This is a genomic window from Azospirillum mesophilum, from assembly GCF_053470405.2.
The window spans coordinates 1-57,671 of sequence record NZ_JBPXMQ020000010.1 but is presented as its reverse complement, the minus strand read 5'-3'; the positions used below and the strand labels follow the sequence as shown (position 1 = coordinate 57,671).

The window sequence follows — 57,671 nt, the reverse complement described above, 5'->3', positions numbered from 1 at the left end:
CGCCCCCGAAGCGCACCGTGGTTCCGCCGCAGCAGGTGCCGCAAAACGCCTTGCCGCATCGTGCTTTGGGCGAATCCTCCGATGCGGCGCCCGTGGCGCCTGCGCCGGGACCGGGCGGCGGCGGGTCCGGCGACCGGGATCGCGCGGAGCGTGCTGGCGGTCCAGCGCAGCCGGGCGACGGCGCCGACGCCATGCCGGCCTATCTGGAGGAGGTACGGCGGCGCCTCCAGGCCAAGCTCGCCGTGCCGGAGGAGGCGCGGCGCCTGCGCCTGGGCGGCACCGTGCTGGTGCGTTTCGCTGTCGGCGCCGATGGCGGCGTCGATGCCGCGACCATCACCGTCCTGTCGGGCGGCGGCATCGCCGTTCTGGCCCAGGCCGCCGTGGCGGCGGTGACGCGCGCCGCTCCCTTTCCGCCCCCGCCGAAGCCGGCCCTCGTCGAGGTGCCGGTGGCCTTTGCCATCCGATGAACGATCCCAAGGAGATTCCCGCATGATCCAACCCGTCGCGGCGGCCTTGTTGGCCGTCCTTCTCGTCCTGAGCCGGCCTGCCGCCGCGCAGGAGTTGCACGCCTATGTCGGCGCGGGCCTCCGCCCGCCGGTGGAGGCGCTGATCGAGGCGTTCAAGGCCGAGACCGGCATCGTGGTGCACGCGGAGTATGGCGGCTCCGGTCAATTGCTGGCCCGCATCAACGAGACCAGGGGCGGCGACCTGTTCATTCCCGGCACCACCTTCTACACCGATAAGCTCAAGGAGCAGGGCGCGGTCGCGGACCTGACGGTGCTGGTGGTGCACGGGCCGGTGCTGGCCGTGGCGCCGGGCAAGGCGGAGGCGATCCACTCCTTCGCCGACCTTGCCAAGCCGGACGTGCGTGTCGGGCTCGGCGACCCGCAGGCGATGGCGCTGGGTCGCACGGCGGAGGAAATTCTCGACAAGTCCGGCCAGGGCGAGGCCATCCGCCGGAACGTCACCGTGCGCGCGGCGACCGTGAAGCAGCTCGCGCTCTACCTTCTCGACGGCAATGTGGACGCGGCGATCATCGGCAACGCCGACGTGGCGCAGAATCCCGGAAAGCTGACCGTGCTGCCGATCCCGCCGGAGTGGTACCAGGCCGAATACGCGCCGGTCGCCGTTCTGACGACCAGCGCCGCGCCGGATGCTGCGAAGCGCTTCGCCGGCTTCCTGGCGTCGGACAAGGGCCTCGCCACCTTCCAGCGCTTCGGCTTTCCGCCGGCCCCGAAACCGTGACCCAGCGTTCTGATGGGGCATTCGGAGGGGGCATCCTGACCATGGGCGGGTGGCTGCCGGCTGTGCCGCTGGCCATCATCGTCGTGATGATCGGGGGCGTGCTGGCGGCGCTCGTCGGCCGGCTGCGGCCGGAGGAGTTGTGGGCGGCCGTCACGGCGGCGGAGACGCTGTTCGCGTTGCGCCTGTCGATGCTGACGTCGCTGGCGGCGCTGGGGATCGCCCTGCTGCTAGGGCTGCCGGCGGCCTACCTGATGGCGCGGTGGCGTTTTCCGGGGCGGGCGGTGCTGGACACGCTGCTGGACGTGCCGTTGGTCATGCCGCCGCTGGTCGCCGGCCTGGGCCTGCTGTTCCTGTTCGGGCGGAACGGCCCGTTCCCGGCGCTCGGGGTCGGCCTGCTGTTCTCCCCGGCCGGCGTGGTGCTCGCGCTGGCCTTCGTCTCGACCACCGTCGTGGTGCGCAGCGCGACGGCGGCCTTCCAGGCCGTGGACCGCAGCTGCGCCATGGCGGCGCAGACGCTGGGCGCCGGCCCCTGGGCGGTGTTCTGGCGTGTGGAGTTGCCGCTGGCGGCGCGCGGTATCGCGGCCGGAGCGGTGCTGGCCTGGGCGCGGGCGCTGGGGGAATTCGGCGCCACCCTGATGGTGGCCGGCGCCACCCGCCTGCGCACGGAGACGCTGCCGATGGCCGTGTTCCTGAACATCGCGACCGGGGAGACGGGGATCGCGGTCGCCTGCGCGCTGGTGCTGCTGGCAGCGGCGCTCCTGCTCCTCCTGGCGATGCGCATGCTCGGCCGGCGGCGTGTCATGCCGCCGGCATCCAAAAGGCCAGGGACTGGGCCTTTTCAGCCGAGCGATTCCAAGCGCGAACCGTGAAGCCCTTGCGGGCAAGATTGTGCGCGACCGCCGCGCCGATGAGGCCAGTGCCGAGAACGGCGACGCGAAAGCTGGGACTTTTGCCTGTTAAAGCGGATTTCCATCGGTCGTGGACGCAACTTTTTCTGCCGTCATGGCCGGGCTTGATCCACGAGTGTCCGGCAGGGTTTTTTCTTACACCCGAAGCGCCCCTGTGAGCGCAGCCATACCGTGTCCGTGCAATCGACCAATTCCCTTTTCCGTCCTGCCCGTGTCAAGCACGGGCAGGACGACGACGGGGGACACCGTGCCGGGACCCGCCTCACGGCCGGACCGCGGCCAGACGCCCTTTGATCCAGCCGCTGTCGTCCTGAATGGCCCAACAGACCATTTTCAGGGCAGACCGGGTCCCAACAACGTTCCGCCATCAAACAGTTAGCCAGACGTTTCGGCGGCGCAGCCCGTCTCGGCGCAAAACAAACGGTACAGTTCGACAAGGACGGGCCGCACCCGGTCCGAGCCGATGCGGTAGTGAATCGCCGTCCCGTCCCGGCGGGTGGCGACCAGCCCCTCCTGCCGCAGCTTGGCGAGGTGTTGCGACAGGTTGGATTGCGACAGGCCGAGGCGCCGCACCAGTTCCCCCACCTGCATTTCGCCGGCGAGCAGGCTGCACAGGATCATCAGCCGATGGCGGCTGGCGATGGAGCGCAGAAAGGCTTCCGCCTCGGTGGCGCGCGCCTCCAGTTCGGTGGGATCGAGCGATGGATCGGGGGACAGGGAAGGCATTCCGGAACGGCCAATATGTTAGATAAGTCTAATATATTGCGTGCGGCTCCTTCATTCAAGCAGAATGTGCGGAGTGCCGCACGCGCCGGCGTTACGGCTTTGCCGCGCCGGGCAGTTCCGACGTCTGGCTGCGGGCGATGTTTACCCTGTCGAGCGCGGCGCGCAAGCCGGACCCGAGCTTCGCCGGGTTGTCGACGCCCCAGAAGTGCATGAAATACAGCCTGGGCTCCTCGGCGAGCATGTGGGTGTGCAGCGCCGTCACCTCGATGCCGTTCGCCACCAGGGCCTGGACCACCGGGTTGACCTCCTCGGCGGAGAGCACGAAGTCGCCCGTCGTCGCGGCCTTGTTCGCCCCGGCCGACTGGAAATTGATGGCGATGGCCGTGCCCATGGCGGGCGGCACCGCCATGCCCATGTCCTGCACCGCCTCGGCCCGCGGGATGCTGAACTGGTAGGTTCCGCCCGCCGCCTTGCCCTTCTGTCCGAGCGCCGCCTCCAGCGCCGCCACGTCGAGGTCGAGCGCCTGCTCCGAGGCCGGGGCAGCCTCCATCGGCGTCGTGCTTTTGCCCAGAGCGCCGTGAATGGCCCGCGCCAGTTTCACGGGATCGCCGGTCCCGGCGATGTGCATGTACAGCGTCGCCGGGGACGCCCGCAGGATGTGGTTGTGGACGGCGGTGACCTGGATACCGTCCGCGACCAGGCTCTTCATCACCGGCGCGATCTCGGTTTCGGTCAGCACCAGATCGCCCATCGCCATCGCGCGCCCGCCGTCCCCCTCCTTTGCATCGCCCTTGAAGGCGACCCAGGAGCCGAGCGCGAGCGCCGGTTTGACGGCGACGCCGTCCACGGTCACCGTCAGGTCCGTACGCGGAAGCGAATATTTGTGGATGTCGCCCGGCTGCGTCGCTCCGGCCCGGCCCATCGCTTCGTCGACCGCCTGCCAGGCAGGGTCGGCCGCAAGGGCGGCATGGGACAGTCCCAGGGTGCCGAACACGGCGACCAAGGCTCCGATGACAGGCTTCATGGCGTTTTTCCCCGAGTTTCTGGCTCCTGTTGGGCGGACGGGCATCCAGCAATGCGCAAGGAACGCCGCCGACCCTTTTTGGCAGTCGGTGTTTCTCCAGGGGTTTCCCAAGAGAAGTAGCGGGTGCGCCGAACAAGCCATACCCTCTTGGAGGTAGCGGCGAGATATTCAGGGGGTTTCGTCAGGCCTCGCGCCGGTGCCGGCGCGTGGGCGTCGAAACCCCGCGTCCCGGCTCATCTCTGCGCGCGAGGCGGATCCACTGGGCATGGTCCAAGCGGGAGCGGTCACACTGTCGCATCCCGGCAGCGGCTCGTCTGGTCTATTCACATGATGCGGACGAGGCGGATCCCTCCGAGGCTTGCGGGTCGGTGCGGCACGCAATGCCCGAAAATTTGCTTTGGCCTGGAAAAATGTTTTGGAGGGTGTGGCCATGTCGATCCGCGTGAAGCTTCTGGCGCTGGTGGCGGTGCTGGGGGTGCTGTTGGCCACGGTGGCGGGGCAACGCGCCCTGGAGGCCCTGGACACTCTGAGGGCAGCGGAGCATGTGCGAAACGTCAACAGGGTGTCCGACCGCCTGCTGACGGTCGCCGGCGCCTGGGCGGTCGAGCGCGGCACCACCAACACCATGCTGGCGGATATCAAGGCCGCCACCGCGCCCCAGCGCGATGCCGTCTCGACCAAGCGCCGGCAAGCCGACGAGGCCCTGAGCGAAGCGCTGACCCTGTCGGAATCGCTGGCGTCCACGCCGGCTGCCGAACAGGCACGACGGGACACCAAGTCGGCCCTGGCCGCGGTTGAGGCGCTGCGCCGTCAGGTGGACGCCGCGCTGGCCGGCGGTCCCGTGCCGGCCGAGCTGCGGCGCGACTGGTTCCCAGCCGTCAGCACGCTCATCATGGCGAGCCAGCGGCTGCGCGGCGCGGTGGAGGACGCCGGCCCGGCCATGCCGGCCCACGTTCTGCGCGCCTTCGACCTGAAGAACGCGCTGTGGGAGATGAGCGAGTTCGCGGGACGCGAGCGCGGCATGGGCGGCGGCGTGGTGGCGGGCGCAAAGCCCTTCACCCCGGCCCAGCTTGAGGCGGTGGCTCGGGCTCGGGGCCATGTGGAAACGGGCTGGGCAGCGGTCCGCCGCTTGTCCGGCGGCTTCGGCCCGCGGATGGCGGACGCCGTCCGGGCAATCGACGATGCGTTTTTCCGTGATTTCGAGAAGGTGCGCCTGTCGGTGTTCGACGCCTCGGCCGCGGCGGCCGCCTATCCGGTGAACGGGGCGCAATGGTTCGCCGCCGCCACCGCGGGCATCGATCGCATCCTGGAGGCGCAGCGAACCGCCTCGGAGGAAGTCGCGGCGCTGGTGGCGCGCGAGGCGGAGGCGGCCGCAACCGCGCGGACCGTCGCGGTGGTCATGGTGGGCGTGGTGCTGGCGCTGGTGCTGGCGGCCGGGTGGGTCATCGTCGTCCAGGTCAATCGGCCGATCCTGGCGATGACGCGCGTCATGGGCGTCATCGCCGACGGAGAGTTCAACGTCGACGTTCCGGGGCTCGGCCGGCGTGACGAAATCGGCCAGATGGCGCAGGCGGTCGAGGTGTTCAAGGAGCACGGCCTCGACAACGAGCGTCTGCGGTCCGCCCAGGAGCGGCAGCGCGCGGAGGCGGAGAATGCGAAGCGCGCGGCCCTCGCCCACATGGCCGACACCGTCGAGAGTGAGCTTCGCGGAGCGGTCGACCTGGTGGCGGTGCAGACCCGTCACCTGGACCAGTCGGCCACCGTCATGGCCTCGTCGGCGGACGAGGTGTCGGCAAACGCTCAAAGCGTCGCGGCGGCGGCCGAGCAGGCACAGGCCAACGCCCAGAACGTCGCGTCCGCGGTGGAGGAGTTGACCGCCTCCATCGCCGCCATCAGCGACCAGCTGTCCCAGGCCCGCGCCGTGTCGGGATCGGCGGTCGAGGCGGGGCGGCGGGCGCAGGACACCATCAGCACCCTGTCGGAGGCCGTGGGGCGCATTGGCGACGTTGCCAAGCTGATCGCCGACATCGCGGGGCAGACCAACCTTCTGGCGCTGAACGCCACCATCGAGGCGGCGCGCGCGGGCGAGGCCGGGAAGGGTTTTGCCGTCGTCGCCACCGAGGTCAAGAACCTCGCCGGCCAGACCGCCAAGGCCACCGAGGAGATCACCACCCAGATCGCCGCCGTCCAGACCTCCACGGCCCACGCGGTGGAGGCGGTGCGCGGCATCGGACAGGCCATCCACGAACTGAACGCGGTGTCCGGCTCGGTCGCGGCGGCCATGGGCCAGCAGCGGGCGGCCACCGAGGAGATCTCGCACAGCATGGTCGAAACCTCGGGTGCCGCGCATGAGGTTTCGGTGCGCATCGCCCAGGTGTCCGGCGAGGCCGGCGCCAACGGCAAGCGGGCAGGCGAGGTGCGCTCCGTCGCCGGTGAACTGGCCGGCAGCATCGATGCGTTGCAGTCGGTGTTGGTGCGCACCGTCCGCACGGCCACGCAGGACGTCGACCGCCGCATGTTCGCCCGCTATCCGGTGGAGCGCCACTGCCGTGTGGCCGGACCGGGCGGCGAGATCGCGGCACGTCTGAGCGACCTGTCGGAAGGCGGGGCGTGCATCGTCGGCATCCCCGTCATGCCGCCCGGCAGCCGCGGCGTGGTCCGCATCGACGGCTTCACCGCACAGGTGGACTTCACCGTGCTGAATGCGCGTGAGGACCGCATGCACGTCCGCTTCAATCTCGACGCGGCAACCGGCGCGGCGTTCCTCAGGGACTTCCAACGCCTGGTCGGCGATCTGCCGCCGGCCTCCGTCCGGAGTTGAGCGAACTTCCGTTCGCTTTAGCTTCAAATGGCCTCACTCGCCGGCCGGGCTTCGGTCGCATGGGCGACCGGGCCCGCGGTCGCGGTCCAAAGCGGATTGAAATCCGCTTTATGCGGCAAGTCCGCCAAGGCGGAGTCCGTCTGACGTGCGCCCCTTGCGTCAGTGCGACGGCGTGCCGGCTTCGGGGGGTGGGGTCACGCGCCAGACCGTGTTTGAAAGGTCATCGGCGACGATCAGCGCACCCTTCGGATCGACCGTGACGCCGACAGGCCGGCCGTAGGTCTTGCCGTCCTCGCCTTGGAACCCGGTCACGACGTCGACCGGGGGACCGGCGGGGGCACCGTCGCGGAAGGGGACGAAGACCACCTTGTACCCGCTGGGAACGCTTCGGTTCCAACTGCCGTGTTCACCGACGAACACCCCGTCGGCGAAGCGGGCGCCCATCGCCGGCGTGGAGAAGGACACGCCAAGCGCGGCGACATGCGCGCCCAGGCTGTAGTCGGGCATGATTGCCGAAGCGACCTTCTGCGGATCCTGCGGCTGGACGCGCGGATCCACATTCTGGCCCCAATAGCTGTAGGGCCAGCCGTAAAAGGCGCCTTCGCGGACCGTGGTGAGGTAATCGGGGACCAGGTTGGGCCCAAGCTCGTCGCGCTCGTTCGCCACCGCCCACAGCTTCCCCGAGCCCGGCTGGGTGGCGAGGGCGGTGGGGTTGCGGATGCCCGTGGCGTAGGCCCGGTGCGCTCCCGTCTGGGCGTCCACTTCCCACACCATCGCGCGGTCGGCCTCGGCGGGCATCCCGCGCTCCGTGATGTTGCTGTTGGATCCGATGCCGACGTAGAGGAAGCGTCCGTCCGGGCTGGCGGCCAGCGACTTGGTCCAGTGATGGTTGATGTAGGATGGCAGGTCGGTGACCTTGACCGGCGGCCCGTCGGCGTGGGTCTGCCCGTCGCGGTAGGAAAACCGCACCAGGGCGTCCTGGTTCGCGACGTAGAGCTGGCCGTTCACCAAGGCCATCCCGTAGGGGGCGTTCAGATGGTCGGCGAAGACGGTGCGTTCCTCGTAGACGCCGTCGCCGTTGCCGTCGCGCAGCAAGGTCAGGCGGTTGCCGCTCTTGACCGACGTGGTTCCCTTGGCCTTGATGACGCCGGCGATGAAGTCCTTCGGCCGCAGCGCCGACTCCCCGCCGCCTCTGCCTTCGGCAACGAGGATATCGCCGTTGGGCAGGACGAGGGTCTGGCGCGGGATGCCGAGGTCGGTGGCGATGGCCGTGACGGTGTAGCCGTCCGGCACAGTCGGCCGACGGTCCCCCCACGGCGCGGGATCGGCGATCTTCATGCTGGGAAGCAGCCCGCGCTGCTGCTCGGGAAGCCGTGGATTGGCGCCGTATTCCGGCGGGGCCGGCTCGCTGTCGCAGGCGGTCAGCAGGGCCAGGAGCGTGACGGCGGCCGGCAGGCGGAAGCGGTTCATGGCATCCCTCCCACGCGAAGGCTGGAGAAGCCGGCCAAGGTCGCCAACACGGCGAGCGCGGTGACGACCGCCGAGAGGATGAGGCCGGTCGGCATGGCCCCCCACGCGTCTCGCGCATGGACGAACGAGTTGATGAGGCCGAGCGCGAAGGTGGCGAGCAGCAGGAGAAAGTATATGCCTCCCCGCCCGCGCCGCCGGCCGGCACGGAACAGGTCGACGAACGCCCACAGCAGCGCGAGCCCGGTGAAAACCATGCCGCCCGCAATCAGCCATGCGGCGAAGTTGGTCCACTGGATTTCGTAGGTCGAAGCGTAAGCGGCGTCGCTGAGCAGGCCCCCCAGAAACGGCGACACGGTCGCGGCGAGCAGCACCGCGTGAAAGGGATGGATCGCCCTTGCCGGTCTATGATCGACGGGAACAGCCATGGCGTCTTCTCCTTGCCCGACGGGTTCATGCGCCGATGCACTGGGTGCGATGGTCAAACGAAGGCTCGAAGGCCGGGCTGACGGAAACAGCGTGCGCGAAATGCGCACGGAACCCTGCGTGGATAATGCGGACACGCAACGCTTGTTCCGGCCGGCGTCGCGCGAACCCGCTCCATCCGGAAACCTATCTTCGGAGCTTCAACGAGGCCCGGGCGTTTCCGCCCGGGAAGAGAGGTGCCGCCGGGTCCGCCGGCGGCGGCATGGGCGGGCTGAGGCTTCAATGAGGCCCGGGCGTTTCCGCCCGGGAAGAGGGGGACTGACCGATGACAGACTATCGCAAGAAGGCGGCTTCAATGAGGCCCGGGCGTTTCCGCCCGGGAAGAGGCCGATCCAGACCGCGCCCAGCCGGCTTTCGTGCGGCTTCAATGAGGCCCGGGCGTTTCCGCCCGGGAAGAAAGCACACGTGGACGTTCGGCGCGGCGTGTGAGCTTGCTTCAATGAGGCCCGGGCGTTTCCGCCCGGGAAGAGCGGCGCGTACGACGAAGCGCGGCACCGCTACTGGCAGGCTTCAATGAGGCCCGGGCGTTTCCGCCCGGGAAGAGGGGATACGGTCACCGCTCGCCGATCCGGCGGCAACGCGCTTCAATGAGGCCCGGGCGTTTCCGCCCGGGAAGAGCGTGTTCATCTACAAGGTCGACGTCGAGGACGTACCGGCTTCAATGAGGCCCGGGCGTTTCCGCCCGGGAAGAGCGGAACGGCCGCTAGACTTCGGTTGCACTTCAACCGGCTTCAATGAGGCCCGGGCGTTTCCGCCCGGGAAGAGGCGCCTCGACCATCTCCGGATCGTACGGGCTGGTGATGCTTCAATGAGGCCCGGGCGTTTCCGCCCGGGAAGAGTTCGCCACCATTCCCCAGGAGATCGCCGCAAACGCCGCTTCAATGAGGCCCGGGCGTTTCCGCCCGGGAAGAGACGGCCTCGCGGAGTTCGGTCAGCGCCTCGCGGACCCGCTGCTTCAATGAGGCCCGGGCGTTTCCGCCCGGGAAGAGCCGGGCACACGCCGAGTGGATCACCACCCGGCTTGAGCCGCTTCAATGAGGCCCGGGCGTTTCCGCCCGGGAAGAGGCCATTCCGCCCGGCTGTGGGCTCATGGTGCGGGGGCCGCTTCAATGAGGCCCGGGCGTTTCCGCCCGGGAAGAGCGGGCGGATGTCCAGGCCGGCGACCTGGGCCGCGTTGCTTCAATGAGGCCCGGGCGTTTCCGCCCGGGAAGAGCACTGGTCGACGTGCTCCGGGCCTGGCCGGAGGAATGGGCTTCAATGAGGCCCGGGCGTTTCCGCCCGGGAAGAGCCATAGTCCACCCGCACAGGAACCCGCGCCCTCTCGGGCTTCAATGAGGCCCGGGCGTTTCCGCCCGGGAAGAGGTCGGCGTGCAGCTGCATCTGAAGGACCGTGCCAAGGCTTCAATGAGGCCCGGGCGTTTCCGCCCGGGAAGAGGACGGTCGCCATGTTCAGCCCCGCGCCTGCATCCAGCTTCAATGAGGCCCGGGCGTTTCCGCCCGGGAAGAGCACCGTGGGGAGCGTCTGGCGGGTCGGGGTCGGTGCCGCTTCAATGAGGCCCGGGCGTTTCCGCCCGGGAAGAGGGCGGCTGCCGAGCGCGGAGGGCTTCCGGCACCTTGGCGCTTCAATGAGGCCCGGGCGTTTCCGCCCGGGAAGAGGGGGCTTAGCAACGAGGGAATGACCATGCCGGAACCGCTTCAATGAGGCCCGGGCGTTTCCGCCCGGGAAGAGCATCCTCGATGACGGAAAATTCCGTCGCCGCCTGATTGCTTCAATGAGGCCCGGGCGTTTCCGCCCGGGAAGAGTGGACGCCACCAGGAATGCGACATGACGTCCATGGAGCTTCAATGAGGCCCGGGCGTTTCCGCCCGGGAAGAGGTGCCTGCGCGCCCGTCAGGAGTACGTGGCAACGCAGCTGGCTTCAATGAGGCCCGGGCGTTTCCGCCCGGGAAGAGGACGATGGCTGGCGCGATCATCATGCGCCAGCTGGAGGGCTTCAATGAGGCCCGGGCGTTTCCGCCCGGGAAGAGGATCACGTCACCTGCGACCGCCGCTGTCCAGCAACCCGCTTCAATGAGGCCCGGGCGTTTCCGCCCGGGAAGAGCACGCTCCTGGCGGCCTTCTCGGTCGAGGGAGCCTTGCTTCAATGAGGCCCGGGCGTTTCCGCCCGGGAAGAGGCCGCCCAGAGACTTTGCAGTTCCGGCGGCAGGGTCTTGCTTCAATGAGGCCCGGGCGTTTCCGCCCGGGAAGAGTTCGAGACTTCCTCATCATCAAGAGAGGGATAATCCGGCTTCAATGAGGCCCGGGCGTTTCCGCCCGGGAAGAGGCGGGCGCGGTCGACCGCCGCCTGAGCCGCGGCGGCGCTTCAATGAGGCCCGGGCGTTTCCGCCCGGGAAGAGCCGCCCCGGCCACCCCGAAGGCCCCCGATCTGCCCGCGGCTTCAATGAGGCCCGGGCGTTTCCGCCCGGGAAGAGAAGACGACCCGCATGAGCATCAACGGCGCGCCGGTCGCTTCAATGAGGCCCGGGCGTTTCCGCCCGGGAAGAGCACGGTGCCGGCCTCGGCGGCCTGCCGGGCCAACTCGGGCTTCAATGAGGCCCGGGCGTTTCCGCCCGGGAAGAGACGGACGTGGTCGGCCAGGGCGCCGAGCGTGGCTTCGCTTCAATGAGGCCCGGGCGTTTCCGCCCGGGAAGAGGATATCCAGTCGGTGTTCTACGATGCGGTGGAGCGGCTTCAATGAGGCCCGGGCGTTTCCGCCCGGGAAGAGTCATGCATGAAGCCGACCCCTATGGGCACCTCGTCGTGCTTCAATGAGGCCCGGGCGTTTCCGCCCGGGAAGAGCTTGGGGCCGTCACCGGCATCGGCGGCAAGTTCGGCGCTTCAATGAGGCCCGGGCGTTTCCGCCCGGGAAGAGGTCGACCGTCACCGCCCCGCTCGGAAACAGGCGCGTGGCTTCAATGAGGCCCGGGCGTTTCCGCCCGGGAAGAGGTGGGATGCAGAGGCGCGCGACCGCGAAGCCACGGCGCTTCAATGAGGCCCGGGCGTTTCCGCCCGGGAAGAGGTCGGACATACAGAGTGTTGCCACCGACCTGTGCGCCCGCTTCAATGAGGCCCGGGCGTTTCCGCCCGGGAAGAGGCCGCATAGCACTCCTCCGAGATCCGCGTGACGGTGCTTCAATGAGGCCCGGGCGTTTCCGCCCGGGAAGAGCACACACACCGCCGCATGGCCTTACCCCTGCTTCGTCGCTTCAATGAGGCCCGGGCGTTTCCGCCCGGGAAGAGTGTGGCGCGAGTTGGCCGGCAGGCCCAGGCGCATGAGGCTTCAATGAGGCCCGGGCGTTTCCGCCCGGGAAGAGGGGCACCCCGTACCCTCCTGTTTCATAGCTGGAAATCGGCTCGGATTCGAGCGGTCCGCGAAAAGTTCGGCGTGAACCGTTGATCGCGGTTGCGTTTCGTTCTTCACACGGTCCAAAAACCCTGCGGAATCAACGGCCCGGCGCTGTGCGAGCGGGTCCCGGGAGTCCGCGTGCGCCGGACCGCTCGCGCGGCATCCGGCAGTGCGCCAGTTTACACGCGCCGCGCGCGTCACACCACCATCGCCTCGCGCTTGATGCTTTCGAAGGGGTGGCCCAGCGTGGCGTGGCCGTTTCCTGGGACCGAAGTCACCCCGCCAAATCGCTCCCACCAAATCACTCTCGCTGGAACAAACTCGCCGCAACAACGTCGCCGCTGGTTCAGGATCGGGCCGGCGCCGCTTGGCACCAGTAGATGCCCCCTGTGATCAGGCCGAGCGCCGCGACCTGATGGAGCATGAGCGGCTCGGCGATGAAGAGAACCGAAAGGCCCGTGGTGAATGCGGGGATCAGGCAAAGATACAGCGAACCGGCCGCCGCCCCGAGACGCTCCACCCCATAGGAATGGGCGATGTAGGCAAACACCGAGGCCACGACGCCGAGGTAAGTCACGGTGGCGACATGCGACAGGGAGGTGAGGGCGCCCCGCCCCTGGCTGACTTCGTGGAGATAGCCCGGCGCCAGCAGGGCCGCCGCGACGAACGACATGGCGAACAGCGCGGAACGACCGCTGAGCGCCGGAGGGCGGCGCTGGATGGCGACCGTATAGGCCGCCCAGCACACCAGCGCGGCACACATGGTGGCCTCCCCCGCGTCGATCCGGAACTCGGTGAGGACGTTCAACGAGCCGCGGGCGACGATCACGGCCGCGCCGCAGGACGCCAGGGCGATGCCAGCCGCCTGCCTCGCCCCGATGCCCTCACGGGTCCAGACGAACGAGATCGCGGCCACGAAGGCCGGCGCGAAGCAGATCATCAGCGTCACGTTCACCGCGCTGGTCTCGGCGAGTGCCCGGTATTGAAGCGTGTGGAACAGCGCCATCCCCAGCAGGCCGCCCAGCAGAATGAAGGCCCAGTGCCGGAGGCAGAGGGTGAAGTCGCGGCGGATGTCGGCGCGCCACAAGGTGCCCAGGATGACGGCCGTGATCAGCCAGCGGTAGAAGGAAAGCGTCAGCGGCTCCAGCTCCAGACGGAACATCCGGCCGACGATGGCGTTGCCCGCCCAAGCCAGGGAACTCAGCGTCAGGGCGAGGCTCGCCAGACGCCGTTCGGCCAGACGCCGTTCGGCCAGACTCCGTTCGGTAAGAATGACGCTCATGGATGGTCCCCAACTGGCTGGTCTCCAACGTCGCCGCGCGCCGATGGGCTATGGTCCGCTCCGCGAGCGGACCAGCCGGAAGCCGAGATCGCCTTCCTGAAAGCCCGCCGAGTGGAAATCGCAGAAGGCCAGGTTCGACCCCGCGGTGTTGGCCCAGCTTTCGCCGCAGTAATAATAATATCCGCGCGTCGGCTTGCCGGATCCGGACAGGTCGGTGGCGGGGGTGGCCGTCCATTCCGCGACATTGCCGGACATGTCGTACAGGCCGATCTGGTTCGGCTTCAACGATCCGACCCTGGCCGGGCCGGCGCCTTGCGACTTTCCCGCGTGCCAGGCGACGTCGTCGAAACGGTCGCTGCCGGAATGCCGGTAGCCGTAGGTGCCGGCGTCGAGAGCCTTGCGCGCTCCGCGGGCGGCCACATGCCATTCCTCAAGGCTGGGCAGACGATAGCCCGTCGCATCCTTCGGACGGACGGCACCTTCCAACGCGGCCCGCCGTTTGACGCTTCTGATGGCCTTGCCGTCGGCGTCCACGTAAAAGGGCGGCTTCCCGCTCATCTCGGAAAAGGCGTTGGCCCACACGGCGGCGCCGATCCAGCTGATTCCGTGAATGGGCTTCTCGCCGTCCCCCTCGTCCGCGAAGCATTCGTCGCAGGCCGGCTCCAGCTCATAGCCGTGCCGCGCCCCCCAGTCGAGGACCGACCGGTAGAGGCGGTAATTGACCTCCGTCGTCATAATATAATATGCACCGACATCGGTGTTGGCATGGCTGCGGTAATCCTGCTTTCCGAACACAGGGCCGACATAGTAGCGGCCGGCCGGCACAAGCGCTTCCTTGACGGCCGGGGCATCGGATGCCAGGGCAGGACTGGAGAAGCACGCCAGAAGCGCGCATGAAATCGTTGCAATCCTAATCATTTATTTTTCCCCATGTGCTGCATCCGGAAAAAACCCGATGCGGCGATATGGCAGAAAACACGAATGTTTGCCAACGCCCATGCGCGAGGAGCGCCCGCCCATGCGCGAGGAGCGCCCGCCCATGCGCGAGGAGCGCCCGGAGACGGATATGACCGTCCCGAGCGCCCCGCCGTCGCGGAACGGTTCCGCCCAGGCTCAACCCAGGCCGATGTCCCGGATCGGACCCGTCGCCTCGATGTCGGCCGTCTGGCCGCGCCACAGGACGCGCTCGATGGCCGGGTCAGCGAACTCTTCGCGCTCGTGGATGCTGCGGCGGTTGTCCATCAGCAGCAGATCGCCGTCCTTCCAGTAGTGGCGGTAGGTGTAGCGCGGCTGCTTCAGGAACGCGCCGAGTTCGTTGAAGTACTTGCGCGTCTCGTACTCGCTGAAGCCGACGATGCGGGTCTCCCAGCTGTACGGCTGGCCCTCGTCGAAGGGGAAGTACAGCAGCATCTTGCGCACCCAGCCAAGGTCGGTGAACACCGGCACCTTGAACCAGCCTTCCGGAGACACGTTCGAATAGTAACCGCGCTCGGTCACCCGCACCTCGAAGGTCTCGTTCTCCAGAACGTCGCGCAGATGGTTCGGCATCTCCTGGACGGCCAGGACATGGTCGGTCACCAGCGTCGAACCGCGATAGTGCATGTTGCGGATGCGGTCGGCGTAGAGGATGACCTGATCGACCTGGCTGAGCAGCAGGCCGCCGTCCGCGTGGTACGGGAGCTGCCCGCGCCCGGTCACGATCTTGCCCTTCTCGCCGTCGAGGATCAGCGTGTCCTCGTAGCCGTAGCCCACGCTCTTGCGCTCGTTCACATACTCGATGATGGTGCCGAAGCGCGCGTAGAAGTCGCGGAACTCCGCCTTGGTGAACGTGACGCCGCGGGCGAGCAGGAAGCCCTTGCGCATCGCGATCTTCTTGATGTCCTCCGCAGAGGCGTTCAGGAGGGCGTCCTTGTGGAGCAGCGCGCCGAAGCCGGACGGCAGCAGGGACTCGTTCTCATAGATATCGGCAAGCATGTTTAGACCTTCCTCCTCGCTGACGGTTGTTTTCCAAGATAATCGCTGCCGCGTTTTTCGCGGTTTCTGGCAACGACTTAATGAATGGATCAGGTGCTGTAGGAACTGTTGAATCGGACGTATTCGCAGGAAAGATCGCAGCCCCAGGCGGTCGCCTGACAGGTTCCGGTGTTGAGGTCGACGGTGATCTTTACTTCGTCATTCTCGGCCAGATAGCGGCGCAGCGCGGGCAACATGTCGGTGCCGGTTTCCGGAAAGACGGGGATTCCGCCGATGGCGATCCGGGTCGATGACGGGCCGATGTCGCGGTACTGGGTGCATTTGCCGATCGCCATGGCGATCCGTCCCCAGTTGGGATCGTTGCCGTGGATCGCCGTCTTCACCAGGGGCGAGTTGACGATGGATTTGGCGATGGTCTTCGCCTGACGGTCGGACGAGGACTGCCGGACCAGCGCTTCGATGACCTTGGTGACGCCTTCCCCGTCGCGCAGGATCATCTTCATCAGGCGGAAGACGACGTCGTGCAGCGCCGCCTCGAACGCGTCGGCGTCCACCGCTCCGGCCAGCCCGTTGGCGAGGATGACCGCGCTGTCGCTCGTCGACGTGTCCGTGTCGATGCTGATGCAGTTGAAGGTCCGGTCCATCACCCGCTTGAACAGGGCCTGAAGCGTACGGCGGGGAATGGATGCGTCGGTGCCGATGTAGACGAGCAGCGTCGCCATGTTCGGCTCGATCATGCCGACCCCCTTGGCCACGCCGGTGATCGTGCAGTCGCCCAGGCGGGCGGAGGCCACCTTGGCGTGCGTGTCGGTGGTCATGATCGCGGTTGCGATGCCGGTCCAGTCCGCCGGGTCGGTGAGCCGCCCCTTGAGGCCGCTCACCGCGTCCTTGATCCGCCCCACCGGAAGCCGGCGGCCGATCACCCCCGTCGCCGCGATCTGCACCTCGTCGGCCTGGATGCCCAGCTCGGCGGCAACATGGCCGACGAGATCCCGCGCGTCCTCGTGCCCCTGCGGTCCGGTCGCGACGTTGGCGTTCTTCGACGTCACGACGACCGCGCGGGCCGTTCCCTTGCGCAGCTGTTCGCGCGACAGCAGGACGGCGGGACCGGCGAACCGGCTTCGCGTGTAGACGCCGGCGACGGCGCACGGGACCTCGGAATAGAGGACCGCGACGTCCTTCTCATCGTTCTTGATGCCGGCGCTGGTGACAAAACTTGCGAAGCCCCGGGGAAAGGGAACGGGGATGCTCATGGTCGGTAAGGTCCGCTGCGGGTGGGATGGGGCGGCCGGCTAGACGGCAAGATCGGCGAGCATTTCCAGGTTGTATTTCTCGCCGAGGATGTTCTTGAAATGGCGCTGCGAGCTTTTCGCCGCGAAGCTGGCGCGATGGACCTGCTTGGAGTGCTCCGCCGTCCGGTGCAGGGTTTCCATCAGGCCCTTGACCAGCCCCCGCTTGGTGTTGCGGAAGGGCGTGACCGGGTAGTCGGCCAGCATGGTGGCGATCCCGATCGCTCGCGGGACCAGATCCTCGCGGCGGACCACCTCGCGCACCAGCCGGTAGTCCAGCGCCTTTTCCGGACCGATGGGCTCGCAGGCGTAGATGATGTCCTGCGTCACGTTGTAGGAGAACACATGCTCCAGAATGGCCGCGCCCATCGAGCAGCCGATGCCGTGCTTGAGCTCCGGCATGCGGAACTCGGCCCCGTCGGTCATGATCCGCCAGTCGAACATCATGGAGAACTGAAAGCCGATGCCGATGGCATAGCCGTCGATGGCCGCCACCATCGGCTTGTCCACCTTCAAGGCGGCGACATACAGGTCGGTGACGCGGTCGATCCAGCGATCGACATCCTCGCCGCCGGTCAGGTTCTTGACTTCGTTGAAGTCGCCGCCGGCGCTGAAGGACTTGCCCGCGCGGCCCGTGACCACGACCCCGCGCACCCCGGGATCGTCGTTGGCCCGCCCCAGCGCGGCCTTCACGTCGTTTTCGAGACGCTCGTTGAAGGGATTGTGGCGGCTTGGGTGGTTCAGTTCGATGACGCGGATGCCCGCGGCATCCGTTTCGATGACAAGCGACATGGAGCGCTTCTCCTGTGGAGCCACGATGGTTGTTCAGGCCAGTGTTGTTTGGAGTCAGATCGCCTCGGGGGCGGCGCGCCCGGTGATGAAGCTCTTGAAGCGGGAGTAGGCGTAGCGCGTCTTGGTGACGTAGTCGGTCCGCTGCGCGCCCAAGGCGTCGGCAAAGATCGAATTGACGGACGACCCTTCGTGGATGCCGATCTTTTCCCGCCACACGATCCGGTCCGGCAGCAGGCCGTAGTCCTCGGCATACTCGCGCAGGACGCGCTTGACGCTGTCGGCCGTGACCTTCAGGGCCGGATCGAGGCTCAGGGCGAGGCCCATCAGCGTCGGGGTCCAGAAGGGATGCATGGCGTGCAACCCGTAGCGGGCGGCGCCGAAGGGCGAGAATTCCCCGGTCCAGCGCGTGCGGTAAACCTGCTGCCAGAGGTCGGCGTTGACCCCGGACGGATCGGCGCCCGCCTTCAGCACCCCGCCGAACAGCAGGTCGGCGCCGTAGCCGGTGATGATCCGCCGGTGACGGCCCTGCACGGACTTGTACAGGCACATGAGGCTGGCCTGAATCTCCGCCGACAGCCCGTCGTAGATCTCGTTGAGGTGGATGGCCGCGTCGACGCCCGCCAGGATCGCCCGGTCCTCGAAGACGTATTCGGTGTGCGCGGTGCCCACATGGTCGGACACGATTTTCGAGAACGGAAACTCGTCGCTCGTCGTCGTGCCGATCGCGTAGGAGGCGATGTTGCCGCCGGCCCGGCCGGCCAGGGCCGTGACAAGGCTGGAATCGAGGCCGCCGGACAGCGGCACCGCGGTCGCGACGCCGCCGGCATCCCCACCGGCATCCCCACCGGCATACAGCGAACGCCGGACGGAGCCCGACAGAATCTCGTGGATGCGCGCCTTGGCCGCCTTGGATTCCAGCGCCTGCGCGGGAGCAAGCCCCATGACCAGATAGGTCTGCCGGGTCAGGAAGGGCTGGCCGGCGCCGTCGAAGCGCAGCGTGGTGACCGTGCCGGGCTTGGCCCGGCGGGCGTTCCGGATCGGGGTGTAGTCATCGGCGTGCCCGCGCGCGGTCGCCACCGCGTCGACGGATTCGAAATCGAAGATGTCGGGTTCGATGGCGCCGAGCAGCTTCAGTTCGGACGTCACCCAGGCCGTTCGCCCGAACACGACGTGCACCGGCTGCAGGCCGAGCGCGTCGGTGGCGAACGCGACGGTGCCGTCGGGCTCGAACGTCACGAAGTTGAAGCCGCCCTCGATCAGGGCGAAGGCCTGGTTGCCCAGGAAACGGCGCAGGATGTCCACCACCCCGACTGGCGGCGCCGTCAGCGCCCCCGCGTCGTGGATGGCGGCCAGGGTGCGCAGTTCGTCGAGGTTGGCGGCCTGGCCGATCAGCAGGAGGATCCGCGGACCATCGGTCATCACATAGGGGGTGATCGAGGCTTCGTGATCCCGCTTCACCAGCAGTTGCCAGGGCCCGGCCGTGACGATCTCGTGGGGCTCGGTCAGGGTATCGGCGAGACGGACCAGCGGGTCACCCGCGTTTTCACGCGACGCGATGAATGAGTACAGCATGGGGAAACTCGCTCCGATGGCGGCAGGATCAAGAGACGGGGGAAGGGGGCCGGGATGGCGAAGAGCGGGATGGCGAAGGGAACGAATCCGGGCGGTGTCTACGCCGCGGACCGAAGGACATCCGGCTGGACGGCAGCCAGCCGGCGGCGGAGCCTGGAAAGGACGCCGATCGAACACTCCATGTGCAAGGCCACGGCTTCGATGCCCGGCTGGACCTCGACGGACGGTCCGAGCCGGCGAGGCTGCGCGCCGCAGCGGAGCAGGACCCGCTCCAGGCGGCTGTCCGACACGGAAACGAAGGCCCTGACGCCGCAGCGCAGGCCATAGTCCACGGTGGCGCACAACAACTCCTGCAGGGCCGCGCCGCGGTCTCCCGCGACCACCGGGTTCACCAGCATGCGCGTGCCTTCCCAGATGTCGGGACCCTGCGGCAGGGACCCCTGGACCAGTTGTGGGAAAACGCGCGTCAGCAGCGTGTGTCCGTCGGTGCTGTGCAGGCGGATGGCGGCCCGGATGATGTCGCCGCGCGGTCCGGAGCCGCGCACCACCACGTAGGTCGCGCGCTCGTCATCCCATTCGTCGCGCTCGTAACCGTTCGCCGCCATGGGCAGGTGCCAGCCGAGCTGCTCCGCGAACACCTGATAACGAAGCTGGGCGAACTGCTCCAGGACACCCGCGTGGGTTCGATGCAGGGCCGGAGGAACGATGAGGACGTCGGAATGATGCATGGGACGGTGGCCTTCCGCGTGTGGCGACGGCCGGATGGTGGAGCAACTCCGGAGCGCTCATGAATCGTGCAAGTGCGCCCTTGACAGAATTTCCTTTCTCTGAACGGGACCGAATCGCGCTTGGTTGCAGTCTGTCTTGCAACATTATCGCGTAGCATATATAGAAAAATTCCTCACCTTGCGCAGAGGCGTTTATGATATGTCGCCAAATACAATTGTATTCAAAAAGCACGATCCCTTTCGGTACACCAATAAACGCTGCGCAATACAGTAAGGATTTTTCCTTCTCTTGTGTGAAGATGCCCTATGACGTCTTTCATATGTAAATATTCATACATTTTGAGCGCTTATCGCATGGCGCAAGGTTGCTTCAACTCAAAAGTTGCCCAGCGGAAATGTCACGCAATGTGGTGAATTCGGCGGACGGCCGCGCAGAAAAAGTGCTTCGACCATTCTACATAATGGAGGGTTTCCGTGACGGAGCGGCTTACGCCAGAGTTTTGCGGCTTCTCTGATGTTCTGGAAATTGTTTCATCTGCAAAGGATATAGATGGCCTTAAAACGTCGACGCGTGCCCTTTTGGAAAATCTCGGCTTCTCTCTTGTGACCTATCACATGATCAAAGCCGGTGGGTTGCCGCAGCCCCTGGCCATCTATTTTTCGAACTATCCAGCAGCGTGGGTGTCTCATTACATAAACAACCGGCTGTTCTTCGTCGATCCCGTGGTCAGGCGCGCCCAGGAGTCGATCTCACCATTCGCGTGGGACGGTTTGGCGGCCGGAGGGATGGACCATCCGGACAGCCGGTTTTTCGAGCAGGCGGCCGACCACGGGGTCCGGCATGGGGTGAGCATTCCAATTCACGGCCCGCAGGACTTCGCGCTGTTTTCGGTCTGCGCGAGCGAACTCAGCCACGCCGAGGCGAACCGCGTCCTGTCCTGGACCAAGCCGTTTTTGACCATGGCCGCCTTGTCCATTCACGAGCGGGCGCGGGCCATCTACCAGCCCGACGTTTTCGCCGCCGCCGGCGTATCGGAACTCAGCCGGCGCGAAACCGAAGTCATGCAATGGGTGGCCTGCGGCAAATCCTCTTGGGACATTTCGCGGATTCTCGGGCTGTCGGAGTCGACCATACGCCATTGCGTCGGCAACGCCCTTCGCAAGCTGAACTGCCACGACCGCACGCAGGCGGCCGTCCGCGCCGTGCTCCTCGGCCTGATCGAGGCGCCCGGATGATCGGAGGTTCGATGTCGTGCCTCGGCCTCCGGGAAACCCGGCGCGGTTCACCGTCAGACGCCGCTGATATCACCACAGCAGGTACGGCACGCCGACCGCGAGGAAGGCGGCGAAGTACAGCAGGCCGAACACCGTGCCGAGGCGCCAGAAATCCTTGGCCGGCAGATAGCCGCTGCCGAAGAAGATCGGGCTGGGGCCGGTGCCGTAGGGCGTGACGACCCCCATGATGCCAAGCGTCAGGACCAGCATCAGCGCCAGCGTCGGCACCGGCATTCCCGGCACGGCGGCGCCGATGGTCAGCGTCACCGGCAGCATGGCCGTGACGTGGGCGACCCCGCTGGCGAACAGGTAATGGGAGAAGTAGAAGACGGTGACCAGCACGACGGCCACGCCGACCGGCGACACCCCGGACAGGTGATGGGCGGCCAGCCCCGCGCCCCATTTGGCGAAGCCGGTCTGGTTCAGTCCGTCGGCCAGCGTGATCAGCGTGGCGAACCACACCAGCGTGTTCCAGGCCTGGGCGTTGGTGGTGATGCTCCGCCAGTCCGTCACGCCGGTCAGCAGCATCGCCGAGATGATCACCAGCACCACCGTGGTGGCGTTGATGGCCGTGCCGCCGACGATCCAAAGCGCGAGGCCCAGCAGCACCAGCAGGCCGAAGACGATCTCGCGCCGCGACACCGGCCCCAGGCTGTCCAACTGCTCCGACGCCCAGCGGCCGACCGCGCTGCCCTCCCGGATCTCGGGCGGATAGAAGCGGTAGACCAGCAGCGGCAACAGAAGCAGCAGGGGAATGCCCACGGGTGCGAAGGCCAGGAACCACTGGACCCAGCCGATCTCCACCCCGGAGGTCTTCTTCACCACCTCCAGCGCCAGAAGGTTCGGCGCGAAGCCGGTCAGGAACAGCGAACTGGCGACGCAGGAGCCGGCCATCGCCGTCCACATCAGGAACGACCCGATGCGCCGCGCCGAGGGATCGTTGGGGTGGGAATCGTACAGCGGCGGCAGGTTGCGGATCACCGGGTAGATGGTGCCGCCGGTGCGCGCGGTGTTGGACGGGATGAAGGGCGCCAGGATGGTTTCCATCGCCACGATGGCGTAGCCGAGCGTCAGCGTGCGCCGCCCCATCGACCGGATCAGCAGCAGCGCGATGCGGCGCCCCAGCCCCGTCTTCTCGTAGCCCAGCGCGAAGACGAAGGCCCCGAAGATCAGCCAGACGCTGGTGTTGGCAAAGCCGGACAGCGCCCATTTGATGATCGCCCCGCCGGAATCGAAGCCCGGCTTGGCCAGATCCGCCGGGGAGAAATAGACCCAGCGCGACAGCAGCGCCACCGCCGTGACCCCCAGCAACCCCACCACCGCGCCGGGAACGGGTTCGAGGATCAGCGCGGTCACGACGCCCGCGAAGATGGCGAAATAGTACCAGCCATGCGCCGCCAGGCCGTCCGGCGCGGGCAGCAGGGCAAGACCGAGCGTGACCGTCAGGGGCAGCGCGGCCCGTGCGACACGGCCCCGGGATATCCCGGCGGCGGCCGGGGGGCCGTTGTCCACCGCGTTGTCCACCGCGTTGTCCACCGTTGTGGCGATGCCGTGCTCGGTCATGCGGGGCGTCTCCTGTTCGGATTGTTGTTTTGCGTTACGGCTTCAGGAAGCGCAGCAGTTCCCCGGCCGTCTCCTCGGGCAGTTCCTCTTGCAGGGTGTGCCCGCAGGGCAGCGCCCGGCCGCGCACGTCCACCGCCTTTTCCCGCCACGTCTCCAGCACGTCGTAGAGCGCGCCCACGGTGCCCTTGGCCCCCCACAGGGCCAGCAGCGGAGCCGTGACCTTGCGGCCGGCGTCGGCGGCGTCATGCTCCAGGTCGATGGAGGCCGCCGCGCGGTAGTCCTCGCAGATGGCGTGGATGGTTTCCGGGTCGCGGTAGCAGCGCAGATACTGCTGGAACAGCGCTTCGTTCGCTGCCTCCGGGGTCTTCATCTGGCCGGTGATGTGCTTGCGCAGGAAATATTCCGGGTCGGACCCGATCATCCGTTCCGGCAGGTCATGCGGCTGGATCAGGAAGAACCACCAGAAATAGCGGGTGGCGAATTCCTTGTTCGTGCGCGCGTACATGGTGGCGGTCGGCGCGATGTCGAACAGCGCCAGACGCTCCACGGCGTCCGGATGGTCCAGCGCCATGCGGTGCGCCACCCGCCCGCCCCGGTCGTGCCCGACCACGGCGAAGCGCGGGTGCCCCAGCGCGCGCATCACCTCCACCTGATCCAGCGCCATGGCGCGCTTGGCGTAGGCGGCATGCCCGTCGCCGCCCGGCGGCTTGGAGGAATCGCCGTAGCCGCGCAGGTCGGCGGCGACGACGGTGCAGCCGGCCTCGATCAGCCGGGGCGCCACCCGATACCAGGTCAGATGCGTCTGCGGGTGGCCGTGCAGGAGCAGCACCACGGGGCCGTCACCGGAAGCGTTTTCCGACACGGCCACGCGGATGCGGGCGCCGCTGGTTTCCACGTCCGTGCGGTGGAAGCCGGGCATGATGACATCTGGAGGAAGCATCGTTTCGGTCCTCACGCGGTCAGGCCCAGCCAGGGGCGGTCGGCGCCGTAGGCGCGTTCGAAGCGCCGGATCTCCTCGGCGTGGTCGAGCGTCGCGGCCACGGCGTCGAGGCCGCGCGTCAGCCGATCCTTGCGCAACGCGTCGATGGGAAAGCGGAACACCGGGCCGCTGTTGTCGGCGGTGATGCTCTGGGCCGGCAGGTCGATGGTCAGGCGGTTGCGCGTCGGGTCGGCGGCAAGGCCCATCAGCCGTTCCACCTCGGCCTCCGGCAGGCTGACCGTCAGCAGGCCGTTGCGCTGGCAGTTGTCGTCGAAGATGCCGGCGAAGCTGGTGCCGACGATGGCCCGAATGCCCAACTGCATCAGCCCCCACACCGCGTGCTCGCGGCTGGAGCCGCAGCCGAAGTTCGGGCCGACCACCAAAAAGGCCGCTCCCTTCCAGCCGGATCGGTTCAGGACGAAGTCGGGCCGCGGCTCCCCCCGCTCATCAAAGCGCAGGTGATGGAAGACGCCGTCCCGCAGGCCGCTGCGGTCGATGCCCTTCAGGAACTGCTTGGGCATGATGACGTCGGTGTCCATGTTCGCCATGGGCAGCGGGGCGGCGATGCCGTGCACGGTGGTGAAGGGGTCCATCGCTCAAGCCTCTCCGGTGAAATCACGGACGCCAAAATCGCGAACGTCGGTCAGGTGACCGCGGATCGCGGCGGCGGCGACCATGGCCGGGCTCATCAGATGGGTCCGCGCGCCGGCCCCCTGGCGTCCTTCGAAGTTGCGGTTGGTGCTGGAGGCGCAGCGGGCGCCCGGCGGCAGCACGTCGTCGTTCATCGCCAGACACATGGAGCAGCCGGACTGCCGCCATTCGAACCCGGCCTCGCGGAAGACGAGGTCAAGCCCCTCCGCCTCCGCCTGCCGGCGCACGGCGCTGGAGCCCGGAACGATCATCGCCCGCACCCCCGCCGCGACGCGCCGGCCCCGCACCACGCGGGCGGCGTCCCGCAGATCCTCGATGCGGGCGTTGGTGCAGGAGCCGATGAAGGCGTGGTCGATGCGGATGTCCTCCAGCCGCTGGCCGGGGGTCAGGCCCATGTAGGACAGGGCGCGTTCCAGGTCGCGGCGGCGGCCGGGGTCGGGCTCGTTTGCCGGGTCGGGGATGTGGCCGCCAACGGGGCCGGCAATGGGGGCTGCCTGATCGGGGCTGGTGCCCCAGGTGACCATCGGCGCCACCTCCGCCGCGTTCAGCCGGAGCTCGCGGTCGAACGCCGCGCCGGGATCGCTGCGCAGGGTGCGCCAATACGCCACCGCGCAGTCCCACAGTTCGCCCCGTGGGGCGCGGGGCTTGTCCTTCAGGTAGGCGAAGACGGTGTCGTCAGGCGCGATGATGGCGCCGCGCGCCCCGGCCTCCACCACCATGTTGCAGATGGTCATGCGGCCCTCGACGCTCAGCGCCTCGATCACCGGACCGGCGAACTCCACGGCGAAGCCGGTGGCGCCGTCCGCGCCGATGCGGCGGATCAGGGCCATGACCACGTCCTTGGCCGTGATGCCGGGGGGCAGGACACCGTCCACGGTGACGCGCATGGTCTTCAGCCGGCGGTAGACGAGCGTCTGCGTCGCCAGATAATGTTCGATGTCGGAGGTGCCGATGCCGAAACCCAGCGTGCCGAGCGCGCCGTAGGTGGTGGTGTGGCTGTCGCCGGCCGCGACCACGAGGCCCGGCAGGATGAAGCCCTGCTCCGGCGCCACCACATGCTCGATCCCCTGGCGCGGGTCGAGCGCGTCGAGCAGCTCGATCCCGAAGTCGCGGGCGTTGCGGGCGAAATAATCCACCTGCCGAGCCGCCCCCTCGTCGGGCATGGCGGCGGTGCGCGCGGGCACGGTGGGGTTGACGTGATCGACGACCATCAGCGCCGACGCCGGCCGCCAGACCGCCCGCCCGGCCTCGCGCAGGCCGCTGAAGGCTTGCGGGCTGGTGTATTCGTTCAGGATCGTGCGATCGACGTACAAAAGCATTTGCCCGTCGTCCGACAACTTGCGGACGGTGTGTGCGTCGAGGATTTTATCGTAAAGTGTGCGATGTTCGATCATGTTCAACCACAGCATGGCCCCTGGCTGCGAACTATGGGCGACGCGCCGCCGCCGGGCCAATGCCGTGTCCGAATGAATTGATACCGGCGCGGAATGGAACCGGCCCGGAGTGAAAGCCGGCCTGGAATGGAAACCGGCCTGGAATGGAAACCGGATGAGGGATGACGATGGAGATCGCGTGGCTTGAGGACTTCCTCGCCGTTCTGGAATGCGGGGGCTTCTCGCGCGCGGCGGAGCGGCGGAACATCACCCAGCCCGCGCTCAGCCGCCGCGTCCGCGCGCTGGAACAGTGGGTGGGCACGCCGCTTCTCGACCGCAGCACCCACGCCGTCACCCTGACACCCGCCGGCACCCGCTTCCGCACCACCGCCGAAGACCTGCTGCGCCGCCTTCAGCACGGCCGGGAGGAGGCGCTGGAAGCGGCGCAGGCGGCGTCGGACACGCTGCGTTTCGCCTCCACGCACGCGCTGTCGCTGACCTTCTTTCCGTCCTGGCTGCGCGGCCTGGAGGCGGAGATGCCGAGCGGAGCCGTGGTCCAGCTGGTCGCCGACACCATGGCGGCCTGCGAGCGGACCATGGTCCAGGGCGAGGCGCAGTTCCTGCTGTGCCACCACCACCCGGCGGCCTCCACCGCGCTGGGACCGGATCATTTCCTGTCTGTGCATGTGGGCGACGACGTGCTGCTGCCAGTCAGCGCGCCCGACGCGCCGGGAAGCGCCACGCCGCGCCACGCGCTGCCGGGTTCGGCCGACTCGCCGGTGCCGTATCTGGCCTATCGCGGGGAGTCGGGCATGGGGCGGATCGTCGCCGCGTCCCGCGCGCTGAACGGGCCGCCGGCCTGGCTGAAGCCGGTCTTCTCATCCCACCTTGCCAAGCTGCTGGTGACCATGGCGTTGGACGGGCGGGGCGTGTCCTGGTCGCCGCTGAGCCTGGTGGAGGACGCGCTGGCGTCCGGCGCGCTGGTCCGGGCCGGCGATGAGCGCTGGGACATCCCCATGGAAATCCGCCTGTTCCGCTCCCGCGCGCGGCAATCGGCGACCGCCGAACGGTTCTGGTCGCTGGCGCGCGTGTCCGGCGAAAGGGCAGCGTAGCGGACGATAGGGTGGACGGCAGGGCAGACGGCAGGGCGGGCAGGGGGCAGCCTTCGGGCGCGGCATGGTGACCATTCGCAGGTTCAGGGGAAACCGGAAGTACAGCCACACGGCCATCGCGATGACCTCGGCGGGGCAGCGATGGCTGGAATACGAATCCCAGCCCGACCAGGGCTCTGCGCCATCGAGCCGTGCAGGAATATTTCCCATAACATAACTTATGGAGATATGTGCCCTGATTGGGGGTGGGTTCTATCCTGGCGTGCAACTCTTGTGTCAGTGCAAGGGCTTGCCGGCTTACGGGGTGCCATGCGCATTCACTGCGCCCTGTTGAGCGCCCCATCACTCGCACGGCGGCGGGTGATGTCGGTATGATTTATGAATTGCGCCCCTTCAATGAGGCCCAGGCGTTTCCGCCCGGGAAGACGATCGGCCCCTACGTGGTGCGGCTGCGCGAGATCAAGCTTCAACGAGGCCCGGGCGTTTCCGCCCGGGAAGAGAGGAGAGAGCCGACTCCATCGCCGCCCGCGAGAAGGCTTCAACGAGGCCCGGGCGTTTCCGCCCGGGAAGAGGACGGTAGATGATGGACATCACCGTCTTTTCGTCCGAGTGCTTCAACGAGGCCCGGGCGTTTCCGCCCGGGAAGAGCTGTCCGATGGCGGGACCGGCACGGACAAAGAGGTGCATAGGCTTCAACGAGGCCCGGGCGTTTCCGCCCGGGAAGAGATCGTTTGTGTCGTGGAGGACACACTGGACAAACCCGCTTCAACGAGGCCCGGGCGTTTCCGCCCGGGAAGAGGATGTTAAGACTACTGACAGCGAATGTATTGCCTGTGCTTCAACGAGGCCCGGGCGTTTCCGCCCGGGAAGAGGGCCGCCGACTGCGCCGCCCGCGTCAGCACCGCTCTGCTTCAACGAGGCCCGGGCGTTTCCGCCCGGGAAGAGTCTGTCGGGTCTGCGCACCCGGGTCGACGAGCTGCGCGCTTCAACGAGGCCCGGGCGTTTCCGCCCGGGAAGAGGGCGGGCGCGGTGCGGTGAAGGTGTGCGGATCGGTGATGCTTCAACGAGGCCCGGGCGTTTCCGCCCGGGAAGAGTGCGTCGGCCAACCCCGGCGGCAGCGGGCACCAATGGGTGCTTCAACGAGGCCCGGGCGTTTCCGCCCGGGAAGAGGATGACCGCCATGCAGATCACTCAAAAGCGCGCAGCGCTTCAACGAGGCCCGGGCGTTTCCGCCCGGGAAGAGCCGTCTCGGGATCAATCCACTGCATCACAGGATCAAGCTGCTTCAACGAGGCCCGGGCGTTTCCGCCCGGGAAGAGGGCATCGTGCTGGATGTCGACGCGTTGCCGGCGCGGGCTTCAACGAGGCCCGGGCGTTTCCGCCCGGGAAGAGTCGGCGTCGAGGATCACCGCCGCCCGGGAAAACCGGCTTCAACGAGGCCCGGGCGTTTCCGCCCGGGAAGAGGCCTGATCGCGCTGGTGAAGCTGGAAGAGATCGTTCGGCTTCAACGAGGCCCGGGCGTTTCCGCCCGGGAAGAGCGACCTCACCATCCTGTTCGAGCAGGCGCTCTACCCGCTTCAACGAGGCCCGGGCGTTTCCGCCCGGGAAGAGGCGAGGCCGTCACCACCTTCCTGCGCTGGTACGAGGCTTCAACGAGGCCCGGGCGTTTCCGCCCGGGAAGAGAGGGCGTTAGGCGGTTCGGCGCGCAACTGCTGGCGGCTTCAACGAGGCCCGGGCGTTTCCGCCCGGGAAGAGGGGGCCGAGGCGCGCGATCAGCGTCGGGATGCTGACCGCGCTTCAACGAGGCCCGGGCGTTTCCGCCCGGGAAGAGGGGCCATGCGATCATGCTCGGTCCGACGCGTGCCGGCGCTTCAACGAGGCCCGGGCGTTTCCGCCCGGGAAGAGGCGGTCACGGCTGGCGCTGTTAAACCCGACCTCACGGCTTCAACGAGGCCCGGGCGTTTCCGCCCGGGAAGAGATGACGTAAGCGTTCACGGTGCCGCGTGGCCCGACTTGCTTCAACGAGGCCCGGGCGTTTCCGCCCGGGAAGAGCCCGTGGGCGAGCACCAGCTTGGTGTCGTCGCAGGTGCTTCAACGAGGCCCGGGCGTTTCCGCCCGGGAAGAGCCGCGCCGAGAATGACCTTCCGGACGATCCCGCTTCGTGCTTCAACGAGGCCCGGGCGTTTCCGCCCGGGAAGAGTCTACGAGCTGCCGGACCGGCTGATGGGCGAGGATGGGCTTCAACGAGGCCCGGGCGTTTCCGCCCGGGAAGAGTGAGCGGCCGATGCCGGCGGGCGGCAGAAGGTGGGTGGGCTTCAACGAGGCCCGGGCGTTTCCGCCCGGGAAGAGCGGCCTGGTCAACTACGGCGTCAACTGGGGGCTCGGGCTTCAACGAGGCCCGGGCGTTTCCGCCCGGGAAGAGCGTGCATTAGGCCGAGCCACGTCTTATCCTCGAACTGGCTTCAACGAGGCCCGGGCGTTTCCGCCCGGGAAGAGAGCGTCTCGTCGGTGGTCAGGGCGCCGCGCCGCACGCTTCAACGAGGCCCGGGCGTTTCCGCCCGGGAAGAGGTCCACCAATCGAGCAGCATGGGGAAGCCGCCAACATGCTTCAACGAGGCCCGGGCGTTTCCGCCCGGGAAGAGGGCCTTCGTGGAGGCTGGTTCCGATTGGCGGAGCCTGCTTCAACGAGGCCCGGGCGTTTCCGCCCGGGAAGAGGAGCGCTGCCCGTTGGCGCCGCCGCTGCTGACGCGCTTCAACGAGGCCCGGGCGTTTCCGCCCGGGAAGAGGAGCTTGCGGGGCTGGCTCCACACTTTCGGGATCACGCTTCAACGAGGCCCGGGCGTTTCCGCCCGGGAAGAGTGGCCTCGGCCGCCAACTGCGGTTGCTTCCATCGCAGGCTTCAACGAGGCCCGGGCGTTTCCGCCCGGGAAGAGACGGCGGCGGCGACGACGGCCTGCGCGGCTTCGCTGCTTCAACGAGGCCCGGGCGTTTCCGCCCGGGAAGAGGCCCTCGACGCCGAACAGTGACACCCAGCCGTCGGAGCTTCAACGAGGCCCGGGCGTTTCCGCCCGGGAAGAGGTGCAGCTCATAAGGAACGAGACCTGGCCGGACTACAAGCTTCAACGAGGCCCGGGCGTTTCCGCCCGGGAAGAGCACGTCTTGACCGGCCAGGCCGGCGGCGCGTAGCCGCTTCAACGAGGCCCGGGCGTTTCCGCCCGGGAAGAGTTGGGCGTCCTGGTGCGGCCGAGCGCGGACGCGAAGTTGCTTCAACGAGGCCCGGGCGTTTCCGCCCGGGAAGAGCTACTCTTTGGCTGCGCTTGTCAGCATAGGGTCACCATGCTTCAACGAGGCCCGGGCGTTTCCGCCCGGGAAGAGAGCTACACCGAGGAGTTCATGTACTCCTGGGACCCGCTTCAACGAGGCCCGGGCGTTTCCGCCCGGGAAGAGGAGGCGCGCAGCGGCAGCGTCGCGACGTCGATGTCGAAGCTTCAACGAGGCCCGGGCGTTTCCGCCCGGGAAGAGGCGCTGAAAGCCGCCGTGCTCGGGCTTGACGCTCACGCTTCAACGAGGCCCGGGCGTTTCCGCCCGGGAAGAGACGCCCTCCCCCCGTGGGGTGCGCACCGCCCCGGCCTGCTTCAACGAGGCCCGGGCGTTTCCGCCCGGGAAGAGCGGCCTTGCGGGCGCCCGTGTAGAGCGCGACAAGCACGCTTCAACGAGGCCCGGGCGTTTCCGCCCGGGAAGAGCTTGACGGCACCCATACTAGCCATTAGGGTAAGTCCTGGCTTCAACGAGGCCCGGGCGTTTCCGCCCGGGAAGAGCCGCCAAGTGTGCCAGTCCCCGGCGCGCCGGGAGGCGCTTCAACGAGGCCCGGGCGTTTCCGCCCGGGAAGAGTGGGTGCCGCGTACCCTCCTGTTTTATAGCCGAAAATCGGCTCGGATTCGAGCGGTCCGCGAAAAGCACGCTGCGAACCGCCGATTGCGGTTACGTTTCGTTCTTCACACGGTCCAAAAGCCCTGCGGAATCAACGGCCCGACGACATGCGAGCGGGTCCCGGGATTCCGCGTGCGCCGGGCCGCTCGCGCGGCACCCGGCAGGTCGCCAGTTTACACGCGCCGCGCGCGTCACACCACCACCGCCTCGCGCTTGATGCTTTCGAAGGGGCGGCCCAGGCTTTCCACGCGCGGGTCCACGGCGTCGGCCGGGCCGAGGTCGATGATCAGCACATGGTCCTCGCTGGGCTTGATGATGCCGTCCAGCCGGGCGCCCAGCGCGGCGCGGCGGCGTGGGGTCAGGCGGCACTGGAAGACCGAGAACTGCAGCCAGCGCCCATAGGCCTCCATCGCCTTGAACACGCGGCGCCAGCGCTTTGGGTCGCCGATGTCGTAGGTCACGATGTACAGGCGTTCGTTGCCGGCCATGCGAACCTCCCTTTCTTCCCCGGAACGGGCCTCAGCGCGGGCAGTAGTGCGGGTAGCTGTCGATCTCGCCCAGCAGGTGACGGGCGAACAGGCGCGCCTGGACGTGCAGCATGCGCCGCATCGAGATCTGGTAGCCGAAGGTCGGGTGCGAGGCCTCCTGGTCCAGCCGGCGCTCGAAGGCGCGGATCAGCGTGCGCCGGCCGCCGGCTGTCAGGTTGCAGCCCGGCCCGGCGGTGATGAAGTCGCCCGGCGTCAGCTCGCCGTTGTTCAGCGCGGTCAGCACCGTGGAGTCCGCCAGGATCGGCCGCAGCGGCTCCATGAAGTCCAGCGCCAGCGCCGGGCGGCCCGGCCGGTCGGCGTGGTAGAGCCCGGCCCAGGGGGCCAGCCCGGCGATCTCCAGCGCCGTGGCGCAGGCCCGCGTCAGCAGGGCGTAGCACAGCGACAGGCAGGCGTTGACCGGGTCGGCCGGCGGCCGGCGCGAGCGCCGCTCGAAGGAAAAGGCCGGCAGGTCGGCGACCTTATCGGTGAACAGGGATGGCAGGGCGCGGAAGTACACCGCCGCCCCTTCGCCCTCCACGCCCAGCAGCTCCGGCAGGCCGGCGGCCTTGGGCGCGCGGTCGGCCAGCCGCTTCAGCGTCTCCGCGGCGTGGTCACGCTCGGCCTCGTTGCCGCGCCAGTTGCGGCGCAGGATGGTGCGCTGGTTGCGCAGCTTGGCGCGCACCAGATCGCGGGCAAACCGCAGGCGGCGGAAGGCGTCGGCGCGGGTGGCGTACTGGCCCTCGCGGACATGGGCGCTGCGCGGGCCGCGCGCGCCGGTGGTGGCGATGAACCAGAAGCCGCTGCTCATCCAGGCGATGGGGATCTCCTCCTTCACGAGGGCGTGCAGGGCCGGGGTGGACAGCGACACCGGGCCGGCCAGCACCAGTTCCGACACCTCGCCGATCTGCACCTCGCGGTCGGGCTCGTTCTCGGCGGAGATGATCAGCAGGTCGCCCTTCTTGGCGACGCGGGCGCCGGGCTGCTGGACATAGAGGGGCAGGGCGGCGTCGGCGGCCGGCGGGGGCGTGCGCGGGGCGCCGCCGCTGCGGAACAGGTTGACCTCGTCGGGCAGGCAGATCGGCAGCAGCGAGCAGCGCGCGCATTTGCGGCTGTTGTCGAGCGGCGGCGGCACGCGCCTTGCGGCAGCGGCAAGGCGCAGGCCGGAGGCGGCCTCGCGGGTGCGGGCGCGCAGCTCCTCGTCGAAGGCGACGGGCACGCGCTCGCGGCTGCCGGCAAACCACAGGAAGCCCTCGCCGACGCGGTAGCCGTTGTCTTCCAGCACCAGGGCCTGGACGCAGAGCTGCACGCGCTCCGGCTCGTAGGCGCCGCCCTCGACGTGGGGGCGCTTGCCCTTCTTGAAGTCGATGGGGGTCAGCACGCCGTTCTCGCCCTCGATGACGTCCATCTTGGCGACCAGCCCGAGCCGGTCGGAGGCGAGTTCGATGGAGCGCACCTCGAAGGGCGGGGCGGTGTCGGCCTCCTCCGGCGGGGGCAGCTTGCCGCGCCCGGCGTCCACGCGGGCGTGGGCGCGCTTGCCCTCCTCGGTGTCGGCGTTGGCCGCCCAGGCGCCCTCCACCCACTCCAGATAGGCCAGCCGCGGGCAGTAGACCCACTCGTTCACCATGCGCGCCGGCACCAGAAGGTCCGGGTCCGTCTCCGGCGGGGCGGGAAGGGGCAGGGTCAATTGGTCGGTCATCGGCGTGCCTCGCTGGCTGGAGTTCCCTATCGGCGTTCCCTGTTTCGGCAATCAGGCGGCCTGGGCCGCGATCGCATCGGACGCGACGCGCAGGCGTTCGAACATGCGGTTGGTGATGACGTAGCGGAAGGAGAGCTGCCGGCGGTCGGCCTCGGGATGCGGGAGAGGCCGCTTGCGACGCTTCGCCGGGGCTCCGCCGGAACCGCCGAACAGAGCCAGTTCGCGTTGAAGCGGCGGCAGGCGGGTGAAATGGAAGCGGAGCTGCCGCGGATCGTCCGCCGCCTTGCGGCGCGGCTTCGCGGTCATGGGCTGGGCCGCGGCCCGGTCGAGGTTGAGGGCGAGCAGGCGGCGCAACGCCTCCTCGTCCGGCAGGTCCGCCGGCCAGCCATAGGCCGCCGCCACCGCCGCGTCGAGATCCCGGTGCGCCATGCGCAGCCAGTCCGGCGGATCGTTGTAGAGGTTGGTCAGCGTGCGCTTCTTCAGGATGGCCGCAGCCTTGGCGTCACGGGGAACGATGCGGTCGGGGAAGCCCTCCACCACCTCCGGCACGCGGTCCACGAGGTCGGCCGGATTCAGCCACGCCTCGCGCCGGTCGTTCAGCCATTTCGCGGCGTCGGCGATGGCCTGCGCGCGCGGGTCCGAGGCGTAGGCGTTCGCCGGGCGGTCCGGCGTCAGGCCATCGGGGAAGGGGAAGGTTTCGAACCCCATGCGTGGTGTGTACTGAGGATCGTTTCCGACACCATGGCTCCCTCCAAGACGGCGGCTCCAGATTTCATGGAACCGGGAATGCAGGATGCCGAAGGTGGTGTCGTCCTCCCGTGCGATGACGACAAGGCGGCTGTCGGGCATCACGCAGGAAGCTTGCCAGACAAAGACCCTGTGACGTGATACGCGCGGCGTTGCGATGCATCGGGGCATTGGATGCAAGGCTTCCTTCATTTCCGTCCCGCTTCGCCCCAAGCGCCACCAATTTTTCCGGCGTGAGGCATCCCGATTGCGCTCGCGAAAGGGCTTGGCGTGTATCCGGAGATGCTTGAATGGTTCTTCATAACCGCAGGCGTCCCGCTCCACCATTTCCGCAAAATCGATGATCCAGGTGTCGGATGGTCGGCGCATCAGGTCCATGCCGTTGACAAGGGGACGCAAAACATCGGCATTGGGGCGACCGTTCGGATTTTGGGGAGCGTTCAGCCACGGCCGGGCAACGTCGCCGCTCACGTCAAAGGGACCAACTTTGACGGGCCCCTGAAAGCAGACCCGTCGGTTGGTTACGAGGGGCTTTGCCGCGGTCACGTCCACCCCGCCCCCCGTCAGGTCGGCGAAGATTTCGGGCACCTCGCGGCCGTCCAGGCGCGGCGTCTCGTCCATCCCCTTCGGCCCGAAGCAGACCAGCGAGACGCGGACGGCTGCACCGTTCAGTTCCCACGGCTCGTCGGACCAGGCCTCGAAGATCGTGCCGGTGTCGCGGATGCGGTCGAGCACCGCGCGGTTGGCCCCGCCGCGGATGGAGTTGGTGGCGACCAGCCCGGCGCGCTTGGCCTTTCCGTCGGCGATCATCGCGCGCGCCTTCTCGAACCAGTAGCAGACGAGATCCGCGGCGTCGGGCACCCGGCCCGCGTAGATGGAGCGGATGCGCGTCGTCTCGCCCTCGCCGAGCGCCCGCAGCATCGCCTTGTTGCCGAGAAAGGGCGGATTGCCGACGATGGCGTCGGCCGGCGGCCATTCGGCCTCTCCGCCGATGGGCGTCGTCAGGGCGTTACCATAGCGGACGGTTTCCAGCGACTTCAGCACCGGGTCCTTGGGCGGCGCGTCGCCGTGGTTGAGGCGCCATTGGATTTCGCCCATCCAAACCGACACCTGCGCCAGTTCGTAGGCCAGCGGGTTGACCTCGATGCCCTTCACCGCTTCCGGCCCGATCAGGGCGAAGCTGCGGCCGAAGCCCAGCGCCTCGCCCTCGACGAGCACCGCATGCTCCAGGTCCTTCAGCGCCATCAGCGCGAGATAGAGGAAGTTCCCCGATCCGCAGGCGGGATCCAGCACGCGGAAGGTGCGCAGCCGTTCCAGAAAGGCGTTGTAGGCGACCTCCGCCTTCCGCCGTGCTTTCTGCCGCGTCGAGGGAGCCCCGGTGCGGGCGGCGTCCAGATGACCGAGGATCGTGGCGCGGGTCTCCTCCCAGTCGCGGCGGAGCGGCCGGATGACCACGGGTTCGATCAGGCGTTCGATGATCGCCGAGGGGGTGTAGTAGACGCCCACCGCGCCGAGGGACTCGCCGGCCATATTGCGGTGCTCGATGGCGCGGGCCAGTTCGCCGCGCCGCTCCGGCGTCAGGCCGCGCTCGAACAGCGTGCCCATGATCGAGGGGTCGATGTCCGACCAGTCGAGCGCCGCGGCTTCCCGCACGGCGGCGATGTCCTCGGCGGGGAGGGGCAGGGCGGTGGCGTCGTTGAACAGCCCGCCGTTGAACCACTGCACCTCCTCGAAGCCGATCTCGCCGCCCTTGCGCATCGCTTCGAACAACTGCGCGGCCTTGGGGGCGAAGCGCTCCGGCCGGCGGGCCGTGTTGTCCAGCAGGCGCGAGAACAGCCGCTCGCGCAGCAGCCCGACGCTTTCCGCGAACATGCAGAAGACGAGACGGATCAGGAAATGCGCCACGTCTCCGGGCGGGTGCCCGCGCCGCTCCAGCCGGGCCGCAAGCGCTGCGAAGCGGGCGGCGGCCTCCTCGGTCAGCGCCTGGCGGGTGCGCACGGGCTTCAGCCGGTCGGGGTCGCTGAACGCCCATTTCAGGATCAGCCGCTTGTCGGGGTCGAGCAGGTCCGCCGCGCCGATCTCGTGCACCTGCGACACCACATAGGTCCAGTTCGTGTGCACCCGGAAGCGGCGCAGGTCGGACACGATCAGCAGCGGCGGGTTCCCCAGCGCCGGAGCGTAGCGCTGCAACTGCGCGAAGGCTTTGTCCAGGTCTTCGCCGGGACTCTTGTACTCCCAGGCGAAGCGGTCCTTGCGCCAGACGTCCGCCCATCCCGGTCGCCCGCCAGCCTGCGCCACGCGCCGCTCGAAACAGTAGGTCTCGCCGGTTGGATCGGCGTCCGTCGGCGTCGGCTCACCGAGGAGTTTGCAAAGGTCGGCAAAGTGATCGTGCGCCGCCTGACTCTCGGTCAGAGTGGTGGCGCCCCATTTGCGAACAAAGCATTCGGCATGCATGTGAATACCGCAAGCAATCGCATACGAGTGCATGACGGAGTTCCGGCATGCAGACGATTGTGCGGCGATAATAATTTACGGTTTCTTTCCAAAATTGGCGATGCGGCCTGAATATTCTTTCGAAGACTCTTTTGTGTGGTCTGTGTTGGGGCGTGTGCAGAAGCTGATTTTCCTCAATACAGACCACTTTTCATAACTGTGGCGCACCATATGTTGTAGGAAGGGGTGTTCCTGGCTGCTCTTCCCGGGCGGAAACGCCCGGGCCTCGTTGAAGCGTCGGAAGTGCATGTGTCGGAACGCCACGTGTTTAAGTGCTCCGGCATCGCCCTCTGAATCCTTTTCAGGAGCACCCCACCACCGTTCTTGGAACTGAGCGTCCATGGTGGCTGCTATGGAAGTTCGTCGGAAGTGGATGAGTTGTAACACGTAGAGTGCTGAAACCCATTCCGGTGGCATATGCCCTTGGAACCGCAGGCAGCCCCCCAACTTCGCTGACCATGGGCCGGAGCCACGCCCATGCAGGAGAAAACGGAGCGTGCCATGCTGCGCATCAGGCATTGGGCAATGGAGATCGCCTCGCGTGTCCAAGGGGCTATGGGCTTGTCGTGGAAGAAGGGGCTTTGGAGTGTCCACTGCAATGCCGAATGCAACGCTCGCATGAGCTTTGGCGCATCCAGCCGGTCCGGAGGGTCAAAAGGGCAAGGTTCAATCTCGAGGTATTCGCACACGAACAGAAAAGCCAAGCAGATTGGACCTAGGGAAGCAGGTCCCGGCCTCAGGCGCATTCAAAAATAAACCGCGTCCAAATGAGGCGAATTGCCTCATTGAGATACGACATTTATCTGAGGCAAGGATGGCGCATGGACAACGAAAACATGCGGTCCTGGCTCTCCTCGGCCTTCCATGCCCTGCACGGACAGGACGTGGACCCCTTCCCTTGGCAGGAAGAAGCCTTCCGCCGCCTGACCGCCGGGGAGCCGCTTGGCCCGGTGGACGTGCCGACGGGGCTTGGCAAGACGGCCATCATCACCGTTTGGCTGCTGGCGTTGGCGTGGCATCGCCTTGGGCGCGGGGCGGCTGTTCCGACCCGCCTTTTCTACGTCGTCAACCGCCGCGCCGTCGTCGATCAATCCTCTGAAGAGGCTGAGCGGCTTCGGGAAAGGCTCAACGACACAACGGACCCCGTAATCCGCGACCTCCGCGCCGCCCTCGACTTGAGCGACGGGGAAGAGTTGCTGGTGTCCACCCTGCGCGGGCAGCGGGCGGAGAACCGTGACTGGATGACCGATCCCGCCCGTCCGGCCATCGTGGTGGGCACGGTGGACATGGTGGGCAGCCGGCTCCTGTTCTCGGCCTATCGTGCGAAGCCGTGGCTGCGGGCGCTGTATGCGGGGCTGATCGGGCAGGATGCCCTGATCGTCCATGACGAGGCGCATCTGGAACCCGCCTTCGACGCGCTGATCCGGTCGGTCGCCGCGATGCAGGGCGAGACCGGGGGCGAGGCTGGAGGCGCTCCGGTCGCGAAACCTCTGCGCGTTCTGTCGCTGTCCGCGACCTTGCGCAGGGATGCGGCGGAATCACCTTCGCTGTTCGACACCGACGCCCATTTGAAAGACGACGAGGCCCAGCGACGCCTGGAGGCCAAGCGCGCTCTCGACCTTCAGGAGGTGAAGCCAGCCGACCTTGCCGGGGCGATGGCGGAGCGCGCCCTGTTGCTGGGCGACGTGCCGGACGTGCGCGGCGTCATCGTCTTCGCCAATCGGCCCGACACCGCGATGGCCGTCGCGGCAAAGCTGCGCAAGTCCGTTGGGGACACGCGGGTAGCGGTGCTGACCGGGCGCATGCGCGGGCATGAGCGGGACCAATTGGTCGGGACGCCGGCTTTTGCCGCCTTCCTTCCCAACCAAGCCGGTCCGGAACACCCCCTGGACGGCGCGGCCTTCCTGGTCGCCACCTCGGCCGGCGAGGTGGGGATCGACCTCGACGCCACGCACCTCGTTTCCGAACTGGCGACGCTGGACGCGATGGCGCAGCGCTTCGGACGGGCGAACCGCCGGGGCGCCGGCGCCGCCAGCCTGTCCGTGCTGTGGACGAGCGCGCACACCGATCCCAGGGAAACGCTGGGCGAACAGCGGGCGCGCACCCTGGCCCTGCTTGAAACGCTGGGCGGCGATGCCTCGCCGCTTGCCATGGCGGGTTGCCTGAAGTCGGCGGAGGCACGGCTCGCCATGGCGCCCGCCCCGGACATCCTGCCGCTGGAGCCCTCCCTTGTGGAAAACTGGGCGCAGACCAGCATTCCCGACCGCGACTTTTCCGCCCGCCCCGACGTTGAACGCTGGCTGCACGGGCTGGAGAAGATTGAACCGGAGGTGACGCTGGTGTGGCGCGCCGAGGTGGCCGTCCTCGCCGACCCGGCCTTCCGCGTGTCCGACCGTCTGCTGGAGCGCGCCGTGGAGGCCATGCGCCCGGCCCCGCGCGAACGGCTCCGCCTGCCGCTGTCCGCGGCCCGAGACGCGCTGGCGCGGTTGGGGCGGCGCCTGAAGGACGACGCGGTTGCCTCCCGCATCCTTCTGTCGGTTCCCGGCCACGCGCCGGAAGTGCGCGCGGTGGCCCTGGGCGCCCCGGACTTGCAGCAGGACGTGAAACCCGGCACCACCCTGTTCCTGCCGGTCGAGGCTGGCGGGCTGGGTCCGGACGGGCATCTCGACCCCGCCGCCGGTCCGCGGGACCGCGCCGAACTGGACGTCGCCGACCCGGACGAGAAAGGCTGCCGCGATCTCGACGGCCTGAAAGAGCTTCGCCTCGTGCTCGACGGCACGGACAAGATCATGGACGTGCTTTCGCCGCAGTCGGCGGAGGCGACCAGTCCCCTCATTGGCAAACCGTTGAAAAAGCTCTCCCTTGGCCTGCGCGAACTGCTGCGCGTGCCGCTGAAGCCGCGCGGGGAGGAGGGGGAGGACGGGAGCGACGAGTCCACTCCGCAGGCCCTCGTCTATCTGGTGCGCACGCGCGAGGCGGTGCAGGACTCTTCCTCGCTGGCCACCGGGCCGGTCCATCTGGGGCCGCACAACAAGGCTGTCGGCGCAAAGGCGCGGATGTTCGCCACGCGTCTCGGCCTGCCGGCGGCGTTGTGCGAAGCGCTTGGGATGGCCGGGGAGCGTCATGATCTCGGCAAGGCACGGCCGGTGTGGCAGCGCGCCATCGGCAACACGGGGTTCGGCCCGGCCAGCCCGCCCGACACCGCGCTCGCCAAGTCCGGCACCGGCGAACGCGCGGAAGCGCTGGGCGGCTTCCGGCACGAGCTGGCCTCGCTGTTGGACGCGGCCGACGACCCGGAGGTGACGTCCCATCCGGAGCGCGACCTGATCCTGCACCTGATCGCCACCCATCACGGGCGCGGCCGCCCCGGCTTCACCTTCGACGCCTTCGACAAGGGCGGGGACCGCAGCCTGTCCGACCACGAGAACGCGCTGGACGAGCAGGAATTGCGCTTCCATCGCCTGCAACGCCGTTTCGGCCCCTGGGGGCTGGCGTGGCTGGAGGCGGTGCTGCGCGCCGCCGACTGGGCGGTGTCCCGCGACCAGAAGGGGGAGGGCGCCCCATGACCGGAAGCCGCACGGAAATCCCGCTGGACCCCCGCAACCCTGGGCAGGTCTTCGCGGCCGTCGGCCTGCTGGAACTGCTCGACCGCATCGCGCCCCGGCTGGAGCCGCGCGGCGGATTCGACCTGACCGGCGCGCCCGTCTTCGTCATCGAACTGGCCGGCAACGCCCACCCGGTGCGCGTCGTCCTCGACGCCCTGCGGGACGCGACGGTGGAGGTGGCGCCGCCCGCCCCGGATGACGCCACGGCGCCGCTCGACCTGTGCCTGCCGGGTGGGGCTTCCGTCCGGCTCGACCTGTGGGCCGGGCTCGACAGCCGCATCAAGATCAAGACCTGGGCCGGACAGCAGACCTCGCGCATCATCACGCAGGCGCTGCTGGACGCCATCCGCCAGGGGATCGCACCCTCGGACGAGGCGCTGGGCGCGCCCTTCGATGCCGGCCTTCCCTTGACCGGGCGGTTCGGCTTCGACCCGCGCTCCGCTTGGACGGCGCGCGACGCCGGCTATTCCCCCAACGAGCAGGGCGACGCGGTGCAGACCTACCCGCTGGTCGAACTGCTCGCCGCCGTGGGCCTCCAGGAGGCCCGGCCCGACCGTGCGCTGCGCTACCGATTGCAGTCCCGGCTGCTTCCGGCCCCGCTGGCCCGTGCCGCGCTAGCCGGGGCGCTGGGCCGGGGCGGCGGCCCGTCCTTCCGCTTCTCGCTCGCCAAACGCGGCAGCTATCTCTTCTTCGAACAGGCCCGGGAGGAATCCTCGCCATGAGCACCGTCACGACCGACGCCATCGCCTTTTCCGACGACCTCGCCCGGTCCTGGCTGGCGGGTGGTCCCGACGCCCCCTCCGCCCTGGTCTACCGGGAGTTCCTGGCCCCGGCGGAAGGACGCGGCGAACCCTTCTTCCCGCCGACCTTCGCCGGGGAGGAGGGCGGCTCCGGCTACAACATCGACACGCTGTCGGACGGGTCGCGCGTGGCGCTGGTGGACAGCCACGGCGCGCAGGCCAACCGGATCGAGCCGCTGTTCAAGGATCCGCCGCTCGCCGCCCTGGTGCCGAAGGTGACGGTGACCGCCGGCGACAAGACGGTGGATTTGCTGGACGCCGGGCACCGCGCGGCGGACGCCATCGTGCGCTTCTCCTCCCTGGCCGGCGCGCTGAACGACGCCTTCCGCGCGTGGCGCGACCGGGCGGACGCGCGGCCGTTGGCGAAGGTCGCGCCGACCTCGCTCGTCTTCGGCGCGTGGGACAGCCGCGACACCCAGGCGAAGCTGCCGCGCGTCCTGTCGGCGGTGGTGCGCGCCTATGACGTGGAGGTGCTGACCCGCTCCGCCCAGTACATCCCGGCGCTCGACTATGTGGCGTCCGGCGCGGTGGACGAGCCGCAGGACAAGAAGGAGCGCGACCGGCTGGCCGAATGGGGGCTGAACCCGGTTCCGTCGTCAGGCTCCCACGGCGGCGTGATCGCGCGCGGCGACATCGTGCGCACGGTCAGCCTGAACCTCGCCGCGCTCCGCCGCCTGCGCGCCGGGTCCGATGACGGGGCGGACGGCGAGCCGCTGCGCCTCTATGTCCTGGGGCTGGCGCTGGCCTCCGGCACGGTTCCGCTGGACGGCTGGTACCGCCAGGGCTGCCAGCTCGTCCGCGACACCGCGCCGCGCGAGGAGCCGAACGCCGTCTGGCAGGCGGTCTATCCGGACGGCACCCGCCGGACGATCGATCTGGCGCCCGCGGCGGTGCTCGCCTTCGCCACCGCGGCGGCCGGCCGCTTCGGCGTCGGGGAACCGGTGACGGCCGAGTTCAGCGGCGCCAAGGCCCGCGAGAAGATGGGCGAGGACAAGAAAGCGAAGAAGGGGCGGGGCTGATGCCCGCGACCGAATCCCCCACGGCCGATTCGCTGTGGCTGTCGGTCGCCGTGCGCTTCCTGCACGGCCGCTTCCACGGCCAGGGCGACGGGGGGCGGCGGGAATGGCCGCCGTCGCCGGCCCGCCTGTTCCAGGCGCTGGTCGCTGCCGCCGGCGCCCTGCCGGAGGACGAGAAGCCGGAAGCGGCGCGGGCGCTCCTGTGGCTGGAGGGCCGGCCGCCGCCGGTCATCCAGGCCGACCCCGCGCCGGCCGGCAACCCCTACGCCCTGGCCGTGCCCAACAACGACGGCGACCTGCCGGCGCTGGCCTGGGCCAAGGGGCAGGAGCCGAAGGACCAGCAAAAGCCCGAAGCCCTGCGCACGCTGAAAACCGTGCGCGCCAGCCTCGTGGAGGACGTGCCCGTCACCTACCACTGGCCGCTGGACCCGGCCGATGCGGAATCCGCCGCCGCCATCGCCCGCTTGGCGAGGCAAGTGACGACGCTGGGCTGGGGGATCGACGCCGTTGCGGTCGATGGATCGGTCGCGAACGACCCGCCGTCGGCAACCGGCAGCCTTTGGAAGCCGGGTTCGGGATCGTCGCCGTTGCGGGTGCCGGCGCCGGGCTTCCTGGCGGCGCTGGACCGGCGGCACGCGCTGTTCCACGACCGGCTGGACCGGCGGGGTCGGGCGATGCGCAGCCCGCCGCCGGTGACCGGCTTCGCCGTCGCCCGCTACGCGGCGCCGGGCGAGGCGGAGCCCGCGCCATGGCTGGCCTACCGCCTCACCAATGGGGACGGCGGTTTCGTCCTGGTGCCGGACGCGGCGCTTCCGTCGCTGGTCGATGCGCTCCGCGAACGGCTGGAGCGGGTGCTGGGACCGCAGCGTGCCGCCCTGGTGGCGCTCTGCCCGCTTCCCTCACTCGGCCACCGGCATGCCGACGGCGCGGTCCGGCGCCTGCTGGCGGTTCTGCCTCCCGGTTCCGGTAAGCGTGCCGTGGAGGAATTGGACTTCGCGCTCGACCGGGCATCGCTGACGGTCGCGGAGACCGCCTTCGTTCTGGAGCGGGACACGCCGGAGGACAGTCCCTTCCTCGGCCTGGCCGTCGCGCCGGACGGCGCCCACCCGACGGTGGGGCGGCTGTGGCGCAGCGTCTTCGCCCTGCGTCCGGCGACCGGCAAGGCCACGCCCCAGGCGGTCCGCACAGCCGTCCTTCACGCGGCTTCGGAGGCGGGGATCGCGCCTGGGCGCATCGCGCATCTGCGCACGTTCCGGCCGCCGCCCTGGCCGCACCGGCCGGCAGCCGGCCCCGGTGCGCTGCATGTCGAACTGGAACTGACCGCGCCGCAAGACGGTCCCCTGGTGCTGCGGTCCCCGCAGGTAGCCGGGGAAGGCGGATTGCCGGCGCTGTTCGCGACGGCGCCGCTGCCGACCATGGCGCGCTTCGTCCTGGCCGGGCGGGACCGGCCGCCGGTGGAGGACACGGCCCTCGTCGCCGACCGCTTCCGGCGGGCCGCGCTGGCCATGTGGGGGCATGATGCCGGGCCGGTTCCGGCGGTGCTGGGCGGCCACGACGCCAAGGGCCGCCCGCTGTCCGACCCGGCGCACACCCACATGTTCTGGCTGGCCGAGGACGCCGACGGCGACGGCCGTCTCGACCATCTGGTCGCCTACGCCCGCCACGGCCTTCCGGCACCCGTGCGGGATGCGCTGGACCGCCTGAACCGGGTGTGGCTGTCGGACGGCCGGGAATGGCGGACCGCGCTTGAGGGCTTCGGCGGACCGGACGACTTTCCGGATTGCCGCCTGACCGGAGCGGCGCGGCACTGGGTCAGCCTGACGCCGTGGTACGCTCCCTGGCACGCCAAGCCGCGTTTCGGGGCCGAGGAGATGATCCGTCGGGAACTGCTGCTGCGCGGCATCGTCCGGAAGGAGCAGGCGGACGCCTTGCGGGTCGAGGAGACCGACGCCCTTGCCATGCCCGCGCCCGGCCATCCGGTCGCCCTCTTCCGGCGCCGGTCCGGGCGCCGCGGGCCGCAGGGGAAGGCCTTGCGCATCACCCTGCCGGCAACCACGTCCGGTCCCCTGGCGCTTGGCGCGGATTGCCACTTCGGGCTGGGACTGTTCAGCCCGCAATGGTGATTGTGTCGCGGTGGCGTGTTCGGAAAGCTGTGCGCGCCGCTCCTTGATTTTCCCTGAGAGGAGGGGAAATCAGACATTGGGCAAGACATAGGGGGTGTGCGTCACGATGGCGCATGCCGTCTTGCTCAACTCTTTGTTCACCCGCTCCATCCACCATTCCCGCGTGCTCAACGCGGGGATGGACCCATGCGGATACTGTTCGGGTGGCATCTGGACGGGCCGTGTTGGCCGGAAACCTTCGACGGGTTGGATGCCAGCCTGGACACCGACGTTGTCGGACCCGCCGGGCTGATCCGCCTTCTGGAGACCCGGCTCGGGCTCGCGGGGCCGGAATCCTCCCCGGCTCTGCGCATCGCGCAGTATCTGGCCCGGCTGCGCGCGGTCGACGACGGGCAGCGCTTCTTCAGCCGCTCCCTGGCGGCTGACGGATGGTCCGTCGCCCGCTTGCTGCTGGGTTGGCGCGACGCCCTGGTGGAGGCGGGCTGGACTGGGGCGGGCTGGACCGGGGCGGTTCCGAGTGGCGGTCCGCGGCTCGACATCCTGGCGGAGGTTGAACGCGCGCCCGGCGCGCTGGCTCCTGGACAGGGCGAACGTCTGCGCGCCGTCGTTGATGCCTTGGCGACCCTGCGACGCCCGCCCCTGGAGGAACTGCGGCTCGCCACCCCGGAGGACCTTCTGCCCGAGCCGTGGCACGGCTTGCTGCGGCGGCTGGAGGCCTGCGGCACCACCGTTCGCCGCTGCCGCGAACCGGAGCCCGCCACCGACGGTGACCTCGCGGGCCTTGCGCGGCGTCTGACCGGCGGTGCCGGCGATGCCGCGTGGCGGGACGACGGCTCCGTCACGGTGCTGGAGGCCGACGACGAATGGCTCGCGGCAGAGGCCGTGGCCGGCTGGCTGGCCGCGGCGCCCGGGAACAACCCGCAGGACAACCAGGATGGCAACCGGGGCGTGGTGATCATCCGCGGCCAGCGCACCATGCTGCTGGACGAGGCCTGCTCCCGGCTGGGCCTGCCGCGCGTCGGCGGGGCGGGGCGGTCGCGCTGGCGCGCCGCCGTCCAGGTCCTGCCGCTGGCTTTCGCCACGGCTTGGGACCCCATCGATGTCCACCGCCTGATGGAGCTGCTGACCCTGCCGCAGTCGCCGATCCCGCCGGGCGTGGCCGAGGCCTTCGCGGCGGCTTTGCAGGAAGCTCCCGGCATCGGCGGCCCGGCTTGGCAGGAGGCGTGGCGCACCGCCGGGGAGCGCCGCCGCGAACGCCTCGCGGAGCGTGGCCTGGACGGAACCGACCTCGCCCGCCGCTTCGCCGAGGAGGAGCGCGACTGGCGCGGCTGGCTGGAGGCGCCGCGCTTCGACGAGGCCGACGGCATCCCCGCGCCGGCCGCCACAGCCCTGTGCCGCCGCGTGGCCGGTTGGGCGGCGGGTCGCGCCCGGCTGGGTGATGAGATGCTGACCACCGTCGCCGCGCAGGCCGAGGCGATGGCCGAGGTGGTCGCCGCCAGCGGGCTGGCGCGCATTCCGAAGCCGCAGATCGACCGCATGCTGGATTCGGTGATCGCCGACGGGGCCGCCGTCCCGGCCGGCGGGGCGGAGGCGGCACCCTGGACGGTGGTGGACGGGCCAGGGCAAATCTGGGGGGCGGCGCGCACGGTGCTGTGGTGGGGCTTCCTCGACTCCGGCGTCGCGGCGCCCGCCGCGCCGTGGAGCGCCGCCGAACGGGCCGCCCTCGCCGCCGCCGGATGCCTGCCGGAACCGGCCACGAACGCGTTGCGCCGCGAGGCCTGGGCGTGGCGCTTGCCCATTCTGAACGCCGCCGAGCGGCTGGTCCTGGTGAAGCCCCGCACGGTTGCCGGCGAACCCGCGGCGGCCCACCCGCTGTGGCACGAGATGGAGCCGCTTCTGCACGATCGGGGCTGCACCGTGCAGGCCTCCGCCCTGCTGCGGTCGGAGCGCGTGCCGCTGGCCGGGCGCGTTATGGAGCGCGCCCCCCGGGACGGCGGCCGCCCGCCGGAGCCGCGCCGCCTGTGGCGCGTGCCGGCCGGCGCCGTGCCGCCGCGTGAGCGGGAGTCGGCGACCAGCCTGAATCGCCTGCTCGGCTGCCCCTTCGCCTGGGCCTTGAAGTACGGGGCGGGCGTCCGGCCCGGCGCGCTGCGCCGGATCCCGGACGGTGCGCGGCTCGTCGGCACGCTGGCGCATGCGGTCCTGGCGGAGTTGTTCACCGAGCGTCCGGCTTGGGCTCCCGACGCGGCGGCGGGGCGCGCGGCCGCCCTGTTCGACCGCCTGCTGCCGGTGCTGGCCGCCCCGCTCCTGCGGCCGGGCCAGGGGCTGGAGCTGGAGCGCGCCCGCGCCGCGGTGGCCGACGCCGCGCGCACCCTGGCCGGCCTGATCGAAGAGGCCGGCCTGACCGTGCGCGGGTGCGAGCTGCGCTTCGAGGCCATGCAGGCGGACGCCGTCACGGTCGACGGCACCGTGGACATGCTGCTGGAGGACGGAGCCGGGCGCCCGGTCATCCTGGACCTGAAATGGAGCCGATCGGACAAGCACCGCCGGCAGGAGATCGCCGAGGGGCGCGCCATCCAGCTCGCCGTCTATGCGCGGCTGGTGGGGGATCGAATGGCGGACGGGGGCGGGGCGTCCATCCCCGCCGGCTACGTCATGCTCGCCCAGCAGCGGCTGCTGTTCACCGCGCCGGCTCCGTTCCCGGCCCACGCCCACGTGCCGGGCAGCGACCTGCCTGAGGTCTGGCGGGCCGCCTGGGACAGCCGGCGCCACCAGCTCGACCGCCTGCGCCGGGGGGAGATCGTGGCGCCGGGCGTCGCCGATACCGGCGACGACGCGGCCGGGCCGCCGGCCATCGTCCTCAGCCCGCCATGCCGGATTTGCGATTACGGACGCCTGTGCGGCGTCGGGAGCGCCCAGCCATGACCACCCAGGCCGTGACCACCGATGCCGTGACCACCGATCCGTCTTCTCTCGCGGGCCTTTCCCCCATCGACGTGGTGACGGCGAGCGCCGGCACCGGCAAGACCCACCGGCTGACCACGGCCTATCGCGACGCCGTCGCCGCCGGCACCGAGCCGGGCCGCATCCTGGCGACCACCTTCACCCGCAAGGCGGCGGCCGAGCTGCTGGAGCGGGTGCGCGGGCGCCTGATCGCGGAGGGTCGGGGCGACGCCGCGCGCGATGCCCTGACCGGGGCCATCGGCACGGTCAACGCCGTTTTCGGCCGCATCGCCGGGGACTTCGCCCTGGAGGCCGGGAGCTCGCCGGTCGCCGACGTGATCGGCGAGGACCGCATGGCCACCCTGTTCGCCGCGGCAGCCGACGCGGTCATCCGCCGCCACGGACCCGGCATCGAGCCTGCCGCGTGGCGCCTGCGGGTGGAGGATTGGCGCAAGCTCGTGCGGGAGGTGAGCGCCTCCGCCCGCCAGAACGCCATCGCCCCGGCGGATCTGGCGGCGTCCGCCGCCCGCTCGCTGGACGGCCTGCTGACGCTCCTGCCGCCGCCCGCGGCGGACGGCGCGGCGCTCGACGACGCCTTGCGGGGGGCCGTTCTGCAGGCCATCGCCGCCATTGAGGGAGACGGCGAAACCACGGTCAAGAAGACGCTGGAGGCGCTTGCCCTGCTGAAGGAGGCCGCGGCGACGCTGGCGACCGGCCGGCCGCTCGCCTGGGCGGAGTGGGCACGCCTGACCAAGCTCGACGCGGGCGCGCGGTGGAAGGGCGTGGCCCAGGCCGTTGCCACCGCCGCCGAGGCGCACGCGCGCCATCCCCGCCTGCACGCCGACTTGCGCGCGCTGGTGGAGGGCGTGTTCCGCTGCGCGGCCGAGGCCATGGCCGACTACGAGCGCTTCAAGCGCACCCAGGGGCTGGTCGACTTCGTGGACCAGGAGCTGGAGGCTCTGGCCATGCTGCGCAGCCCCGACATGCGCAGCCGGCTGGCGGAGCGGTTCGAACTGGCGCTGGTGGACGAATTCCAGGACACCAGCCCGATCCAGCTGGCGCTGTTCCTGGAATTGGCCGGGATCGTGCGGCGCTCCGTCTGGGTCGGCGACGCCAAGCAGGCGATCTACGGCTTCCGCGGCACCGACCCCGAACTGATCCGCGCCGTCGTCGCCCAGGTGCCGCCCGCGACCGGGGGCCGTCCGGAACGGCTGCCGCGCAGCTACCGCTCACGCCCCGGGCTGGTGGCCTTCCACAACGACCTGTTCGGCGCCGCCTTTCCGCCCACCGGCATCCCGCTCGACCAGACCATCGTCGCCGAATGCCAGCGCACCGACCCGCCTGACGAGCCCCCGCCGCTGGAGGTCTGGACGCTGGAGGGCAAGAACTGGGACAAGGCGCTGGCCGCGCTCGCCCGCGGCGTGGCGAATCGGCTGGCAACGGCGGATGGGGACTACCCGCCAGAGGATCCCTGCTTATCCGGATCCGACATCGCCGTGCTGTGCCGGTCGAACGAGCGGTGCGCCGCCGTCGCCAAGGCCTTTTCCGCCGCCGGCCTGAAGGTCGCCATCGGGCGCACCGGGCTGATCGCGACGCCGGAAGCCGGGCTGGCGCTGGCCGCCCTGCGCTATCTGGTCGATCCCGGCGACACGCTGGCGATGGTGGAAATGGCCCACCTGTTCGCCGGCGTCGATACCGATGACGGCGGGCAGCCGGGCTGGCTGGAGGCATGGCTGGCTCCGGACGCGGCCCGGCGCGCGCGGGAGACGTCGCCGGTCCTGCGCGCCCTGGACGCGGCGCGCGCCCGGCTGCTGCACCTGACCCCGGTGGAGGCGCTGGAGGTGGCGATCACCGCCGGCACGGTGACCGATGCCGTCGCGCGCTGGGGCAGCGCGGCGGAGCGGCTGGCCAACCTCGACGCCCTGCGCGGCCTCGCCCGATCCTACGAGGACGACTGCCGTGCGCGCCGCGCCGCCGCGACCGCGGGCGGGCTGATCGGTTTCCTGGAGGAGGTGGAGAAGGGCGGCGAGCAGCCCCCCAGCAGCGACCGTGACGCTGTCCAGGTGATGACCTACCACCAATCCAAGGGGCTGGAGTGGCCGGTGGTCATCCTGCTCGACCTCCAGGGCGGGCCGGAGCCGTCGGCCTTCGGGCTGACGGTGGAAGGGCCGGCGAACGAACTTGGGGGTGGAGTCGATCCCTGGCGTCCGCTGGATGGGCGCTGGCTGCGGTTCTGGCCCTGGCCCTACGACCAGCAGCGGGCGCGGATCCCGTTGGCCGACGCGGCGGACGCCGCACCGGAGATGGCGGCGGCCCGCGTCCGCGCCCACGCGGAGGCCGTGCGGCTGATGTATGTCGGCATGACGCGCGCCCGCGACCGGCTGATCCTGGCGGCCCGCGCCAAGAAGGCCGGCGGGCTGGAAACGGACTGGCTCGACGCGCTGGTGGACGGGCAGGGGCAGCCGGTCCTGATGCTCCCAACGGCGCTCCTGGCCGAAAGCGGAGCGGTGACCATCCTCGCCGCCGGACACTCCCACCCGGCCACCGCCATGACCCTGGCCGCCCCCGACGAGGACAGCCCCGAGACCGGGCCTGCCGTCACGCCGGCGCTCTTCGCGCTGCCCGTGGGGCTGTCGCCCACCCCCGTTCATCCGCCGCTTCGCCTGTCCCCCAGCCACGCGGGCGCTCCGGTATCGCCGTCCACGACGACGACAAGCGCGCGCCCGGCGACGATCGCCCTCGGCGACCGCCTGCCGCTGGCGGGAGCGGTGGACATGACGCGCCTCGGCGAGGCCATCCACGCCTTCCTGGCCATCGATCATCCGGACAGCCCTCGGCCGGAACGGCTGGGCTGCGCGCAACGGCTGCTGGAGCGCTGGTCCGTCCAGGGCCTCGCCGCCGAGCCTCTGGTGGAGGCCGGCGACCGACTGTGGCGCGCCCTGGCGCGGCTTTGGCCGGGCTCCGGCTGGCGCACGGAGGTGCCGGTGCACGGGCGGGTCGGGCTGCAGCGGGTCAACGGGCGCATCGACCTGCTGGTGGACGCCGCCGACGGGCTGGTGATCCTCGATCACAAGGCCTTTCCGGGCCCCTTCGACCAGTGGACCGCCCGCGCCCTGGCGCACGCGCCGCAGCTAGCGCTCTACCGCCGCATGGTGGAAGCGGCGACGGGCCGTCCGGTGCACGGCTGCTTCATCCACATGCCGGTGGTCGGGACGCTGCTGGATTTGACGCGCGAGACCGAACCGATCCGTGAAGGCGCTTCGTGAAGGTGCCAGACGGCCCGTTCCGAGTCAGGAGCCCGCTCCCGTCTTGTCTTTGAAATACCGATGCGATCCCTTGCGCCTGCAAACAAGGCCGTTTCGCGCTCTGGCTTCATATCAGCTTGGTGAAGCCGTCTAGGGACAAAGCCGTTGGGTTGGGGAATTTGCCCATCGCCAAGAAAATCGACGTCCTGCCGACACTCATCGACGCGCCGCAGCCCGTCGGGGCGGGCAAAGCGGGGGCTGTGCCTTGCGCGCGATTCGTTGGTCCTCTAATCATCCGGCATCACCGTTGGCACACGAATGCATGCCTTGCGAGGAAACACGTCCTTGCCGGGCCATGGAGTGACGCCACGCCCTGAGCTCGTGCTCCCGGATGGTTATCAATGAACGTCGCCTCTGCCTGCACCGATTTCCTCGCCCATTGCCGGGTCGCCAAGAACCTGTCGGCGCACAGCCTGCGCGCCTACGCCATCGACCTGAAGGAGTTCGAGCGCTTCGCCGGCCCCGGCATCGAGATTGCCGCCGTCGACCGCCAGTTGCTGCGCCGCTGCAGCTGCGTATTCGATCCGGCAGTCCGTCAAACCCGAGGCTCGAGCGGTCAATGTTCAAGTTCGTCCTGGTCGGACAGGGCGGTGCCATTATGGCCGTAGCGGCTCACTTCCGCGCACGTCGGTCCCACGACCGATAGCTTTCGCTGGCGCCCGCCGCCTTCCGGCGATTTCTCAGCTTTCACAAACTCCCTGACTGATCGCGGGCGCGGAATTTTCCGGGTGCGATCCCGCCCCGCATTCCCAATGAAAAATAAAGTCGAATCAATACGTTAGCATTATTATAATACTGTTTATTGGAATAATTTCCGTCACTCAACGGCGCGCAAGCGCAGATTGCCGATAATGCGGCTTATCGGCGGCGGCGGGGCGTGCCGCCCCTTTCCTTCGCGCCGAAAGCCGCCTACCTTATGCAGAAATGGGATATCGTTTCTGTAGGATGCTGCATGTCGATCAACATCAAGAACCGCGAGGCGGACGCCCTGCTGGCCGAGCTGAAGGCGGCCACCGGCAAGGGCGCCTCGCAGCTCGTCCTCGAGCTGCTGCGCCGCGAGGCGCAGCGCCTGCGCGCCCGCCGGGTGCGCAGCGCCGACGACGCCGAGGCCCGCATGGCCCAGCTGCACCGCGAACTCGCCGCCCAGCCCGTCCTCGACCCGCGCTCGCCCGACGACATTCTCGGCTACGACGACACCGGGCTGCCGCACTGATGGTGATCGACACCTCGGCCATCATGGCCATCCTGCTCGCCGAACCCGACGCCGCCCTCTACGCCCGCGCGATCGGCGCCGCCGACGTCCGCCTGATCTCGGCCGCCACCGTGCTGGAATGCTCGATCGTGGCGATCGCCCGCTTCGGCACCGACGCCACCCTGGCCGCCTGGATGGCCGACCACGGCTTCGAGGTCGTGGCGGTCGATGCCGCCCAGGCCGGGCTCGCCCGCGACGCCTTTCTGCGCTTCGGCAAGGGCCGCCACCCCGCCGGTCTGAACTACGGGGACTGTTTTTCGTATGCCCTTGCCAAGGCAAGCAACGAGCCTCTGCTCTTCAAAGGCAACGACTTTCCTCTGACCGATCTCATCGCGGCCTTGGGGGCGCTGCAATGACGGGAGACGAGACGGCTCCGGAAGGAATTGAGCGATCTGGCGACGGCGTGCGGGAGGGCAGGGTGCTCAACGGTGCGCGCCGACGGCCGGCGCTGGAGCGGGCGCTCGCCCGGCTGGAGGGGGGCGGCCGACGCGCTCTGGCTGCAGGCAGGGCAGGGCGGGGCGGTGCTCGGGCCCCTGGCCGTGCGCGGTCCCGATCCGGGCCGGCGGGTGTCGGAGATCTTCAAACGGCGCGCTGAAGCGGCCGGGCTCGACTCGGCGCTGGTGTCCGGGCATTCCCTGCGGGTGGGCGCCGCGCAGGATCTCACGGCCGCCGGCTTTGGGCTGCCGGCCATCCAGCAGGCCGGCCGCTGGAAGAGCCCCGGCATGCCCGCCCGCTACGCCGCGACGATCGTGCCGAAGCAGGGCGCCATGGCCCAACTCGCCGGAAAGCAGGGCCGGCGGTGGTGGAGGTTCCCGCCGTCCGGTGACCGTGTCGACGCTGCCGGAAAAGCAACGTGACTCAGCTCAAATAACCTCCGATGAAACCCGCCGCTTCACGCGTCGCGCGTCGGCATGGCGTCATCCGCTCGCCCCCGGTTTCCTCCAATCGGCTTGTCTAATCCAAATTTTAGGGATAAAAATGATTTTGTCCACGTTGCGGTGCTCCGCTGGGCTTTGCGGCGCGGCGCCAGGCGGCACTCCATCGTCATCAAAAGAATAATCCGGCGCGTGTGCGCCGCGGAGGAACCGTGGAAAAGCCGATATACAAAACGCTGTATTTTCAGGTCCTGTGCGGACTCGCGCTCGGCGTGGTCGTCGGAGTGGTCGCACCGTCGTCCGCGGCTCAGCTGAAGCCTCTCGGCGACCTGTTCATCAAAAGCATCAAGATGCTGATCGCGCCGCTGATCTTCGTCGTGCTGACGGTGGGAATCGCCCAGCTGGGCGACTTGCGCAAGGTCGGCCGGATCGGCGGCAAAGCCTTCCTCTATTTCGAAGCGGTCACCACCGCCGCCATGCTTGTGGGCTTCGGCTTTATGTACCTATTCCAGCCCGGAGCGGGGATGAACATCGATGCCTCGACGCTCGACCCGTCGTCGGTCAAGGCCTACATCAAGGGGCCGGTCACCCTGTCCATCCCCGATTTTCTGCTGGGTTTGGTGCCCAACACCTTCGTCGGTGCCTTCGCCGAAGGCAACAGCTTGCAGGTGCTGGTCCTTTCATTGCTTTTCGGCACCGCCCTCGGGCACGTGGGCGAGGCCGGCACCCGGGTCACGGCCTTCCTGAACGACGTCGTCGGCATCCTGTTCCGCGTTGTCGCCATCGTCATGTGGCTGGCCCCCATGGCCGCCTTCGGTGCCATCGCCTTCACCGTCGGCCGCTACGGGGTGGGAACCCTGCTGTCCCTGGCCAAGATGGTCGGGACCGTCTACGCGGCCAACCTCGTGTTCGTCGCGGTGATCCTCGGCACGATCTGCCGGATGAGCGGCTTCAGCCTCTGGAAGTTCCTCAAATACATCCGCGAGGAACTGCTGATCGTCTTCGGCACCTGCTCCACCGAGCCCGTTTTCCCGGAGATGATGCGCAAGCTGGAGCGGCTGGGCTGTCAGCGGCCGGTCATCGGACTGGTGTTCCCGTTCGGTTACTCCTTCAATCTGGACGGAACGGTTCTTTACATTGCCATGGCCGTCGTCTTCATCGCGCAGGCCATCAACCAGCCTCTGGCTGTCGAGGACCTGGGCCTGATTTTGGCGATCATGACGGTGACCACCAAGGGCGTCGCCGGTGTTGCCGGCATCGGATTCGTGACCTTGGCGGCGACGCTGTCGCTACTCGGTGGCCTGCTGCCGGTGGAAGGCCTGGCGCTGCTCATCGGCGTCGACCGCTTCATGTCGGAAGCCCGCGCCATCACCAGCCTGGTCGGCAACGGTGTCGCCGTTCTGGCCGTGGCGCGCTGGAGCGACGCGGTCGACATGGCCACCCTGCGGGCGGAACTGGACCGCGGGAACAAGGCCGAAAGTGATCTCCAACGCGCCCCGGAAGACTGCGGCCGGGTTGCGGCAAGCAGCGAAGCGCGAGTCTGATGCCATGAGCCGAACCTTCATCGATCTGTCCGTCGCCCTGGAGAATGACCTGCCGGTGGACCGGCCGGGGAACGGCCCGGTCATCACCTATTTCGGCCATGCCGACACCTTCACCGCGCTCGCCCGGCCGTTTCCCGGTCTGACCGCCGGCGATCTTCCCGACGGCGAAGCCTGGGCGGTGGAGCGCATCGACCTGTCCACCCACAACGGCACCCACCTGGACGCGCCCTGGCATTTCGCTTCCACCATGAACAACGGCAAGCGCGCCGCCACCATCGACGAGATCCCGCTGGATTGGTGCTTCCGCCCCGGAGTGAAGCTGGATTTCCGTCATTTGCCCGACGGATACGTGGTGAGCGCCGCCGAGGTCGAGGCCGAACTGGCGCGGATCGGCCATCGCCTGCGCCCGTACGACATCGTGCTGGTCAACACCTCGGCAGCGGCACGCTATGGCCAGCCCGACTACCTGGACGCGGGCTGCGGCATGGGGCGGGAGGCGACCCTCTATCTGACCAGCCGAGGGGTGCGCATCGCCGGCACCGATGCGTGGTCGTGGGACGCACCGTTCGCGGCGACGGCCAAGCGCTACGAGGCGGCCAGGGATCCTTCCATCATCTGGGAAGGGCACAAGGCGGGGCGCGAGACCCAGTACTGCCACCTTGAAAAGCTCCACAACCTTGAGGCCCTTCCATCCACCGGTTTCACCGTCGCCTGCTTTCCGGTGAAAATCCGCGCCGCGTCGGCGGGCTGGACCCGCGCCGTCGCCATCCTCGACGATTCCGCGTCGGAAGGACGCGCACCATGACCACCATGCCAGAACGGAACCCCATGGCGCTGGTCGGCACCTGGACGCTGCGGGAGGCTTATGCGTGGGATGACAAGGGAGGGCACCTGGAGAACGTTTACGGACGGTCTCCCACCGGGTTCATCAGCTATGGCGCCGATGGCCGGATGATGGCGCTGATAACCCATGGCGAGCGCGCCCGCCTCGACGGCGACCGGCAGTCGGCTCCGGCGGAGCAACGGGCGGCAGCCTACGCCTCGTCGGTGGCCTACGCGGGAACCTATGAGTTCGATGGCGAGCGCGTCGTTCACCACGTCAAGGCGTCCACCTATCCCAACTGGGTGGGCACCGACCTGGTGCGTTTCGTCCGTTTCGGCGAGGATCATATCAGCCTGCGAACGGCCCCGCAGATGCAGAACGGCGTGCGCAGCGTGTTGGAGTTGATTTGGCAACCGGTCGGAGCCACCATACGGCCGCATTCATGAGGCGGTCCGCACCGAACATGCTTCAATCAAGCAAACCCGACCACACCACAGCGTCGCCCGGGGACACATCGCCCGGCAATGGCACCTCGCTCATCTCCTCGGAGTTGGCGTTGCAGCGCCTGACCGGCGATTTGGTCAGCGGGGAATTGCGACCGGGGGCGAAACTGAAGCTGCGCGAACTGATCGAGCGCTACGGCATCGGGGCTCACCCCCTGCGCGAGGCGTTGGCCCAATTGGCTGCCCGCGGGCTGGTGGTGTTCGAGGGGAACAAAGGTTTTCGCGTTCCCCCCGTCAGTCAGGCGCAACTGCTCGACATCACCGGGTCGCGCCAGATCGTCGAAGTCGCCGCCTTGAAGCTGGCCATGGAGCATGGCGGCGAGGCTTGGGAAGAGGAAATTTTCATCAGCTTCGGCCTTCTTCGGCGCGAGATCGAGCGCCGGGTTTCGACATCGCAGCAATGGCTGAATGCTTACGAAGACCGCCACCATCGCTTTCATCGCGCTTTGATCGCGGCTTGCCCCTTGGTCTCGCTGAAGAGCTTCTGCGACGACCTCTACATTCAGAAAACCCGGTACCGCCGCCTGCTCAAGGAGAAAGGCTACTCTGAGGACATCGGTATCGCCGGGCACGAAGAACTGATGCGTCTGGTCCTGACTCGCGACGCGGACGCAGCCGCGGCAGCGCTGCATAATCACATTGCCCTTACTGTCACCGCGTTGCTCGACCGTCTGGCGACGGGCAGTCTCTGATACGACTCCATCGGGTTCCGTTGGACGTTGGTGCAGAAAGGCTGGCTTGTGGCGGTTGCGAGGGGGAGCGGGTAAAGAAGCGGCCCCGCTGAAGCCGAGCCCATCACAAACTGGGGGCAGCGCCGGAATCCGTAGCACCTGGGAACGTCAACGACGATCTTGGTCAGCTTATCCAAGGCCGCTTTTCCGCCCGCCCGATCCGGCCGGCCGCCAGGGCTGCCCCCAGTTTGTGATGGGCTCGGGATACAGTACAACACCCACGTCATTCCCAATCCTCAGCCGGAGACAGACCCGGCCGGTCATAGCTTGCCCGGCTCCACACCCTCATGCTCGACAGCCCCCTCAGCGGAGTCGCCTTTTCACCAGGCAAGGCATCGCTCATCAACCCATGATTGTTTTGCGCAACGACGTTTTCGCCAACCAACGGGGTATTGCCTTCAACAATATCGCCTTTATAGACGTTGTTTTGTAATTTAGATACGATAAGTTGTTTATACTGGTGGCTTGTGCTACTTCGCGAATGGTTTGATTTTGATGCTTTCTGGGGGAGGGGAGCGATGGCCAACCTGCTAGGCAATTCGGGGAACGACACGCTGGTCGGCGGCATTGGTAACGACACGCTGGACGGTGGCGCCGGCAACGACAGTCTGGTGGGCGGCACCGGCAACGACACGCTGGACGGCGGCAGCGGCAACGATGTGTACGTCGTCGACAGCCCCGGCGATGCCGTCACCGAGGCGGCCAACGCGGGCACCGACGAGGTGCGCACCAGTCTGGCCACCTACACGCTGAGCACCAACCTCGAGACCCTGACCTTCACCGGCTTGGGCGCGTTCAGCGGCACCGGCAACACCGGCGACAACCAGATCACCAGCGGCGCCGGCAACGACACGCTGGACGGCGGGGCCGGCAACGACACGCTGGATGGTGGCAACGGCAACGATGTGTACGTCGTCGACAGCGTCGGCGACGTCGTCACCGAGGCGGCCAACGCGGGCACCGACGAAGTGCGCACCACGCTCGCCTCCTATACGCTGAGCACCAACCTCGAGACCCTGACCTATGTGGGTTCCGCTGCATTCGTCGGGACCGGCAATGCCCTGAACAATATGATCACCGGCGGGACCGGCGACGACACGCTGCTCGGCGACGACGGCGACGACTGGTTGGACGGCGGGGCCGGGGCCGACCGGTTGTTTGGCGGCGCGGGGCGCAATCACGTGACCTACCAGTCGGCCACCGCCGGCATCGGTGCGTCGCTGTACACCGGTTCCGGCTGGCTGGGCGAGGCGGCCGGGGACGTCTTCAGCTCGATCGAGGACGTCATCGGCTCCGGCTTCACCGACGACATCCGCGGCGATGACCAGGACAACTGGCTGGTCGGCTTCGGCGGTGACGACACGCTGGTCGGCAACGGCGGCCAGGACGCCATATTCGGTGGGATCGGCAACGACAGCGTGGACGGTGGGGCGGGCGACGACACGCTGCTCGGCGACGACGGTCCCGACCCGCTCGTCGGCGGCAACGACACGCTGAGCGGCGGTGCCGGCAACGATTTCCTGATAGGTTGGAGCGGCAACGACGTCCTCGACGGCGACGCGGGCAACGACACGCTCTACGGCGTCTGGGACGCCGACACCCTGATCGGCGGAAGCGGTGCCGACCTTTTCTGCTTCGCCGCCGACAGTGGCTTCGACCGGATCGGGGACTTCAACGCGGCCGATGGCGACCTTATTGGTGTGGCGCCGGGCATGTCCTGGACGGTGACCGCGAGTGCCGAAGGAGCGTTGGTCAGTTTCGGCACCGGAGCCAGCGTGCTCCTGGTCGGTGTCAATTCCGCCACGGTCTCGGCCAGTTGGATCACCACCGCGTGAGGGCTTTCTGCCGCGGTGTTGGTGCATGGAGATGGGCGGCCGGTCTGTTCGTCCTTTCTGCCGCCGGTTACACGGTGCGCACGTACGTGGAGCAAAAGTCCGGGCAGTCAGGCCGTGGCTGATCGCGTTCTGACGAGATCGGGCAGGTAGGGAGCGTCGACTCCGAACACGCCGAGACGGTGGCCGAGATAGTCCCAGAAGGAGACGCTGAGCTTGGCGCAGGTCAGCAGCAGGCTGGCGAAGACATCCCGGCCGTCACGCCCCTGATCGGAC

41 protein-coding genes and 2 CRISPR repeat arrays are annotated in these 57,671 nt (G+C 68.8%); of the genes, 21 read left to right on the top strand and 20 right to left on the bottom strand.

Annotated elements, in window-relative coordinates:
• Window positions 1-92: 92 nt before the first annotated feature.
• Genes ACSVC7_RS12250 through ACSVC7_RS12240 form a run of 3 tightly spaced genes read left to right on the top strand, consistent with a single transcriptional unit; the run spans window position 93 to window position 2,114 of the window.
• Complete coding sequence (locus ACSVC7_RS12250) at window positions 93-467, top strand: TonB family protein (protein ID WP_448208347.1); 375 nt, start codon at window positions 93-95, stop codon at window positions 465-467.
• 22 nt (window positions 468-489) lie between these two features.
• Window positions 490-1,245 (top strand): molybdate ABC transporter substrate-binding protein, encoded by a 756-nt coding sequence (modA, locus tag ACSVC7_RS12245; protein ID WP_448208348.1) that lies wholly within the window; start codon window positions 490-492, stop codon window positions 1,243-1,245.
• A 41-nt stretch (window positions 1,246-1,286) separates the two neighbouring features.
• Window positions 1,287-2,114 carry an ABC transporter permease gene (locus ACSVC7_RS12240; protein WP_448208349.1) on the top strand — a complete coding sequence of 276 codons (828 nt, stop codon included), beginning with the start codon at window positions 1,287-1,289 and terminating at the stop codon, window positions 2,112-2,114.
• On the opposite strand, the gene ACSVC7_RS12235 is transcribed toward ACSVC7_RS12240, so the two are convergent.
• The 3 genes from ACSVC7_RS12235 to ACSVC7_RS12225 all read right to left on the bottom strand — a co-directional run bounded on the left by ACSVC7_RS12235 (window position 2,044) and on the right by ACSVC7_RS12225 (window position 3,903).
• The gene (locus ACSVC7_RS12235; RefSeq protein WP_483508344.1) at window positions 2,044-2,262 is read right to left on the bottom strand and encodes an NAD(P)-binding domain-containing protein; all 219 of its coding nucleotides are present in this window, start codon (window positions 2,260-2,262) and stop codon (window positions 2,044-2,046) included. The genes ACSVC7_RS12240 and ACSVC7_RS12235 overlap by 71 nt on opposite strands.
• Before the next feature lie 266 nt (window positions 2,263-2,528).
• Window positions 2,529-2,879, bottom strand: coding sequence for an ArsR/SmtB family transcription factor (locus ACSVC7_RS12230; RefSeq protein ID WP_448208350.1), 351 nt, complete (start codon window positions 2,877-2,879; stop codon window positions 2,529-2,531).
• 91 nt (window positions 2,880-2,970) lie between these two features.
• The gene (locus tag ACSVC7_RS12225) at window positions 2,971-3,903 is read right to left on the bottom strand and encodes a DUF1259 domain-containing protein (RefSeq protein ID WP_448208351.1); all 933 of its coding nucleotides are present in this window, start codon (window positions 3,901-3,903) and stop codon (window positions 2,971-2,973) included.
• A 430-nt stretch (window positions 3,904-4,333) separates the two neighbouring features.
• Here ACSVC7_RS12225 and ACSVC7_RS12220 point away from each other — a divergent pair, with 430 nt between their 5' ends.
• A complete protein-coding gene (locus ACSVC7_RS12220; RefSeq protein WP_448208352.1) occupies window positions 4,334-6,724 on the top strand; it encodes a methyl-accepting chemotaxis protein in 2,391 nt (796 codons plus the stop codon).
• Window positions 6,725-6,883: 159 nt separating this feature from the next.
• Here the strand turns inward: ACSVC7_RS12220 and ACSVC7_RS12215 are convergent, their stop codons facing one another.
• The 9 genes from ACSVC7_RS12215 to ACSVC7_RS12175 form a co-directional block, all read right to left on the bottom strand.
• Window positions 6,884-8,194: a PQQ-dependent sugar dehydrogenase gene (locus ACSVC7_RS12215; protein WP_448208353.1), complete on the bottom strand. Its 1,311-nt coding sequence runs from the start codon at window positions 8,192-8,194 to the stop codon at window positions 6,884-6,886.
• A complete protein-coding gene (locus ACSVC7_RS12210) occupies window positions 8,191-8,619 on the bottom strand; it encodes a DUF2231 domain-containing protein (protein WP_448208354.1) in 429 nt (142 codons plus the stop codon). The genes ACSVC7_RS12215 and ACSVC7_RS12210 overlap by 4 nt, the downstream gene beginning before the upstream one ends.
• Window positions 8,620-8,814: 195 nt before the next feature.
• Window positions 8,815-12,031: a CRISPR direct-repeat array (repeat unit 37 nt; unit sequence GCTTCAATGAGGCCCGGGCGTTTCCGCCCGGGAAGAG).
• A gap of 378 nt (window positions 12,032-12,409) precedes the next feature.
• Window positions 12,410-13,345, bottom strand: coding sequence for a DMT family transporter (locus tag ACSVC7_RS12205; RefSeq protein ID WP_448208535.1), 936 nt, complete (start codon window positions 13,343-13,345; stop codon window positions 12,410-12,412).
• A gap of 48 nt (window positions 13,346-13,393) precedes the next feature.
• Window positions 13,394-14,263, bottom strand: a complete 870-nt coding sequence (locus ACSVC7_RS12200) for a formylglycine-generating enzyme family protein (protein ID WP_448208536.1) — start codon at window positions 14,261-14,263, stop codon at window positions 13,394-13,396.
• Between the two features lie 195 nt (window positions 14,264-14,458).
• A complete protein-coding gene (locus tag ACSVC7_RS12195) occupies window positions 14,459-15,319 on the bottom strand; it encodes a TauD/TfdA dioxygenase family protein (RefSeq protein ID WP_448208537.1) in 861 nt (286 codons plus the stop codon).
• A gap of 89 nt (window positions 15,320-15,408) precedes the next feature.
• Window positions 15,409-16,572 (bottom strand): bifunctional glutamate N-acetyltransferase/amino-acid acetyltransferase ArgJ, encoded by a 1,164-nt coding sequence (argJ, locus tag ACSVC7_RS12190; RefSeq protein ID WP_448208538.1) that lies wholly within the window; start codon window positions 16,570-16,572, stop codon window positions 15,409-15,411.
• Window positions 16,573-16,611: 39 nt separating this feature from the next.
• A complete protein-coding gene (locus tag ACSVC7_RS12185) occupies window positions 16,612-17,400 on the bottom strand; it encodes an enoyl-CoA hydratase/isomerase family protein (protein ID WP_448208539.1) in 789 nt (262 codons plus the stop codon).
• Between the two features lie 54 nt (window positions 17,401-17,454).
• Window positions 17,455-18,972 (bottom strand): asparagine synthase family protein, encoded by a 1,518-nt coding sequence (locus ACSVC7_RS12180; protein ID WP_483508320.1) that lies wholly within the window; start codon window positions 18,970-18,972, stop codon window positions 17,455-17,457.
• A 98-nt stretch (window positions 18,973-19,070) separates the two neighbouring features.
• The gene (locus ACSVC7_RS12175; RefSeq protein WP_448208542.1) at window positions 19,071-19,700 is read right to left on the bottom strand and encodes an acyl-homoserine-lactone synthase; all 630 of its coding nucleotides are present in this window, start codon (window positions 19,698-19,700) and stop codon (window positions 19,071-19,073) included.
• A gap of 474 nt (window positions 19,701-20,174) precedes the next feature.
• Between ACSVC7_RS12175 and ACSVC7_RS12170 the strand changes: the two genes are divergently transcribed.
• A complete protein-coding gene (locus ACSVC7_RS12170) occupies window positions 20,175-20,936 on the top strand; it encodes a LuxR family transcriptional regulator (protein WP_448208543.1) in 762 nt (253 codons plus the stop codon).
• Between the two features lie 69 nt (window positions 20,937-21,005).
• Here ACSVC7_RS12170 and ACSVC7_RS12165 read toward each other — a convergent pair whose 3' ends face one another.
• The 4 genes from ACSVC7_RS12165 to leuC are packed head-to-tail and all read right to left on the bottom strand — an operon-like array spanning window position 21,006 to window position 25,562.
• A complete protein-coding gene (locus tag ACSVC7_RS12165; RefSeq protein WP_448208544.1) occupies window positions 21,006-22,538 on the bottom strand; it encodes an anion permease in 1,533 nt (510 codons plus the stop codon).
• Window positions 22,539-22,572: 34 nt separating this feature from the next.
• Entirely contained in the window at window positions 22,573-23,478 is a 906-nt protein-coding gene (locus ACSVC7_RS12160; RefSeq protein WP_448208545.1) for an alpha/beta fold hydrolase, read from the bottom strand.
• 11 nt (window positions 23,479-23,489) lie between these two features.
• On the bottom strand, window positions 23,490-24,110 hold the full coding sequence (gene leuD / locus ACSVC7_RS12155; RefSeq protein ID WP_448208546.1) for a 3-isopropylmalate dehydratase small subunit: 621 nt from the start codon (window positions 24,108-24,110) through the stop codon (window positions 23,490-23,492).
• A 3-nt stretch (window positions 24,111-24,113) separates the two neighbouring features.
• Complete coding sequence (gene leuC, locus ACSVC7_RS12150) at window positions 24,114-25,562, bottom strand: 3-isopropylmalate dehydratase large subunit (protein ID WP_483508318.1); 1,449 nt, start codon at window positions 25,560-25,562, stop codon at window positions 24,114-24,116.
• 161 nt (window positions 25,563-25,723) lie between these two features.
• Here leuC and ACSVC7_RS12145 point away from each other — a divergent pair, with 161 nt between their 5' ends.
• Window positions 25,724-26,653 (top strand): LysR family transcriptional regulator, encoded by a 930-nt coding sequence (locus tag ACSVC7_RS12145; protein WP_448208548.1) that lies wholly within the window; start codon window positions 25,724-25,726, stop codon window positions 26,651-26,653.
• A gap of 390 nt (window positions 26,654-27,043) precedes the next feature.
• Window positions 27,044-30,544: a CRISPR direct-repeat array (repeat unit 37 nt; unit sequence GCTTCAACGAGGCCCGGGCGTTTCCGCCCGGGAAGAG).
• 230 nt (window positions 30,545-30,774) lie between these two features.
• Here ACSVC7_RS12145 and cas2 read toward each other — a convergent pair.
• Genes cas2 through ACSVC7_RS12130 form a run of 3 tightly spaced genes read right to left on the bottom strand, consistent with a single transcriptional unit; the run spans window position 30,775 to window position 36,007 of the window.
• Window positions 30,775-31,071 carry a CRISPR-associated endonuclease Cas2 gene (gene cas2, locus ACSVC7_RS12140; RefSeq protein ID WP_448208304.1) on the bottom strand — a complete coding sequence of 99 codons (297 nt, stop codon included), beginning with the start codon at window positions 31,069-31,071 and terminating at the stop codon, window positions 30,775-30,777.
• A gap of 31 nt (window positions 31,072-31,102) precedes the next feature.
• The gene (gene cas4g/cas1g, locus ACSVC7_RS12135) at window positions 31,103-32,806 is read right to left on the bottom strand and encodes a CRISPR-associated endonuclease Cas4g/Cas1g (protein ID WP_448208303.1); all 1,704 of its coding nucleotides are present in this window, start codon (window positions 32,804-32,806) and stop codon (window positions 31,103-31,105) included.
• Window positions 32,807-32,857: 51 nt separating this feature from the next.
• Window positions 32,858-36,007, bottom strand: coding sequence for a class I SAM-dependent DNA methyltransferase (locus ACSVC7_RS12130; RefSeq protein ID WP_448208302.1), 3,150 nt, complete (start codon window positions 36,005-36,007; stop codon window positions 32,858-32,860).
• Between the two features lie 860 nt (window positions 36,008-36,867).
• On the opposite strand from ACSVC7_RS12130, the gene cas3g reads away from it, so the two are divergent.
• The 14 genes from cas3g to ACSVC7_RS12060 all read left to right on the top strand — a co-directional run bounded on the left by cas3g (window position 36,868) and on the right by ACSVC7_RS12060 (window position 55,524).
• Window positions 36,868-39,612, top strand: a complete 2,745-nt coding sequence (cas3g, locus tag ACSVC7_RS12125) for a type I-G CRISPR-associated helicase/endonuclease Cas3g (RefSeq protein ID WP_448208301.1) — start codon at window positions 36,868-36,870, stop codon at window positions 39,610-39,612.
• On the top strand, window positions 39,609-40,373 hold the full coding sequence (locus ACSVC7_RS12120) for a hypothetical protein (protein ID WP_448208300.1): 765 nt from the start codon (window positions 39,609-39,611) through the stop codon (window positions 40,371-40,373). Before cas3g ends, ACSVC7_RS12120 begins: the two co-directional genes overlap by 4 nt.
• Window positions 40,370-41,470 carry a type I-G CRISPR-associated RAMP protein Csb1/Cas7g gene (gene cas7g, locus ACSVC7_RS12115; protein WP_448208299.1) on the top strand — a complete coding sequence of 367 codons (1,101 nt, stop codon included), beginning with the start codon at window positions 40,370-40,372 and terminating at the stop codon, window positions 41,468-41,470. Before ACSVC7_RS12120 ends, cas7g begins: the two co-directional genes overlap by 4 nt.
• Window positions 41,470-43,590 carry a type I-G CRISPR-associated protein Csb2 gene (csb2, locus tag ACSVC7_RS12110; RefSeq protein WP_448208298.1) on the top strand — a complete coding sequence of 707 codons (2,121 nt, stop codon included), beginning with the start codon at window positions 41,470-41,472 and terminating at the stop codon, window positions 43,588-43,590. The genes cas7g and csb2 overlap by 1 nt, the downstream gene beginning before the upstream one ends.
• 186 nt (window positions 43,591-43,776) lie before the next feature.
• The gene (locus ACSVC7_RS12105) at window positions 43,777-46,512 is read left to right on the top strand and encodes a PD-(D/E)XK nuclease family protein (protein ID WP_483508315.1); all 2,736 of its coding nucleotides are present in this window, start codon (window positions 43,777-43,779) and stop codon (window positions 46,510-46,512) included.
• Window positions 46,509-49,796, top strand: a complete 3,288-nt coding sequence (locus ACSVC7_RS12100) for a UvrD-helicase domain-containing protein (protein ID WP_448208295.1) — start codon at window positions 46,509-46,511, stop codon at window positions 49,794-49,796. The genes ACSVC7_RS12105 and ACSVC7_RS12100 overlap by 4 nt, the downstream gene beginning before the upstream one ends.
• Before the next feature lie 380 nt (window positions 49,797-50,176).
• A complete protein-coding gene (locus ACSVC7_RS12095) occupies window positions 50,177-50,443 on the top strand; it encodes a site-specific integrase (RefSeq protein WP_448208294.1) in 267 nt (88 codons plus the stop codon).
• Window positions 50,444-50,787: 344 nt separating this feature from the next.
• A complete protein-coding gene (locus ACSVC7_RS12090; RefSeq protein WP_448208293.1) occupies window positions 50,788-51,048 on the top strand; it encodes a type II toxin-antitoxin system VapB family antitoxin in 261 nt (86 codons plus the stop codon).
• Window positions 51,048-51,443, top strand: a complete 396-nt coding sequence (locus ACSVC7_RS12085) for a type II toxin-antitoxin system VapC family toxin (protein ID WP_448208292.1) — start codon at window positions 51,048-51,050, stop codon at window positions 51,441-51,443. The genes ACSVC7_RS12090 and ACSVC7_RS12085 overlap by 1 nt, the downstream gene beginning before the upstream one ends.
• 165 nt (window positions 51,444-51,608) lie before the next feature.
• Window positions 51,609-51,944 carry a tyrosine-type recombinase/integrase gene (locus ACSVC7_RS12080; RefSeq protein ID WP_448208291.1) on the top strand — a complete coding sequence of 112 codons (336 nt, stop codon included), beginning with the start codon at window positions 51,609-51,611 and terminating at the stop codon, window positions 51,942-51,944.
• A gap of 230 nt (window positions 51,945-52,174) precedes the next feature.
• On the top strand, window positions 52,175-53,506 hold the full coding sequence (dctA, locus tag ACSVC7_RS12075) for a C4-dicarboxylate transporter DctA (RefSeq protein WP_448208290.1): 1,332 nt from the start codon (window positions 52,175-52,177) through the stop codon (window positions 53,504-53,506).
• Between the two features lie 4 nt (window positions 53,507-53,510).
• Window positions 53,511-54,311 carry a cyclase family protein gene (locus tag ACSVC7_RS12070; RefSeq protein WP_448208289.1) on the top strand — a complete coding sequence of 267 codons (801 nt, stop codon included), beginning with the start codon at window positions 53,511-53,513 and terminating at the stop codon, window positions 54,309-54,311.
• On the top strand, window positions 54,308-54,775 hold the full coding sequence (locus ACSVC7_RS12065; protein WP_448208288.1) for a lipocalin-like domain-containing protein: 468 nt from the start codon (window positions 54,308-54,310) through the stop codon (window positions 54,773-54,775). The genes ACSVC7_RS12070 and ACSVC7_RS12065 overlap by 4 nt, the downstream gene beginning before the upstream one ends.
• 110 nt (window positions 54,776-54,885) lie before the next feature.
• Entirely contained in the window at window positions 54,886-55,524 is a 639-nt protein-coding gene (locus ACSVC7_RS12060) for a GntR family transcriptional regulator (RefSeq protein WP_448208287.1), read from the top strand.
• Between the two features lie 262 nt (window positions 55,525-55,786).
• On the opposite strand, the gene ACSVC7_RS12055 is transcribed toward ACSVC7_RS12060, so the two are convergent.
• On the bottom strand, window positions 55,787-56,089 hold the full coding sequence (locus ACSVC7_RS12055; protein WP_448208286.1) for a hypothetical protein: 303 nt from the start codon (window positions 56,087-56,089) through the stop codon (window positions 55,787-55,789).
• On the opposite strand from ACSVC7_RS12055, the gene ACSVC7_RS12050 reads away from it, so the two are divergent.
• Window positions 56,082-57,398, top strand: coding sequence for a calcium-binding protein (locus ACSVC7_RS12050; RefSeq protein ID WP_448208285.1), 1,317 nt, complete (start codon window positions 56,082-56,084; stop codon window positions 57,396-57,398). The genes ACSVC7_RS12055 and ACSVC7_RS12050 overlap by 8 nt on opposite strands.
• The last annotated feature ends 273 nt before the right edge of the window (window positions 57,399-57,671 follow it).

Bases quoted from the DNA above. Each gene is read 5' to 3' on its own strand.
- ACSVC7_RS12065 (WP_448208288.1), top strand. From the start codon at position 54,308: ATGACCACCATGCCAGAACGGAACCCCATGGCGCTGGTCGGCACCTGG.
- ACSVC7_RS12070 (WP_448208289.1), top strand. From the start codon at position 53,511: ATGAGCCGAACCTTCATCGATCTGTCCGTCGCCCTGGAGAATGACCTG.
- cas3g (WP_448208301.1), top strand. From the start codon at position 36,868: ATGGACAACGAAAACATGCGGTCCTGGCTCTCCTCGGCCTTCCATGCC.
- ACSVC7_RS12090 (WP_448208293.1), top strand. From the start codon at position 50,788: ATGTCGATCAACATCAAGAACCGCGAGGCGGACGCCCTGCTGGCCGAG.
- ACSVC7_RS12100 (WP_448208295.1), top strand. From the start codon at position 46,509: ATGACCACCCAGGCCGTGACCACCGATGCCGTGACCACCGATCCGTCT.
- ACSVC7_RS12210 (WP_448208354.1), bottom strand. From the start codon at position 8,619: ATGGCTGTTCCCGTCGATCATAGACCGGCAAGGGCGATCCATCCCTTT.
- ACSVC7_RS12145 (WP_448208548.1), top strand. From the start codon at position 25,724: ATGACGATGGAGATCGCGTGGCTTGAGGACTTCCTCGCCGTTCTGGAA.
- ACSVC7_RS12085 (WP_448208292.1), top strand. From the start codon at position 51,048: ATGGTGATCGACACCTCGGCCATCATGGCCATCCTGCTCGCCGAACCC.
- ACSVC7_RS12180 (WP_483508320.1), bottom strand. From the start codon at position 18,972: ATGCTGTACTCATTCATCGCGTCGCGTGAAAACGCGGGTGACCCGCTG.
- ACSVC7_RS12120 (WP_448208300.1), top strand. From the start codon at position 39,609: ATGACCGGAAGCCGCACGGAAATCCCGCTGGACCCCCGCAACCCTGGG.
- ACSVC7_RS12240 (WP_448208349.1), top strand. From the start codon at position 1,287: ATGGGCGGGTGGCTGCCGGCTGTGCCGCTGGCCATCATCGTCGTGATG.
- ACSVC7_RS12220 (WP_448208352.1), top strand. From the start codon at position 4,334: ATGTCGATCCGCGTGAAGCTTCTGGCGCTGGTGGCGGTGCTGGGGGTG.
- cas7g (WP_448208299.1), top strand. From the start codon at position 40,370: ATGAGCACCGTCACGACCGACGCCATCGCCTTTTCCGACGACCTCGCC.
- ACSVC7_RS12130 (WP_448208302.1), bottom strand. From the start codon at position 36,007: ATGCATGCCGAATGCTTTGTTCGCAAATGGGGCGCCACCACTCTGACC.
- csb2 (WP_448208298.1), top strand. From the start codon at position 41,470: ATGCCCGCGACCGAATCCCCCACGGCCGATTCGCTGTGGCTGTCGGTC.
- leuC (WP_483508318.1), bottom strand. From the start codon at position 25,562: ATGATCGAACATCGCACACTTTACGATAAAATCCTCGACGCACACACC.
- cas4g/cas1g (WP_448208303.1), bottom strand. From the start codon at position 32,806: ATGACCGACCAATTGACCCTGCCCCTTCCCGCCCCGCCGGAGACGGAC.
- ACSVC7_RS12205 (WP_448208535.1), bottom strand. From the start codon at position 13,345: ATGAGCGTCATTCTTACCGAACGGAGTCTGGCCGAACGGCGTCTGGCC.
- ACSVC7_RS12200 (WP_448208536.1), bottom strand. From the start codon at position 14,263: ATGATTAGGATTGCAACGATTTCATGCGCGCTTCTGGCGTGCTTCTCC.
- ACSVC7_RS12215 (WP_448208353.1), bottom strand. From the start codon at position 8,194: ATGAACCGCTTCCGCCTGCCGGCCGCCGTCACGCTCCTGGCCCTGCTG.
- ACSVC7_RS12095 (WP_448208294.1), top strand. From the start codon at position 50,177: ATGAACGTCGCCTCTGCCTGCACCGATTTCCTCGCCCATTGCCGGGTC.
- ACSVC7_RS12160 (WP_448208545.1), bottom strand. From the start codon at position 23,478: ATGCTTCCTCCAGATGTCATCATGCCCGGCTTCCACCGCACGGACGTG.
- ACSVC7_RS12225 (WP_448208351.1), bottom strand. From the start codon at position 3,903: ATGAAGCCTGTCATCGGAGCCTTGGTCGCCGTGTTCGGCACCCTGGGA.
- ACSVC7_RS12050 (WP_448208285.1), top strand. From the start codon at position 56,082: ATGGCCAACCTGCTAGGCAATTCGGGGAACGACACGCTGGTCGGCGGC.
- ACSVC7_RS12185 (WP_448208539.1), bottom strand. From the start codon at position 17,400: ATGTCGCTTGTCATCGAAACGGATGCCGCGGGCATCCGCGTCATCGAA.
- ACSVC7_RS12175 (WP_448208542.1), bottom strand. From the start codon at position 19,700: ATGCATCATTCCGACGTCCTCATCGTTCCTCCGGCCCTGCATCGAACC.
- modA (WP_448208348.1), top strand. From the start codon at position 490: ATGATCCAACCCGTCGCGGCGGCCTTGTTGGCCGTCCTTCTCGTCCTG.
- cas2 (WP_448208304.1), bottom strand. From the start codon at position 31,071: ATGGCCGGCAACGAACGCCTGTACATCGTGACCTACGACATCGGCGAC.
- ACSVC7_RS12230 (WP_448208350.1), bottom strand. From the start codon at position 2,879: ATGCCTTCCCTGTCCCCCGATCCATCGCTCGATCCCACCGAACTGGAG.
- ACSVC7_RS12165 (WP_448208544.1), bottom strand. From the start codon at position 22,538: ATGACCGAGCACGGCATCGCCACAACGGTGGACAACGCGGTGGACAAC.
- ACSVC7_RS12195 (WP_448208537.1), bottom strand. From the start codon at position 15,319: ATGCTTGCCGATATCTATGAGAACGAGTCCCTGCTGCCGTCCGGCTTC.
- argJ (WP_448208538.1), bottom strand. From the start codon at position 16,572: ATGAGCATCCCCGTTCCCTTTCCCCGGGGCTTCGCAAGTTTTGTCACC.
- ACSVC7_RS12105 (WP_483508315.1), top strand. From the start codon at position 43,777: ATGCGGATACTGTTCGGGTGGCATCTGGACGGGCCGTGTTGGCCGGAA.
- leuD (WP_448208546.1), bottom strand. From the start codon at position 24,110: ATGGACCCCTTCACCACCGTGCACGGCATCGCCGCCCCGCTGCCCATG.